Source organism: Psychrobacter aquimaris, from assembly GCF_016107525.1.
GTDB lineage: Bacteria > Pseudomonadota > Gammaproteobacteria > Pseudomonadales > Moraxellaceae > Psychrobacter > Psychrobacter aquimaris.
The window spans coordinates 1-57,671 of sequence record NZ_JABASR010000015.1 but is presented as its reverse complement, the minus strand read 5'-3'; the positions used below and the strand labels follow the sequence as shown (position 1 = coordinate 57,671).

General features: G+C 43.5%; 42 protein-coding genes and 1 tRNA gene (1 of these 43 running past the window's edge). 19 read left to right on the top strand and 24 right to left on the bottom strand.

Annotated features, from left to right (window positions below; all coding sequences use genetic code 11):
- Both JFC10_RS12725 and JFC10_RS12720 read right to left on the bottom strand, forming a co-directional pair.
- A protein-coding gene (locus tag JFC10_RS12725) for an ABC transporter ATP-binding protein (RefSeq protein WP_193013292.1) crosses the window boundary here: on the bottom strand, nucleotides 1–292 show its 5' portion. Its footprint begins 671 nt before the window's first position; only the first 292 of its 963 coding nucleotides appear in the window; it begins with the start codon at nucleotides 290–292; its stop codon lies off the left edge, out of view.
- A 234-nt stretch (nucleotides 293–526) separates the two neighbouring features.
- Nucleotides 527–1,129 (bottom strand): c-type cytochrome, encoded by a 603-nt coding sequence (locus JFC10_RS12720; RefSeq protein WP_193013293.1) that lies wholly within the window; start codon nucleotides 1,127–1,129, stop codon nucleotides 527–529.
- Nucleotides 1,130–1,487: 358 nt separating this feature from the next.
- Between JFC10_RS12720 and JFC10_RS12715 the strand changes: the two genes are divergently transcribed.
- Nucleotides 1,488–1,564 (top strand) — tRNA-Arg (locus tag JFC10_RS12715).
- A 163-nt stretch (nucleotides 1,565–1,727) separates the two neighbouring features.
- Here JFC10_RS12715 and JFC10_RS12710 read toward each other — a convergent pair.
- A complete protein-coding gene (locus tag JFC10_RS12710) occupies nucleotides 1,728–2,096 on the bottom strand; it encodes a hypothetical protein (RefSeq protein ID WP_198333174.1) in 369 nt (122 codons plus the stop codon).
- Nucleotides 2,097–2,131: 35 nt separating this feature from the next.
- Here JFC10_RS12710 and JFC10_RS12705 point away from each other — a divergent pair, with 35 nt between their 5' ends.
- A complete protein-coding gene (locus JFC10_RS12705; protein ID WP_198333173.1) occupies nucleotides 2,132–2,932 on the top strand; it encodes an NAD-dependent deacylase in 801 nt (266 codons plus the stop codon).
- Between the two features lie 99 nt (nucleotides 2,933–3,031).
- Here JFC10_RS12705 and JFC10_RS12700 read toward each other — a convergent pair whose 3' ends face one another.
- The 4 genes from JFC10_RS12700 to JFC10_RS12685 all read right to left on the bottom strand — a co-directional run bounded on the left by JFC10_RS12700 (nucleotide 3,032) and on the right by JFC10_RS12685 (nucleotide 6,852).
- Nucleotides 3,032–4,030, bottom strand: a complete 999-nt coding sequence (locus JFC10_RS12700) for an adenosine deaminase (RefSeq protein ID WP_193013296.1) — start codon at nucleotides 4,028–4,030, stop codon at nucleotides 3,032–3,034.
- Between the two features lie 198 nt (nucleotides 4,031–4,228).
- A complete protein-coding gene (locus JFC10_RS12695) occupies nucleotides 4,229–4,753 on the bottom strand; it encodes a TPM domain-containing protein (RefSeq protein WP_198333172.1) in 525 nt (174 codons plus the stop codon).
- 74 nt (nucleotides 4,754–4,827) lie between these two features.
- A complete protein-coding gene (locus tag JFC10_RS12690; protein ID WP_198333171.1) occupies nucleotides 4,828–5,958 on the bottom strand; it encodes a TPM domain-containing protein in 1,131 nt (376 codons plus the stop codon).
- A gap of 261 nt (nucleotides 5,959–6,219) precedes the next feature.
- Complete coding sequence (locus tag JFC10_RS12685; protein WP_193013316.1) at nucleotides 6,220–6,852, bottom strand: LemA family protein; 633 nt, start codon at nucleotides 6,850–6,852, stop codon at nucleotides 6,220–6,222.
- A 1,114-nt stretch (nucleotides 6,853–7,966) separates the two neighbouring features.
- Between JFC10_RS12685 and JFC10_RS12680 the strand changes: the two genes are divergently transcribed.
- Nucleotides 7,967–9,514 (top strand): alanine/glycine:cation symporter family protein, encoded by a 1,548-nt coding sequence (locus JFC10_RS12680; protein ID WP_198333169.1) that lies wholly within the window; start codon nucleotides 7,967–7,969, stop codon nucleotides 9,512–9,514.
- A gap of 341 nt (nucleotides 9,515–9,855) precedes the next feature.
- On the opposite strand, the gene JFC10_RS12675 is transcribed toward JFC10_RS12680, so the two are convergent.
- The 3 genes from JFC10_RS12675 to JFC10_RS12665 form a co-directional block, all read right to left on the bottom strand.
- Nucleotides 9,856–10,461, bottom strand: coding sequence for a fasciclin domain-containing protein (locus JFC10_RS12675; protein ID WP_198333167.1), 606 nt, complete (start codon nucleotides 10,459–10,461; stop codon nucleotides 9,856–9,858).
- A 183-nt stretch (nucleotides 10,462–10,644) separates the two neighbouring features.
- A complete protein-coding gene (locus JFC10_RS12670; protein WP_198333166.1) occupies nucleotides 10,645–11,595 on the bottom strand; it encodes a fasciclin domain-containing protein in 951 nt (316 codons plus the stop codon).
- Between the two features lie 330 nt (nucleotides 11,596–11,925).
- The gene (locus JFC10_RS12665; protein ID WP_193013302.1) at nucleotides 11,926–12,480 is read right to left on the bottom strand and encodes a fasciclin domain-containing protein; all 555 of its coding nucleotides are present in this window, start codon (nucleotides 12,478–12,480) and stop codon (nucleotides 11,926–11,928) included.
- Between the two features lie 553 nt (nucleotides 12,481–13,033).
- Here JFC10_RS12665 and metH point away from each other — a divergent pair.
- The 3 genes from metH (at nucleotide 13,034) to JFC10_RS12650 (ending at nucleotide 19,495) form a co-directional block, all read left to right on the top strand.
- On the top strand, nucleotides 13,034–16,849 hold the full coding sequence (gene metH / locus JFC10_RS12660) for a methionine synthase (protein WP_198333165.1): 3,816 nt from the start codon (nucleotides 13,034–13,036) through the stop codon (nucleotides 16,847–16,849).
- Between the two features lie 201 nt (nucleotides 16,850–17,050).
- A complete protein-coding gene (locus JFC10_RS12655) occupies nucleotides 17,051–17,980 on the top strand; it encodes a bile acid:sodium symporter family protein (RefSeq protein ID WP_198333162.1) in 930 nt (309 codons plus the stop codon).
- A gap of 606 nt (nucleotides 17,981–18,586) precedes the next feature.
- Nucleotides 18,587–19,495: an SDH family Clp fold serine proteinase gene (locus JFC10_RS12650; protein ID WP_198333160.1), complete on the top strand. Its 909-nt coding sequence runs from the start codon at nucleotides 18,587–18,589 to the stop codon at nucleotides 19,493–19,495.
- Between the two features lie 645 nt (nucleotides 19,496–20,140).
- Here the strand turns inward: JFC10_RS12650 and JFC10_RS12645 are convergent.
- The 10 genes from JFC10_RS12645 to JFC10_RS12600 all read right to left on the bottom strand — a co-directional run bounded on the left by JFC10_RS12645 (nucleotide 20,141) and on the right by JFC10_RS12600 (nucleotide 34,605).
- Nucleotides 20,141–20,302, bottom strand: a complete 162-nt coding sequence (locus JFC10_RS12645) for a hypothetical protein (protein WP_198333159.1) — start codon at nucleotides 20,300–20,302, stop codon at nucleotides 20,141–20,143.
- 26 nt (nucleotides 20,303–20,328) lie between these two features.
- On the bottom strand, nucleotides 20,329–20,475 hold the full coding sequence (locus JFC10_RS12640) for a DUF2256 domain-containing protein (RefSeq protein ID WP_198333158.1): 147 nt from the start codon (nucleotides 20,473–20,475) through the stop codon (nucleotides 20,329–20,331).
- Between the two features lie 44 nt (nucleotides 20,476–20,519).
- Nucleotides 20,520–20,690 carry a DUF2256 domain-containing protein gene (locus JFC10_RS12635; RefSeq protein ID WP_082787268.1) on the bottom strand — a complete coding sequence of 57 codons (171 nt, stop codon included), beginning with the start codon at nucleotides 20,688–20,690 and terminating at the stop codon, nucleotides 20,520–20,522.
- 64 nt (nucleotides 20,691–20,754) lie between these two features.
- Nucleotides 20,755–26,973: a DNA repair ATPase gene (locus tag JFC10_RS12630; RefSeq protein ID WP_198333157.1), complete on the bottom strand. Its 6,219-nt coding sequence runs from the start codon at nucleotides 26,971–26,973 to the stop codon at nucleotides 20,755–20,757.
- A gap of 292 nt (nucleotides 26,974–27,265) precedes the next feature.
- Nucleotides 27,266–29,341, bottom strand: a complete 2,076-nt coding sequence (locus JFC10_RS12625) for a flotillin family protein (protein WP_198333155.1) — start codon at nucleotides 29,339–29,341, stop codon at nucleotides 27,266–27,268.
- A 118-nt stretch (nucleotides 29,342–29,459) separates the two neighbouring features.
- The gene (locus JFC10_RS12620) at nucleotides 29,460–30,116 is read right to left on the bottom strand and encodes an OB-fold-containig protein (protein WP_198333154.1); all 657 of its coding nucleotides are present in this window, start codon (nucleotides 30,114–30,116) and stop codon (nucleotides 29,460–29,462) included.
- A gap of 181 nt (nucleotides 30,117–30,297) precedes the next feature.
- The gene (locus JFC10_RS15145) at nucleotides 30,298–31,317 is read right to left on the bottom strand and encodes a PD40 domain-containing protein (protein WP_198333153.1); all 1,020 of its coding nucleotides are present in this window, start codon (nucleotides 31,315–31,317) and stop codon (nucleotides 30,298–30,300) included.
- A 268-nt stretch (nucleotides 31,318–31,585) separates the two neighbouring features.
- Nucleotides 31,586–32,074: an META domain-containing protein gene (locus JFC10_RS12610; RefSeq protein ID WP_198333152.1), complete on the bottom strand. Its 489-nt coding sequence runs from the start codon at nucleotides 32,072–32,074 to the stop codon at nucleotides 31,586–31,588.
- Between the two features lie 314 nt (nucleotides 32,075–32,388).
- Nucleotides 32,389–33,501, bottom strand: coding sequence for a lipase secretion chaperone (locus JFC10_RS12605; protein WP_198333151.1), 1,113 nt, complete (start codon nucleotides 33,499–33,501; stop codon nucleotides 32,389–32,391).
- Between the two features lie 27 nt (nucleotides 33,502–33,528).
- On the bottom strand, nucleotides 33,529–34,605 hold the full coding sequence (locus JFC10_RS12600) for an esterase/lipase family protein (RefSeq protein WP_198333150.1): 1,077 nt from the start codon (nucleotides 34,603–34,605) through the stop codon (nucleotides 33,529–33,531).
- Between the two features lie 298 nt (nucleotides 34,606–34,903).
- On the opposite strand from JFC10_RS12600, the gene map reads away from it, so the two are divergent.
- Nucleotides 34,904–35,695 carry a type I methionyl aminopeptidase gene (map, locus tag JFC10_RS12595; RefSeq protein WP_372815769.1) on the top strand — a complete coding sequence of 264 codons (792 nt, stop codon included), beginning with the start codon at nucleotides 34,904–34,906 and terminating at the stop codon, nucleotides 35,693–35,695.
- 116 nt (nucleotides 35,696–35,811) lie between these two features.
- Nucleotides 35,812–38,577, top strand: a complete 2,766-nt coding sequence (gene glnD / locus JFC10_RS12590) for a [protein-PII] uridylyltransferase (RefSeq protein ID WP_198333149.1) — start codon at nucleotides 35,812–35,814, stop codon at nucleotides 38,575–38,577.
- Nucleotides 38,578–38,728: 151 nt separating this feature from the next.
- Here the strand turns inward: glnD and JFC10_RS12585 are convergent, their stop codons facing one another.
- Nucleotides 38,729–39,400, bottom strand: coding sequence for a hypothetical protein (locus JFC10_RS12585; protein WP_198333148.1), 672 nt, complete (start codon nucleotides 39,398–39,400; stop codon nucleotides 38,729–38,731).
- 258 nt (nucleotides 39,401–39,658) lie between these two features.
- On the opposite strand from JFC10_RS12585, the gene dapC reads away from it, so the two are divergent.
- From dapC to JFC10_RS12545, 8 genes are all read left to right on the top strand, one after another.
- Nucleotides 39,659–40,927: a succinyldiaminopimelate transaminase gene (dapC, locus tag JFC10_RS12580; protein ID WP_198333146.1), complete on the top strand. Its 1,269-nt coding sequence runs from the start codon at nucleotides 39,659–39,661 to the stop codon at nucleotides 40,925–40,927.
- A 158-nt stretch (nucleotides 40,928–41,085) separates the two neighbouring features.
- On the top strand, nucleotides 41,086–43,026 hold the full coding sequence (locus JFC10_RS12575; RefSeq protein WP_198333144.1) for a DUF294 nucleotidyltransferase-like domain-containing protein: 1,941 nt from the start codon (nucleotides 41,086–41,088) through the stop codon (nucleotides 43,024–43,026).
- A gap of 34 nt (nucleotides 43,027–43,060) precedes the next feature.
- A complete protein-coding gene (locus tag JFC10_RS12570) occupies nucleotides 43,061–43,666 on the top strand; it encodes a 3'-5' exonuclease (protein WP_198333136.1) in 606 nt (201 codons plus the stop codon).
- Between the two features lie 119 nt (nucleotides 43,667–43,785).
- Nucleotides 43,786–45,810, top strand: coding sequence for a D-alanyl-D-alanine carboxypeptidase/D-alanyl-D-alanine endopeptidase (dacB, locus tag JFC10_RS12565; protein ID WP_227685794.1), 2,025 nt, complete (start codon nucleotides 43,786–43,788; stop codon nucleotides 45,808–45,810).
- Between the two features lie 43 nt (nucleotides 45,811–45,853).
- Nucleotides 45,854–46,369 (top strand): ABZJ_00895 family protein, encoded by a 516-nt coding sequence (locus JFC10_RS12560; RefSeq protein WP_087814035.1) that lies wholly within the window; start codon nucleotides 45,854–45,856, stop codon nucleotides 46,367–46,369.
- A gap of 138 nt (nucleotides 46,370–46,507) precedes the next feature.
- Nucleotides 46,508–47,056: a DUF421 domain-containing protein gene (locus JFC10_RS12555; RefSeq protein WP_087814034.1), complete on the top strand. Its 549-nt coding sequence runs from the start codon at nucleotides 46,508–46,510 to the stop codon at nucleotides 47,054–47,056.
- A 214-nt stretch (nucleotides 47,057–47,270) separates the two neighbouring features.
- Nucleotides 47,271–47,759, top strand: coding sequence for a 23S rRNA (pseudouridine(1915)-N(3))-methyltransferase RlmH (rlmH, locus tag JFC10_RS12550; protein WP_198333133.1), 489 nt, complete (start codon nucleotides 47,271–47,273; stop codon nucleotides 47,757–47,759).
- Between the two features lie 127 nt (nucleotides 47,760–47,886).
- Nucleotides 47,887–48,780 (top strand): DODA-type extradiol aromatic ring-opening family dioxygenase, encoded by an 894-nt coding sequence (locus JFC10_RS12545; RefSeq protein ID WP_198333131.1) that lies wholly within the window; start codon nucleotides 47,887–47,889, stop codon nucleotides 48,778–48,780.
- 133 nt (nucleotides 48,781–48,913) lie between these two features.
- On the opposite strand, the gene JFC10_RS12540 is transcribed toward JFC10_RS12545, so the two are convergent.
- Complete coding sequence (locus JFC10_RS12540; RefSeq protein WP_198333129.1) at nucleotides 48,914–50,407, bottom strand: amidase; 1,494 nt, start codon at nucleotides 50,405–50,407, stop codon at nucleotides 48,914–48,916.
- Between the two features lie 220 nt (nucleotides 50,408–50,627).
- Nucleotides 50,628–54,026, bottom strand: a complete 3,399-nt coding sequence (locus tag JFC10_RS15095; protein WP_198333128.1) for a DNA translocase FtsK 4TM domain-containing protein — start codon at nucleotides 54,024–54,026, stop codon at nucleotides 50,628–50,630.
- A 569-nt stretch (nucleotides 54,027–54,595) separates the two neighbouring features.
- On the opposite strand from JFC10_RS15095, the gene trxB reads away from it, so the two are divergent.
- Genes trxB through JFC10_RS12520 form a run of 3 tightly spaced genes read left to right on the top strand, consistent with a single transcriptional unit; the run spans nucleotide 54,596 to nucleotide 56,854 of the window.
- Nucleotides 54,596–55,618, top strand: a complete 1,023-nt coding sequence (gene trxB, locus JFC10_RS12530; protein ID WP_198333123.1) for a thioredoxin-disulfide reductase — start codon at nucleotides 54,596–54,598, stop codon at nucleotides 55,616–55,618.
- Nucleotides 55,619–56,413, top strand: a complete 795-nt coding sequence (aat, locus tag JFC10_RS12525) for a leucyl/phenylalanyl-tRNA--protein transferase (protein ID WP_198333122.1) — start codon at nucleotides 55,619–55,621, stop codon at nucleotides 56,411–56,413.
- Nucleotides 56,414–56,464: 51 nt separating this feature from the next.
- On the top strand, nucleotides 56,465–56,854 hold the full coding sequence (locus JFC10_RS12520; protein WP_198333121.1) for a MerR family transcriptional regulator: 390 nt from the start codon (nucleotides 56,465–56,467) through the stop codon (nucleotides 56,852–56,854).
- A gap of 117 nt (nucleotides 56,855–56,971) precedes the next feature.
- On the opposite strand, the gene rimI is transcribed toward JFC10_RS12520, so the two are convergent.
- Nucleotides 56,972–57,460 carry a ribosomal protein S18-alanine N-acetyltransferase gene (rimI, locus tag JFC10_RS12515; protein WP_227698053.1) on the bottom strand — a complete coding sequence of 163 codons (489 nt, stop codon included), beginning with the start codon at nucleotides 57,458–57,460 and terminating at the stop codon, nucleotides 56,972–56,974.
- Nucleotides 57,461–57,671 lie beyond the last annotated feature (211 nt).

Here is a 57,671-nt window from a genome sequence, read left to right as displayed (position 1 = left end):
CGACTTTTTCGAACATATTAAAATTAAACTCTTGTGGGACGATACCAAGATACTGTTTAGCGACAGACGGGTTCTCTAGTAAGTCTGTGCCAAAGATCTTTACGCTGCCAGTTGTTGGTTTAAACAACGAGCTAATAATACCGATCATGGTTGATTTACCAGCACCATTTGGCCCCAGTAACGCAAAAAAACCCCCTTGTGGGACGGTTAAACTGACATCTTTGAGTGCCGAAAACCCATTGCTATAGGTTTTGGATAAATTCTGGATAGCAAGTGCTGGTACCTCAGACATGACAACCTCTTTATTGGTTATAAATTTATGTAAAAACGTTTTTTAGAATATGAATAGACAGAAGAGATGGTGTAATGTCATAAAGTGAGGCTAGTGTCGGTGAATTTCAACTGCTATGCCTTAGAAGTACCGTATTGATAATACTCATCATTAAAAAAGCGCCTATCTCATTTAATGAAATAGGCGCTCCATTGATATATATCGTTAAAGGCTTAGCCAGATTTTCAATATAAATTAGCTTGCTTCACCAACCATATAATCAACAGCATTTTGAACTTCTTCATCAGGGATATCAGCACCACCTTTAGCAGGCATGGCGTTAAAACCATTGATAGCATGAGTATATAACGTTTCTTTACCTTTAGAGATACGTGGGCCCCATGCACCAGCGTCCCCTAAGATCGGTGAGCCAAGTAGACCTGCAGCATGACAAGTATGACATACGGCATTGTATACTGCCTTGCCCTCACGAGGACCATCACCCGCTGCTGGGCCAGCGGCGCGTGCTGTCACATCACAAACTTCATCGTCTTCAAAGCACACTTTACCAACTGGCTGAATACGAGCAATTAAGTTAGGATACAAAGCAATCAGCTTTTGCACTTGCGGCGTATCTTGCGGAATAGGCTCTTTATCAACCGCAGGTGCGGCAGCAGCAGTTTCTGCAGCAGCTTGGGTGTCATTACCCAACTGCTCTGGCGCATTTGCTACGACTTTCTGCGCTTTTGCTACATCAGAGACAGTTACAGGAGTGTCTACAACACTTTCAGCTTGGCTCACCGCGATACTAGCGATTCCTAGAATGGCAGCTGCCGATAACATAACTACTTTTCTCATTCGTCACGTTCTCTTATTACATATACAAAGGCTTATACGGCTCAGACATTCTGCTTGTCCTCCTTTGACAACCAAACAGTTATCAATAGCAAACAGCCATCCCGCGTACCAGCACACTTGTAATCGGTGATTATAAATATGAATTCTCCCTAACATTATAAGGGAAAAGGCAGGTAAATTGCCATGCCTGTTTAATGACTATCCTGTTTTTTCTTAAAAAACATCAATCACTGCCTTCATTCATTGGCTTTATGACTTTTATTTGTTAGACTAAGCGGTCTTTATTTTTCGACATCTTTACTGCTCATAACGCTCGTTTAGGCATGATGTTGATAATACCGTACGCTGTTGTTGTTATGCGCTCGTAGCTCAGTTGGATAGAGTATCGGTCTCCGAAGCCGAGGGTCGTGGGTTCGATTCCCGCCGAGCGCACCAATAATCGTGTTGATAATATTTTTTTCAGCCTTCCCTAGTATTACCCTAAATATTGAATACCCATCAACTCTGCGCTTAACAATATTTGCGGATTTCGCCGTGCGTGCTCGTCTATTGAAAGACACTTTTCTTATATGATAGATATTTTGCTTATAGCACTCGCCTACTCTGCCTCCTGCAAGTTAGCCGCTAGCTGGGCACGGCTAGGTACACGATGATAATTAATCACGGGTACGTTACCCAACAGGCGCTGACCTGAGGCAATTTTCTTATCCATCGTAATCATGGCAATTTTTTTGTCTTGTTTACTGAGCAATAAATGATTCGTCTTGCGTGTGACTCGATAACCAGGGAAATACTGTTTAATCAGCGCGGAGGTTTTTTGTAGGTCGTCATTAATAAGCTTTTTCGAGCTTTTAGACGATTTATTATGAATTGTCTCACCCACTTTTACGCCGCGTGACTTTGCCAACAACCATAAGGCAGCAATAACGGCAAACAATATGACAAGCCACCAAGTTCCATCTATCATTAGAAGAGATATCCATTATTAGCAAGGGTTGGCTCATGTTAGCAGAATTATCACCAGCGTTAATAGCAGAAGTAGAACTTGCTGCTAAATTATTGACAACCAGACAGCATATTTGCATCTTAACGGGTGCAGGGATTTCAGCAGAAAGCGGCATTCCGACTTTCCGAGATAATCAAACGGGCTTGTGGGAAAACTATGCTGTGGAAGACTTGGCCACACCCGAGGCTTTCACTCGTGATCCAAAGCTAGTATGGTCATGGTATCAATGGCGCAGGCAATTGGTCGCAGATAAAACACCGAATCCTGCACATACTGCCTTAGCGCAGTGGCAATACCATACTCAGTCATCTCATCAATCATTGACGCTGATCACTCAAAATGTCGATGATTTACATGAGCAAGCTGGCAGTACGGTGACTCATCTGCATGGTAATCTGTGGCGCAACCGCTGTAGTCAATGCAAGACAGCCTACCAAGATCAATCGAGAGGTTCGTATCATAGTAAGGATACAATTAATTTTGATGACACACTGATGACCTGTCCACATTGCGACAGTTATATCAGACCAGATATCGTTTGGTTTGGCGAAGCATTACCAGTACACGCATGGCAAACAGCAGAAGATGCGGCGGCGAATTGCGAGGTGTTTATCAGTATTGGTACATCTAGTCTCGTCTATCCTGCCGCTGGACTCGCACAGTTAGCGAAGCAAAATGGTGCCAAAATTATTGAGATAAATCCCAATCCAACGCCGAATACTATTGTGAATATTACCTTAGCGGAAAAAGCTGGTGTGATTATGCCGTTATTAATCCAGAAAATCACTGCGCTGTAGTCGCTTGAACCTAAAAAGCATACCGTGTAAAAGAGAAAAGGCTTAACGATTGACATCAACCGTTAAGCCTTAACGAATAAAAATCTTTTCGGTCATTGCTTATTGTAGAGCCAGATCTACCTTTGCTAAATACTCTTTTTTTAACTCATCACTAATAAATGAGGCATTAAAGGAGTTTTTTACCAAAGTAACAACATCATCTTCTGTTAGCGGTAAGTTTTCGCATATATTTATAAAGTTCTGATTCATGTAACCTTTGAAATAGGCTGGATCATCAGAGTTTACGGTGATATTTAGACCATAATCTAGCAGCTCTTTGATATTGTGTTCTTTGTAATTATCAAAGACTTTTAGTTCGATGTTTGAGTTTGGACAAACGGTCAGCGGCATTTGCTCATCTTTAAGTCGTTGCATCAACTCTGGGCTTGTTATCGATTGCACACCATGATCAATTCTATGGATATTTAATAAGTCCAATGCTTCATAAATATACGAAAAATCAGCCTCTTCACCAGCATGAGCAACCAGCTTGAACCCTGCTTCTTTAGCTTTTTTGAAAACTTCTTTAAATTTCGATGGCGGATTGCCTAGCTCTGACGAATCAAGACCAACACCGATGATGTCATCTTTGAATGCCAGTGCTTGCTCTAAGGTCTCAAACGCGGCTTCTTGTGATAAATGTCTTAAGAAACACATGATGATACAAGAGGTGATGCCATACTTTTCTTTGGCATCTGCGAGCGCTTCTTTGATGCCTGTGATTACTGCTTCGAAAGATACGCCTCGTTCGGTATGCGTCTGCGGGTCAAAAAATATCTCCGTGTGGATGACATTATCTTCAACACACTTAAGTATGTATTCCCACGTTAAATCATAGAAATCATCTTTTGTGATAAGGACATTTGCACCTGCATAATAAATATCTAAAAAAGTTTGCAGGTTGGTAAAGTTGTAGGCATTGCGTACATCTTCTATGTCTTTATAGGGGATCTCTATCTGGTTCTTTTTAGCCAATCTAAACATCAGCTCAGGTTCTAGTGAGCCTTCAATATGTAAATGCAGCTCAGCTTTTGGTAGTTTCTTTATTAAATCAATCATAGGGTTCCAGTGACGGCTTTTTGTAGTAGAGTGCTTTCGAGAAGTGCCTTTATAAATGCAAAGCCTGTATATACGCTTGAGCAAAATATCGGTCGCCCTCTCTTTCTAGAGGCGCTATTATATTGTAATTCATGCCAAAACCCTATAAAAGAACACGATGCGAACAAAATAACAAGCCATCAAGTTCCCTGATCAACGTTACTTCAAAAACACCACAGTATCAGACAACTCATTACCCGCTGGATCCTGCTCCAGATGATAATACTGACGCAGCACTTGCCCAACTTCATCTAACAATTCAGCAAGGCTTTCTTCGGTTTTTTGATTGGCAATACCTGACACAGCCTTGTCACACATAGCGCGCCAAACGGTGGGGCTGACATGAGCACTGATACCACGATCAGCTACAATCTCTAACTGATGCTCGCAAATATTGACATATACCAAGACGCCCGTATTCTCTTCAGTATCCCACACGCGATATTCGCTAAACAGCTCAATTGCACGTTCGCGACAGCCAGTATAATAGGCCTCTTGAATAGGTAGATGGTTTTCTACAATCAAAAAAACCTCACCGCGATGCCCTCGCTCTGCGCGTGTAACCTCATCTGTTAGACGCGCTTTGGCTGCTGCTGTTAACCACTTACTATGCAATATAGGGATAAATAAGACTTGACGCCACCAGCGGGCAAAACTGGGATTTGACGCGTTGTTTTCTGACATTTTACTATTTCCTCAAATACGTCATTGCTGACGGTCGTTTAGTATCCGTTCTTACTTAAGCATCCACCAAGCGTCTACCACGAGCCACCAGCACCACCACCGCCAAAACCGCCGCCGCCCCCACCAAAGCCGCCACCTCCGAAACCACCACCGCTAGATCCACCGCCACCGCCCATACCAGGCAGGAATATCATGCCGCCGCCTCTACGACCACCGCCAGATCCACCTTTACCACCGCCGCCACCGCGTGAAATCAAAAATAGCCATAAGAATATAGCCATGATCACGGTCATAAAAAAACCACCGCCTAAAGCTAAAGATCCCGCAAAAAAGCCACCAGCAGTAATAACAGAACCAAATACACGACCAAAAATACTAGTGATAAAGCTTCCAAATATCATTGCCATAATGAATAAAAATATGGGCGATGGTAGCTCGTCTGAACCTTGTTGCGCACTACGCTCCTCAGCTTGCGCATCAGCACGAGCCAATACTTCAGGATCAGCAGTCAGCCTCGTTTTGAGTGCATCAACGCCAGCTATTATTCCAGCACCATAGTTATTTTGCTTAAATAACGGTGTGATATCTTCACGAATAATACGACTGACCGCGGCATCTGGCAACACACCCTCTAGTCCATAACCTGTCAAAATGTACATATCACGGTCATTGACGGCGATTACCATGAGTAAGCCATCATCAATGTCTTTATTGCCCAACTGCCACTTCTCAGCTACTTGTAGAGCATAGTCAAATATAGGAACGCCATTGGTCGTAGGAACGATAACCACTGCTGCTTGGGCAAGACCTTGCTGATAAATACTTCTAAGCTGCGCCTCTAAACGCTGTTTTTCTTGTGGATTTAGAATATTAGCCTGATCAATGACAGGATTATTTAATATGAGTTTATCGGCATCAACACTGGGCGCATTTGACTGTACAGGAGAGCGATTCTCTGCTGTTGACCCAACTGTGGCTTCATTATTAGCCGCATTAGGATTAATCGCCTCATTGCCTAAAATGGCATCATTGATCGCTTCATTAGACTCGCCCGCTTTGGCAATCGCTACCAAATCCTCAACACTACGACTTTGCATGCCTGATGTGCTATCAACTGCTTCATTGGGCGCAGCATACAACACAGACGCACTACTGACGCTGAGTGTGAATAGTAATACTGATAAGATTGCTTTTGAATTGTTCATCTAATCTATACCACCTCAAGTGACATCTGTACTGAGTGAATCTACGTGATACCATTCACAAAAATTAGCGTAGCAAAGAAACCAAATTTGACATAGCTAATCGTACTTTTTGGATTTGGTATTAAGTTTATAGGCAGTCATATCCATCAATACCTTTAAAAATATGGCTAAGTAAACCAGTAGCTAACTAAGCTAAACGATAAAGATCTAAACAAACAGAGCGGTAAACCCTACTCTATTTCTGTCTCTATTCAATCACCGTTACTCAGCTGCCGCTGACTTATCATCACCGAAATCAACACTTGGTGCAGTTGAAATAGCCTCTTCATTCGCCACGCTAAAGTTTGGTTTGGCATCCATACCAAATACTTTTGCTGTAATGTTGGTTGGGAACTGGCGCACCGTCGTATTATAGCTTTGCACTTCTTGAATATAACGGTTACGAGCGACGGCAATACGGTTTTCAGTGCCTTCGAGCTGGGCTTGTAAGTCTTGGAACAAGGCATCTGACTTTAGCTCAGGATAACGTTCAGAGACAGCCATCAAACGTGACAATGCACCTGTCATCTGTTCCTGTGCGGCCGCATAACGCTCCATCGCTTCTGGATCATTGAGTACCTCTGGCGTCACAGTAATGCTGCCAGCGCGAGAGCGCGCTTCGGCGACTTGAGTAAACACTTCTTGTTCTTGCTCAGCATACTGCTGCACGACTTTGACTAAGTTTGGCACCAAATCAGCGCGGCGTTGATATTGGTTAACCACTTCTGACCACGATGCAGTAACCTGCTCATCTTGCGCTTGCAGGTTATTGTAACCACAACCGCTTAGACCAACGGTAGAAGTCGCTAACACGGCTGCCAGCAATATGGGTTTTACAATTGATTGACGCGTCATCATTGTTTCTCCTAATAATGGTAAATAACAAATAGTCAGTGACACTTTTTAATAATTTTTTGAATGCTTGTATTTTGAAGCTGATATATGAGGTCATGCAAATGTATGTCTGTTTATATTGAAGCAATATACATGTACATGGAAATACATGGGCATCGAATATAAAAACAGCAGTTAATGAGTACGATAGCAATCATCTTCCGCTCTATGATCTCGTATCACAGATAATAGGATATCTTGACAATGATGGCGCTATCTCAACGTTTTTACAATTGACCGTTACCAAAACACAACCGCAAAACCACACTGCTATTCCATTACCATTACTCCCCTTTATCCCCTGCTATTAGCAAAATTCATATTGCAAATATCATCGCACCACTAGTATTACTTTTAGCGCATAGCTTATCCAGCATAGAGTACTGATAGATTCGCAACGAATAACCATTCTATTTGTGCATATTCGATGTGCCTTTATATATTGGTTTGATATCTAAGAAAGGGCAAAACATGCAATATTCTATCGTTATTTATGGCTGTATCTCCCTGACTAAATACGAATATATATGCTTCTGTACAAAGAAAATTCTAGTAATTGCTACAAAAATATGGCAAATTGCAGTTACGTAGCCGTACGGTTTGAATACATTTGGTAGTGGACTTATAGTTTGATTAGTATTAGCGAGTCATTGATTTCTATGTAAAAATATTATTCAATTATTAAATACTTGCTCAATCATTTCAATCAGCCACACCAGCCGTGTAGTGAATCGATACTGCTCATAGCAAGTTGAATGCTATCGGCAGGATAAGTATTTAATATTATAACCGCCTGTTTTATCCACTGGTCTACTGCACCTTCATCTCATGTATTAGGTGATGATAGGATGCCGCAGTAATTGAGACAGCAAAAACCTTGCAACGATGCTGATAAGCCAAGTGGATAATTACAGACAACTACAGTCCATTCTTAGTGGCTAAGCGCGTATGAGACTTAACTGATATACATGAGTCAATGTAGATAATTTAACTGCTTAACTTAAATAAGTAAGTTAACCAGTTAGCTTACTCCTAGCATACAGAGCCACTTTGAGACAGTACTAGGAATATACATATGGAAGGTTTAGTTAACTTAGTAAACGGAATTATCTGGAGCCCCGCACTGATCTACCTGTGTTTGGGCGCGGGCCTATTTTATTCCATTATGACGCGCTTCGTACAAGTGCGCCTGTTCGGTGAAATGATCAAGTTACTATTCACTGGTAAATCTAGTGATCAAGGTATTTCATCATTTCAGGCACTTGCCGTATCACTCGCAGGACGCGTGGGTATGGGTAACATCGCTGGGGTAGCTGCGGCTATCGGCTTCGGTGGCCCAGGTGCCGTATTTTGGATGTGGGTCGTAGCCTTCTTAGGCGCATCTACTGCTTATGTTGAGTCTACACTCGCACAGATTTATAAAGAAAAAGACGTCGTCACTGGCGAATATCGCGGTGGCCCAGCTTACTATTTTGAGCGCGCACTTGGCCAAAAATGGTATGGCATCCTCTTTGCAATCTCATCTATCCTCGCTTGTGGTATGTTTTTACCAGGTGTACAGGCAAACGGCGTTATCAATGCTTTCGCACAGGTAATGGGCGAAGGGTCTGTCATAAACATTGGCGCCTTAGAAGTTGGCTCAATGCGTCTAGTAGCCTTAGCCATTATCCTTGTGGTATTAGGTATTATCATTTTTGGTGGTATCAAGCGTATCGCAACGTTTACCGAATATGCCGTTCCTTTTATGGCATTAGGCTATATCGCTTTAGCCCTTATCATCATGTTCACTAACTTTGATATGATTCCACAAGTATTCGGTCTCATCGTTAGCGATGCCTTCACTGCTCAAGCGGGTTTTGGTGCAGCGATTGGTTGGGGTGTAAAACGTGGTATTTACTCAAATGAAGCAGGTCAAGGTACAGGTCCTCATGCCGCTGCTGCTGCCGAAGTTGAGCATCCATCACAGCAAGGTCTCGTTCAGGCATTCTCAGTATATGTTGATACATTGCTAGTTTGTTCTGCTACTGCCTTCATGATCCTCACAATGGGTACTTATAACATCCAAGGGACATTACCAGACGGTCAATTTATCGTACAGAATGTAGCCGCTACCACTGAAATCAACGCACCAGCATTTACGCAAATGGCGATGGAATCTGTTTATGGTGGTTTTGGTAACACCTTTATCGCGATTGCTGTCTTCTTCTTTGCTTTTACCACTATCTTGGCTTACTACTACATCGCTGAAGTGAACGTTGCTTATCTAACTCGCTTTGTCGGTCGCGGTGCCAACAAGACTGGTCTATTCTTAGTCAAAATCTTAATCATGGTGATGGTTGCCTACGGTGGCCTAAACTCAGCTGGCTACATTTGGGCTATCGGTGATATTGGTGTTGGGCTTATGGCTTGGTTAAACATCGTTGGTATTTTGGTCATCTTCATTGTGGCTCGTCCAACACTTACGATGCTGAAAGACTATGAAGCACAGCGTAAAGCAGGTGTTGAGCGCTACAGTTTTGATCCTGCAAAATTCGGCATCAAAAACGCCCCTTATTGGGAAGAGCGTCATCTAAAAGAGCAACAAAGAATGGCAGCAGATCCACTACGTAAAGAGCATAAGTAACATTATTTAACGTAGCCATTATTTGAACCTCTCAAGCAAAAGCCCGAAACAATCGTTTCGGGCTTTTTTATTTCTAATTTTTGCATTCATAAATTTTCAGTCAATGTCTTGCATAAGTCGGTATTAATCTTTAAAGCTGCGTTAATGCGAACCCATGAGAGTCTATTCTTCTCACTCCCCACCATACTCAACAGTTTTCATGCAACTGACTTATTTCAATGGTATGGTAAATATGAGTAGCCCCGAAACGCAAAAAAGCCCAGCTCAATGGCTAGGCTTCTTCAATGTCGTTATTTAACTAATTAAGTAATCATAAATAGAGCAGGGACTATAAAAACAACTTACTCAGGCATCAATACTGCATCGATAGTGTGGACCACACCATTCGTTGCCATGATATCTGTACTAGTAATATTGGCCGTGTTACCAGTCGCATCAGTGATAACGTTCGCATCGCTGATAGAAATTGTTTTGCCATTGGCTGTTTCTATGTCAGTCCCATAAGGGATATCAGCTGCCATAACAACCTTAGGTACTACGTGATACGGAAGTACTTTTTTCAGTAGATCTGTATCTGCTAATAGCTCTTCTTTAGTAACGCCTAGCTTTTCTAACACAGGAGCAAATGCATCATCAGTTGGTGCAAATACAGTATAAGTTCCAGCATCCATCATCATTGTATCTAAGCCAGCGGCTTGTAATGCAGCGGTTAGAATAGTTAGATTTTCGTTGCCAGCTGCTATTTCAGCAATCGATTGCGTCGCAGTAGTATCTGTCATTGGATCAGCTTCAGTCATAGGCTCAACTTCAGCAACTGGTTCTACAACCACTTCTTCAGTAGTGACTTCAGGCTCAACAGGATCAGTAGTTGCTTCTTTATCATTACAAGCGGCTAATGACATGGCAGCTGTAACGACAGCGATAGATAGTAAGTTCTTCTTCAACATAATTATTTCCTTATAGAATGATAATCTATTAAGTTATTTGTACAACAAATCACTTAACCCAAATAATGAATATAACAGCGAACAGCTTGTCTGTTGCAAACGATAGCAACCAAACCGTTGTGATAGTGTTGCCGCTGCTATACCAATAACTATAATTTTAACTGATTAATTTCGAATTGATGCTTACTTAGGTAGCAACACTGTATCGATCACGTGTACAACACCATTGTTCGCTTGTATATTTGCCGTCAAAATATTAGAAGTACGATCTCTTGCATCGATGATTTGTTTTTTATCATTAAACGTAATGCTACTGCCTTCAAGCATCTCTTGACTGCCTGCCATAATTTCAGAGGCGAAGAGGCGATCGTCTTCAATCACATGATAAGTGAGCACTTTCGTCAATAACATCTTATCCTGTAAGAGCTGCTCTTTACTTATGTCAAGTTCAGCTAGCAACTTAGCAAAAGCGGTATTGTTGGGTGCAAAGACGGTAAGATCAGCGGCTTCATCGGCGAGCACGTCAGCCAGTCCTGCTGCTACCACCGCTTCTTTGAGAATACTGAGATCTTCTGTGGCAACGGCTAAATCGACTATGGATTTATCAGTAGGTAACAGTACGTCATCGATGAGGTGAATGACACCATTAGTAGCCAATACATCCGTCTTAATGATTTCAGAGGTATCGCCACTTGCATCCATGATGACATTGGCATCACTAATAGACAACGCTTGACCGTTGACTGTCTCAATACTATCGCCATAAGGAATATCAGCAGCTTTGAGAGTCATATTAGGAATGACATGATAGGTTAAGACCATCGTTAGTAGCTCTTTGTTAGCCAATAATTCTTCTGACGTCACACCAAGGTCTTCCAATAATTCAGAAAATGCTTCATCAGTGGGTGCAAAGACGGTAAATTCACTGCCTGAGGACATCAATATTTCGTCGAGACCAGTGGCCTTTAACGCGGCGTTAAGAATGCTTAGATCTTTATTCTCAGCAGCAATTTCTGCAATATTTTGCGTTGGTGCTTCTACAACAACTGAAAGATCATCGTCATCGTCATTACAAGCGGCTAACGGTAAAACGCTCATGGCTAGCGCCAACGATAGTAGAGTTCTTTTTAACATGATTATATCCTTATGTATGAGTCTAAATGGACTCATCTACTTTGTCAGTAGAATCCGTTGAATGCTTGAAGCTATTAAATAATTAATTAACGCTTTAAACAAAAAACAGATGACTGTCCTTTATTGTCGTATTGTTAAACAATAATGATGATACGTTTAAAAAATACGTAAAAAACTCTAAATACCAACAGATTCATCTTAAACCACTGGCAGTTAAAATATCGCGTATTCAATAATCGTGTCATCAAAGACGACAGCTAATACTCAGACCAGCTTCATCATACAAAGTAATAGGAATATAATTCTTTAATTAATATTTTTAGATACAGCTTATTTGGGTAGCAAGACTCTATCGATAACATGTACTACGCCGTTATTAGCAACAATATCTGTTTTTATAATATCAATAGTACGACCATTCTCATCCATCAATTTTCCTTGATCGGTGACCATCAAGGTATCTTTACTGAGCATAGTAATATTGCCTGGTTTAACGTCTTTCGCATATACTGGCGCAGCACCGTTAATCACGTGGTAGCCTAAAATTTTAGTCAATAGTGGCTTGTTGGCAAACAATTGCGCTTTGCTCATGCCAGTTTCTTGCAGCACTTGTACAAATGCGGCATTGGTTGGCGCAAACACCGTGTAGTGAGCATTAGGGTTAGATAGCGCACCCGCTAGATCTGCCGCTACCACTGCTTCGACCAGCAACGAGAAGTCAGGATTACTTTGGGCAATTTGTACCACATTCATTTTCGCCATAGACTGACCGTGCATGGGTGCTTTCATTGTGGCGCTTTTGGTTGGCATCATATTGTTACAAGCGCTTAAACCAGCGATTGAGAGTGCTAATGTACCAATGGTAGCAATTTTAGTAAGTTTCATAACATTATCCTTAATGATTGAGTATTTATTGACTATTCTATAACTGTCTTGCAGATTAGACCGTCTTTCCTTATGGCAAATACTTGTTTTAATGATCGTAATGAATGCTAGGTATTATTGAATAAAATCATTAGCACTTACTAGTAAGTATTGCTTACGAAACATTAATCCTTCTGAAATTAAATTAACATATAACAAAACTCTATCAATTCTCCTTTACGCAACTTTTTGTAGTACAGATGTAAACTCTGTCTGACTTTTAAGCACAATCGTTGGCTTTCATTTCTAGAAACAAAGCTTTATGTAATCTTTAAGCGAAATAATATTCATTTGTGCACATATTCTTTATGAAATAGAATTTAATGCTATGCTCAGCAGTTCAGTGAATCAGTATCTACTTGTTTATGGTAAAAGTAGAATGGGCAGTATCCATGTGTGCTATATTTTTCATGCTAGAATAATTCGAATTTGACGATTTCCTTTATAAGACTTTGTACTCTATTGGTTTGTTACTCCTTCCTTTTATAATATTGATGATATAAGCAGCGCACCTATGACTCAAACGATGACCTCACCGACCTCTTCTCACTCTGATATTGCTTCTAGTTCATCATCCGCTGATGACTTTATATTGACGCCGCCTGCTGTATTTCCTTATAAGGAGCAGCAACTGACCGCGCGCGCCCGTATCACCGAGCAGATGACGTCACGAATTTTGATGTTAGATGGTGCGATGGGTACGCAGATTCAGACCTATAAACTGGAAGAAGCAGATTATCGTGGTGAGCGTTTTGCTGATATCGATCAAGATGTGCGCGGCAATAATGATCTGCTGGTACTGACACAGCCGCATATGATTAAGGACATTCATCACGATCATCTATTGGCTGGTGCGGATATCATCGAGACCAATACCTTTAATGGTACGCGTCTGTCGATGGCTGACTATGACATGCAGTATTTGGTGCCTGAGCTGAATGAGACAGCGGCCAAGATTGCGCGCGAAGCAGCTGATGAATTTACGGCAAAAACGCCTGATAAACCACGATTCGTTGCGGGTGTCGTAGGGCCGACCTCACGCACCTGCTCACTCTCACCTGATGTCAATGATCCTGCGTTTCGTAATATTACCTTTGATGAGTTGGTCCTAAACTACCGTGAAGCGACCTTATGCCTGATAGAAGGCGGTGTCGATCTTATTTTGATTGAGACGATTTTTGATACGCTAAATGCCAAAGCGGCAATATTTGCCATCACGGGTGTGTTTGAAGATATCGGCTTTGAGCTGCCTATTATGATTTCTGGTACGATCACTGATGCCTCAGGTCGCACGCTATCTGGTCAAACGGCGGAAGCGTTCTACAACTCGATTCGTCATGCGAAACCTTTAAGTGTTGGCTTTAACTGTGCGCTAGGTGCTGATGCGCTACGCCCACATATTCAAACGCTATCGAACATCGCTGATACTTTTGTCTCTGCGCATCCAAACGCGGGTCTGCCCAATGAATTTGGTGAGTATGATGAGACGGCTGAAGAAACGGCTGCTCTACTCGAAGGTTTTGCCAAAGCGGGTATCTTAAATATCGTCGGCGGCTGCTGTGGTACAACGCCTGAGCATATCCGTCAAATCGCTAATATGGTGGCAAACTATGCGCCACGCGTAATTCCTGAAATCGCACCTGCCTGCCGCTTATCAGGTCTAGAGCCATTTACGATTACACCTGAGAGTTTGTTTGTCAATGTCGGCGAGCGTACCAACGTCACAGGCTCCAAAAAATTCCTCCGTTTGATTAAGACCGAAGCCTATACCGAAGCACTCGATGTCGCGCGCGATCAGGTCGAAGGCGGCGCGCAGATCGTCGATATCAATATGGACGAAGGCATGCTCGACTCCAAGCAGGCCATGATTCACTTCGTCAACCTCGTATCAGGTGAGCCAGATATCAGCCGTGTGCCACTTATGATTGACTCATCTAAATGGGACATCATCGAAGAAGGCCTCAAACGTACTCAGGGTAAATCTGTCGTCAACTCCATCTCCCTAAAAGAAGGTCACGCTGAGTTCGTTGAGCGCGCCAAACTATGCATGCGCTACGGTGCAGCCGTTATCGTCATGGCATTTGATGAAGACGGACAAGCCGATACCTATGAGCGTAAAATCGAGATATCGAAGCGCAGCTATGATGTGCTGGTCAACGAAGTGGGCTTCCCTTCTGAAGACATTATCTTTGACCCGAATATCTTTGCGGTCGCTACAGGTATCACCGAGCATAACAACTATGGCGCGGACTTTATCAATGCTACACGCTGGATCACTGAAAACCTGCCAAATGCCATGGTCTCAGGTGGGGTATCTAACGTGTCGTTTAGTTTCCGTGGTAATCCGATCCGTGAAGCCATTAACTCCGTATTCCTCTACCATGCAATCAAAAACGGTCTGACCATGGGTATCGTCAACCCAGCTATGCTTGAGCTGTACGATGATATTCCAAAGGAAGCGCGTGACGCTATCGAAGATGTCATGCTCAACCGCAATCAAGGTGAAACGGGACAGGATGCGACTGAACGTCTCATGACGGTTGCTGAAAACTACCAAGATGGCGGCAAGAAAAAAGACAGCACGGTCGATATGAGCTGGCGTGAGGGCACGGTAGAAGAGCGTATCGCCCACGCACTCGTCAAAGGCGTAACAACCTTTATCGAAGCGGATACCAAAGAAGCGTGGGAGAAATACCCCAAACCACTCGAAGTCATCGAAGGGCCACTCATGGACGGTATGAATATCGTCGGTGATTTATTCGGTGCGGGCAAGATGTTCCTACCACAAGTCGTAAAATCAGCGCGCGTGATGAAGCAATCCGTCGCATGGCTAAACCCGTATATCGAAGCGGAAAAAGTCGAAGGCGAAGTCAAAGGCAAAATCCTCATGGCAACCGTCAAAGGCGATGTGCATGATATCGGCAAAAACATCGTCGGCGTGGTACTTGGCTGTAACGGCTATGATATCGTCGATCTGGGCGTCATGGTGCCATGTGAAAAAATCCTCGATACCGCCATCGCAGAAAAAGTCGATATCATCGGTCTGTCTGGCTTGATTACCCCAAGTCTCGATGAGATGGTCTATGTCGCCAAGCAAATGCAAGAGCGCGGTATGACGCTGCCATTGATGATCGGCGGTGCAACCACGTCTAAAGCGCATACTGCCGTCAAGGTCGAGCCGCAATATCAAAACGATGGTGTCATCTATGTATCAGACGCCTCACGTTCAGTCGGTGTGGTGACCAAGCTATTATCCAAAGAACATCGACAAGCGCTCATTGATGAGACGCGTGCAGAGTATGTCAAAGTGCGTGAACGTCTTGCCAAACGCCAACCAAAAGCCGCCAAGGTCACCTATGCTGAATCGGTCAAGATTGGCTTTCAGTATGATTGGGAAAACTACGTACCACCAGTGCCCAATAAGCTAGGACAAGTGATATTGGATGACTATCCAATTACCAACCTACTTCCGTATATTGACTGGACACCGTTCTTTATCTCTTGGGGTCTGACGGGCAAATATCCAAAAATCTTGCAAGATGATGTGGTCGGCGAAGCAGCCCGTGATCTGTTTGATAATGCCAATGAGCTGATGCAAAAAATGATCGATGAGAAATCACTCGTGGCCAAAGGGGTGTTTAAGCTTATGCCGGCTCGCCGTACTGGCTCGGATACGGTGACTGTGTATGACAACGATACTACTTTTGATGGGGACAAGAGAGGTAAGCCAACGTATGAGTTCGAGCACTTACGTCAGCAAAGCGACAAAGCTAGTGGCAAGCCAAACTTTAGCTTGGCGGACTTTATCTCTCCATCAGACAGGCATACCGATCACTTGGGCGGCTTTACCGTCTCTATCGTCGGTACAGAAGCGCTCGCTGAGCACTATAAAGCGGCAGGTGATGACTACAACGCCATCATGGTACAGGCGCTGTCTGACCGCTTGGCAGAAGCCTTTGCCGAGCATCTACACGAGCTGATCCGTAAAGAGTATTGGGGCTATCAGCCGACTGAGTCACTCACCAATGATGAGATGATCAAAGAAAAATACGTCGGCATCCGCCCTGCCCCTGGCTACCCTGCCTGCCCTGAGCATACCGAAAAAGGCAAACTGTTTAACTGGCTCGGTACGGTAGAGGCTATCGGTACGACTTTGACCGAAAGCTATGCGATGTGGCCTGCGTCATCGGTTAGCGGATTCTATTACTCGCATCCGGAGAGTGAGTACTTCAACGTCGGTAAAATCAGTCGTGACCAGTTAGAGAGTTATGCGGAGCGTAAAGGCTGGGATATGAAAACTGCTGAGAAATGGTTAAATCCGAATTTGTAGATTTTCAAAAATCAGCTAATACCTAAATCATTTATCGTTATTTTTTGGCTTATTCATTTAATATGAGTAAGCCATTTTTTATAGCGTATCCTTTATTTGCTATCAGCAAACTTATCGCTACGTTCATAGCAAAATACTTTTATCATTTACTAGTAATAACCATGCTAAATTATTGGCTACTCTATTATTTTGAGACAGGCTATGAATCAGATTGCATTACTTTCTAATTGGATTGGCAAAACCTTTGCAATCTGGGCATTGGTCAGTGCCGTGTTGGGCTTTGTATTTCCTGAATTTTTTGCCTCATTGGCTTTTTTGATTGTACCGATACTTGGCATCATCATGTTTGGCATGGGTATGACGCTCAAAACCGAAGATTTCCTAGAGATTGTCAAACGCCCCAAACCTGTACTAGTAGGCCTGTTGGCACAGTTCACGCTCATGCCGTTGATCGCTTACCTATTAACCGTCATTTTTAACCTTGATCCTTTAATCGCGGTCGGTGTTATCTTGGTAGGTTGTTGCCCTGGCGGTACATCGAGTAATGTGATTACATTTTTGGCCAAAGGGGATGTGGCGCTGAGTGTGGCGATTACCTCTATCTCTACCCTACTTGCACCCTTTTTGACTCCTATTCTATTAAATGTGTTTGCTGGTCAGCTGATCGATATCGACCTAGCCAGTATGATGATAACCATTACTAAAATCGTCATCTTACCTATCTTACTGGGCGTTATCTTTCATAAATTTTTGGGTAAAAAAATCGAGTTCGTCACCGAGGTATTGCCGATGGTGTCGGTATTAGGTATTTCTATTATCATCGCGGCAGTGGTGGCGGTGTCTAAAGCGACCATCTTAGATAGCGGTGCGATCGTCTTTGTCGTCGTGGCCCTACACAACATGCTGGGTTATACCTTGGGATATGTGATCGCGCGCTTGTCTGGATTTACGGAGAAACAGCGCCGCGCCATCATGGTGGAAGTGGGCATGCAAAACTCTGGTCTGGGCGCTGCCCTTGCGGCAACTTATTTCAATCCTGTCGCTGCCTTACCGAGTGCGATATTTAGTGTGTGGCATAACTTTAGTGGGGCGTTGGTTGCAAATATCTTTGCGAAGAGAGAGGCTAGGTAAGGAAAGATTTCGTTGGTTTTAAGTGATTTGAGGTTGGTGAGATTAGTTAGAGGGTGGTGTTGAATACAAAGATTAGAGTATGAAGGTTATTTAAAGATAGTTGGAGTTTGAATTATAAGTAGTAGACAATAGATTATAACCTTCTATACCTTACATATATGTACAAATAGTTCATATTTGTTTGATAGTTAGTGAAGAAGCTGAAGTTATGATTTATAATGCAGGACACTTTTCCTAAACAGCTAGTAGTTCAATGAATAAAGCTTTAGCTAAGTTAGCATCCTGATTGGTACCTAAGAGATAAAGCTTAACTGTCATTTTAGTACTTTTGCAATCTTAGATATAAAGAATAACAGCAAATACGATAACCATACTAAGCATAATTAGTATTTCAAATGCTAATAGCACAATTCAAATTAAAGGTCTTATTTTTATAGTGCTAATCTTACTATGTATAAATCATAAGCATTGATTACTTCTAATATGATTATTAATTGCAACAAAAGATACTTCGATTTCAAAAAATTATTGTAGTATTTCTATAAAAACAAATATATTTAAATATGATTAATATAAAGTTTCTTATTATTCTTAGAGGTATGAAATATGTTTCAGGCAACCGTAGATGATGTTATTTTCAATTTTCTAGGTGAACAAATTAAATCGCTTTCTATAACTTTTAATGCAGATATTATTACTATATTTTCACCGATGATAGATGGTGTTGACGTTAAAGTTAGACAATATATAGAAGATATTAAAGATAGATCTCTAAACACGCCCACTTTGAAAGATAATTTAGTAGTTATTCTAGAGACACCAGGCGGTTCAGTTGAAGTAGTTGAGAAAATCGTCAATGTTTTCCGAGCCAATTATTCTCATATAAAATTTATTGTGCCGGGCTTTGCGTTTTCAGCTGGTACAGTTTTAGTCTTATCAGGTGACGAGATCTACATGGATAACTTTTCTGTCTTAGGTCCGATTGATCCTCAAATAATGAATAGCGATGGTCATTACTTGCCAGCTACTGGCTACCTTCACGAATATAATCGTTTACTAAATGAAATAAATGAAAAAGCATCTCAAAACATACCAGTTATTGCTGAAATAAACTATCTTACTAGCTCTTTTCAGCCTGAAAAGCTTGCTTTTATTGAACAGCATATTAAGTTTTCCCAGACGCTCATTGTTAACTGGCTTGTTAAATATAAATTTAAAGATTGGCATACAACTGCAACAAAAACAGATAAAGTTACATATACAATGAAAGAACAAAGAGCTACTGATATTGCAACCATTCTTGGCGATGTTAACCGCTGGCATATGCATGGTAGAGGTATTGGTCTAAAGGAACTAACAGGTGATGATATAAAATTACAGATTAACAACTTTTCTGACACGGATGATCTTAATACTACTATTAGAATGTACTATGATGTATTAAAGGATTATTTAACTAAGACCGGAAATCAAATGGCACTTCATGGCTCCAACAACTTAGTAAGGTTGAATTAGTATGAGAGACTTTAAAACTGAAATCAATGAGATGAGAAAGATTCATAGGGAACAAATTGTGGTTTTACCACTTCCTATAAGTGTTAAATCCATACCTTCATCATCTAACGAAGGGAATCTACATATACCTGGTTCTTTTAAAGGAATGGATGTTAAAAGATTTGCTGAGTCGTCTATATTCGATCAATACTCTCAACGCTCACCTAGTTTCTAACATCTAAATTAAAAGTAATTTATTTTTCAAAAACTGTCCTAAATCTGGGCAGTTTTTTATATTATAGAGTAGAAACTATTTTCAAATATTATTAATTACTGAAAATCTGAAGTTAGAAGTATAGTAGGATTAGATATAAGAAAGTCTGTTTATTACATATTTATGTAGTAAGTTATTTTTTCTATAATACTTTTTCAAGGACTTTAAATTTTCCTCTTTTAGTAACAAAAAAATAAAGTCTTTTAATCATCCTTATTAAATTTAGAAAATTATAGTTTTTACCTCTCTTAAAATAACAAGTAAATTTTTAGTCTTGCTATGCGAAATAGTAAATATACATGAGTTCTTTGAATTCTAATTTCGTCTTCATCTTCTAACTTAAGATTTTCCTACCCAGCTTTAATGTTTTAAGCTGAATACGACGAATAATACTATTCTTCAAAGAAAACGTTACAACCTGAATTATCGACTTCAGGTTTCATGACCTCTAGTTGGCAATCATCTTTCAGCCATGATAATTTTAGCATTTCACCAATGAACAAGTGCTCAATGAGCTTTTCCCAGAAGCTTGATTGCTCATAATGTTTACTCATAATTTACCTTAATATTTTGAAGTAACTTAATCTGCTTTACCCTTCCCCCGCCGACACTTCTCCGAACAATAAATCACCTGCTCCCAATCTTTCTCCCACTTCTTACGCCATATAAATGGGCGCTGACAGACGGGGCAGGTTTTTTGCGGTAAGTTTACTTTTTTATGTGCCATTGTCTGCTCCTTTTTCCCGTATATCTCTAACTGACTATTAACGCCTATTTATCTTCTTTTTGATGGTCCAGCCCTTCATACTTCTTAATGCGTCGGCACTGGTCTGAGCAATACACCATACTCTCCCAGTTTTTATCCAGCTTTTTAGTCCAGCTAAACTCGCGCTCGCAGACGGGGCAGAGTTTTTTTCGAACGTTCTTTTTTTTGTGCGCCATACATTTCTCATTAATTTGTTTACAACATCAGCAACCTGTCACTATAGCCTACTACGCATAATTATTAGTCATAATCGTCAAATATTTTATTTAAGCGATTGAGACTGTTGACGATCAGTTTACCAGATTGATCAGTACTGCTATCAATCGCTAGCTTCTCATCCATGCGCATCGTCAGTGGTGCCAGCGCTTGCTTGAGGACGTTCGCCATCAGTGTGGTCTGCTCATGGATATCAGGCGCATTTTTCTCTACAGCTTTACTGTCATCGTTCTTAATTAGGCTTTCGGCTAAGCTACGAGATAAGCTGTCCGCCATATTGTGTGCCAGTTGTTCCACGGCATCGATCAGCTGCACCATCAGCACTTTTTGCACGTCTTGGTTTTGCTTGAGGTACTCGCCTTCTGCTTCGTGGTCGTGCTTATATATTTGCAGCAATTGGCTCACGCTTTTCTCAAAGCCATTATCGATGCTATCGCTGACGACTTTGGCATTATTGATCACGCTATCGGCAAGGATTTTTTGTGAGGCTAACTGCGCCTCAATCTGAGTCTCTAACTGGGCTTGGCGCTCTGCTTCTCGTAAGCGGGCGATTTGCTCTGGATCATTTTTGGTTAAGTACGTCTCAAACTGACGACTGATGGCATTGAAGCCACTGGCCAAATCGACCAACTGCGCAACGATACGTGCGCCTGTATCGCCATCTTCACCGCCCATGGCTTTGTTACGTAAGAAGTCCGCTTTGATTTGCGCCCAACGCTCTTTTTCTGCCTCGGTTAAGGTGCCGCGCATCTCGCCAAGCTTGAGCAAGTTACTCTCTGCACCTTGGGTCAATAGCTGCGACTCGCCCAGATAGTGATCGTCTATCAGCTGGTTTAGCTCATTCTCATTCATGACCGCTGACAGCTTTTCGGTCATTTTATTCATATTGCGATAACTGCCTTGTAGCTTAAATATCGGCTCGACACGGTATTTATCGTCTTGCGAAGCGGAGGCAATATAGGCTTGGTTGACGTCCAAAATGACTTCTTGCACTCGAAACATATGGCGCAGGATGGCGACAATCTCGTTAATTTCTGAGGTGCTATACGGATACATTAGATCGCTGCTTTGCGCTTGGGCGAGGTTGGGATTGTCCGTTTTTGCCATTTTAATCAAGCGATGTACATCGCTCAAATCGCGGTTTGCCAGTGGCGCGAGAACCGTATTAGAGGTTAGGGAGTTTTCGATATAACTGAGGGCAAAGATATCTTCCATACCGCTCATAATATCGCCCAAGTTATAGATATCGGCACGGTTGGCAAGCATGTCAGGCACTTTAAAGGCCTCGCCGCTCTCGGTATACGGATTACCCGCCATGACCACGCAGAACTTTTTGCCACGCATGTCATAGGTTTTGGTCTTGCCTTGCCAGACGCCATCGATACGGCGCGTACCATCGCCGAGTGAGATAAATTTCTGTAAAAATTCCGCATGCGTATGCTGAATATCATCGAGATAAAGCATGACGTTATTGCCCATCTCAAAGGCTAAGTTGATTTTATTCAGCTCTTCCCGTGCGGTAGCATTGGGCGCTTTTTCGGGATCTAATGAAGTGACATCATGACCGAGTGACGGACAATTAATCTTCATAAATATCAGGCCAAGACGATTTGCTACATATTCCATCAAGGTCGTTTTACCATACCCTGGTGGCGATATCATCATCAGGATACCCATCAAGTCAGTCCGCTTATCCTCGCCGATTGTACCCATTTGTTTGGCGAGGTTGTCACCGATAAGCGGCAGATAGCTCTCGTTAATCAGACGGTTACGCACAAATGAGGACAACGGGCGTGGCATAAACTCGTCCAGTCGCAAGGTTTCTTTTGACTCGTGTAATATCTCTGAGCGCATGGCCAGATAGCGTCGATAGGCAGGAATAACTTGGGTATCGTGGTGATGCAAGCGATTTAAGAAATTATCAACGGCAAAGGTTAGGCTCTGCTGACGAATACGCGTATGCTCACCCAGTAGACTATTCACTTGTATTTCAAGCGATACTTTACCTGTGCTACGCTCAAAGCTTTGCACTTGATTGAGCGGGTTATTGATACTGGTCAGTGACGTTGATGATGACGTTGAAGGTGAAGAGAACGACAAAGTGGAAGCGGCATCAGTTGTCCCTTCATTTGCGCCATCTTTATTAAAGCTCGCACCTGAATCAATCAGTCGCTGTACCAAGGCTTCACGCTGCGCATCGTTTAGTTGAGTGAGTAGTACAGCAATCGCTTCGGGCACATAATGACGACCGCTCTCTAGTTGCTGTTTGCGTAGCGCTTCTTTTTCTTGACGTTCAGAAAGCTGCTCTTCACTGAACGCCTCACCTGCCTCACCCAAGCCATCATCGGTTTGATCTGTAGCTGTCTTATGATTACCATAAGTCTTATCAAGCAATGCATGAAACCATGTCGCCAGTAGCTCGTAGGCTGATTTTGGTTGGAAGCCAAGCTTACCAATTGAAGACTGTAGCTGCGCAAAACTGGCATTATTTTGCGTACTGACGGGAGAGCTACTCAGCGTTTGGCTAAGCTGCTCACACAGCTGCTCGGCTTGTTGGCTGGTTTGCCAGTTCATTGTGCTATATGCGGCAGCATTTGGCTCCGTTGACTGCCCCATGACGCTGACTAAGTATTCGCAGGCAAGCTGTACATAGCTTGGTTTAAAGATATTGGTGTTGTGAACATCAAGGGGAGTTGAATCTGGTTCTGACTCCCATGCGGCGTTTGACGGCTGATTAGCATTATTACTACTGCCAATACGCTCGTCACGATAGGCCGCGACAAAACGGTGCATCACTTGGCTCATATCCTCGACCAGTAAGGATTTGGCAGTGTCACTACCAAGTGCTCGGCGCAACTGCTCAGCGGTAGCCGCTCTATCCGTCCAGTTATTTGCGAGGGTCAGCACTGATTCATTTAACCAATTATCATAACCAAATTGACGTAGGCTTTCTAAACCCAGCGCTTGTACGATATTTAGCTGCCAATAAAATAACTGCGCCAGTGCGCGTACTTGCGGCGTATAAATCAGTAGCCCTGCCGCACGTAATGTCGGCAGTATTTGCATCAATAACAGCGTGGCATCATGGTCATGAATGCCCTTGTCATAGCCCAGCTGATAGCGAGGAGTAGCATAAGTCTTGACCAGTTTCGTTAGCGGACTGTCATTATCGATATTGCCATTGATATCTAACGTAATGACGGTTTCGTCGTATGCTTGGTATAGGCGCGTTTCGGTTAGGCCATCTTGACTGTTTTTGGCGCTCTCGATGATGCTATAGGCCAAGTACTCGGCGCGGTATACCTTGTCGGATTCGGAGGCGATATTCATCTCCCAATACGGACGCAAGGCATTTAGCTCAGCATCATTGAGCACTTCATAGTAGTCTGTTCCCGTCAGATGCAAATTGAGCACGCGTGTGCCATCTGACTGCTGGCGACTGAGTAAGGTCAAATCTAGTGGCTGCGTATTGACCGAAAAGCGATGCTTGCCCAGTTTGATGATCTGACCGCCATCTTCAAACAAGTCCGACTTATCTTTTAAACTCTTATAGCTCTCGATTTGGATAGCTTTTAGACGCGCATCAATGTCATCGGCTTTGACGCTAAAGCCCATCGCTTGTAGCTCTTTTGCGATGTTGCGGACTTTTTGCACCAGACCATCGGAGGCAAAGTAAGTATTGAGCGCTTCTTCCTCGGTAAAGCCAGTCACGCCTGTGCTTTGTGTGCGTTTCTTGATACTCTCAAGCATCCGTAGCGCCCCATCGCCTAGGTTTTGCGCTTTGCGATTGCGGGCATCGAGCAGTTGCTGCTTATGATTTTCAAAGGTTTCGTAAATCTCTTCGCGCTTACTAATGATATCGGCTAAGAACTGATCGCCGCTATTGGTCTCTGGATCAGCGAATTGGCTTTCTAATTCCTCTAACTGTACCAGCAGCTTTGCCATTTGCTCATCTGATTTTTCAGGCGTATTGGCAATCGATAAGGCGTTGGCAATCGATTGACCAAACAGCTTAAACTGCGCACCAAATTGCGCGACCGCTTCTGCCGATCCTAAATTTTTGCGTTTATGATTGAGCTTGGCTTTACTCTGGTTGAGGCTGGCATAAATAGTCGATATGTCATCGATGATTTGCGTGCGTACCGTGGCATCAGCAACATCCAACGTACCAAGCAGTTCGGTCAACAAGTCTAACCCTTGCGCCGTGTCATCAATTTTATCCAACACAGGCTTTAGTTCGGCATTGGTTTCTGCCGTGTTTAAGCGTTCACTGACATCGACCAAGATCCCTTCATAGCTTGATAGTGCTTCGTCGCCGCTTAAAAACAGCACGGTTTTTTCCGCAAGATCACTCTCTGCTTCTTCTAGCTGTGCCTGCAATGCTTCTAATTTATCACTGTCTAAATAGCGTAAATCTTCTAGGCTGACCAAACGACCCTTTTGTCGTCTCAATGCCGACAGTTGATCGACATAATCACTGGCAGACTCAAATGTCGTAACGCGTATCTGCCGCAAAATCTCATTTTGCTGCGCTTCGGCATCGGCAAGCGCCGTTTGCGTTTGCTTTTGGATACTTTGGACTTTGGCAAACTCATCAATGACCAGCTCAGCGGTCGCTGTCACTTCTTTAATACTACTGGCGACGTCGCCCAGCTCAGGCTCAGACAGCCAATAGTAGCTATCAAACAATCTGCTGGTATTGTCCGACAGCTCTTCATAGAGTTTTTGCGACACGCTTTGGTTGTCAATGAGACGGGTAATGCTATAAAGATCAGAGATGCCGCGCACCAGCTCTTTGTTACCGATTTTGCCATAAAAACTGGTACTCTCAGGCAATTCGCTCACATATTCAGGGGAGGCATAAGGGGTGTGCCATATCTGCATCGGGTGAATGCGCGACGGCTCACTTTGGTCACTGAACAATACCAAGCGACCGTTGTCTGCCAACGCCATACCATTACAATAAATCGGGTTTGCCAGTTGTTTTTTGATCAGGTTATAAGGAAACAGCCCCGTGATACCCAGCTCTCTGTCATAAAATAAGAATAAAACATCTTCGCCATTGGTCGAGATAATCTTACGCTTAAACTTTAGGTTTTTGGCACCGACACTATTGGCATCGAACAGCTTATACTCGCCCGTCTGTAGATAATAACCACCCGGAAATATAATGCCGTGATCTTCAGGCAACTGTACACAGGACTGACCGATCGCATCCAAACGCAGCACCGCTTCAGTCAAGGTGTTATAAACGAAGTAACGGTAACTGTCCTCACGATAAGGCAATATTTTGAGGAGGATTAAGCTACCGACTTTAGCATAGGAAATCTCAGCATCGGTGAGAGACTGGGTGCGATCATTGACAGGCTCGCTATAGATACCATTCCCTGACTGCGTATTGTCTTCAATCTTGATGGTCAAATCACCGCCGACGGTTTCCACAAATATCGTATCTAAGATATTCATGTGCGGATACTTACCATTGATCATCTGCTCTCGTGTGGTCTCGATCCAATCAAAGTCATAGGCAGGCGGCAACTCGATATCACGCTCGCCTCGATTGTCCACGTAGGCGACTTGAGCAGACTCTGGTGTGCCTTGGCTAAAGTCCAACGCAAAACGAAACACGCGAATATCAGTGATACGCTCACCAATCTGAAACGCCAATAGCAACTTGCTGTCCTTAACGGTCAGTTGAATCAGGCGTGTTTGCTTGTAATAGCGATAGAGCTCATTGAAGTCTTGTACAAAGGCATCTTGATCTAAAAACGTTCCTTTTAAATCGACCTCTTCAAGCTGATAATCTTGCTCAGTGCTTTCCTTATGAATGCTATCATCGTTACCGAGATCGCCCTGCTGACTCTCATCACGATCCTCTTTGTTAGCAGGGTCTATCAAGCGATATAGCGACAGCACATCTTTAACATTGCTTGCGCGCTTTAGCCCCATAAACACATTGTAGCCAAACAACAGATAATCGCCGACTTGTACCATATCCTGCGCCACACAGTTATGCTCGGTACGGATACGCGTGCGGGCAATTACCTGCATTTGAGTACTGCCGAACTCTTGTAGGCGTGCAGTGTTCAGAGTAGCCGTTTGTTGCTCTAAACGGCTGCCTTGCTCTGTTAGGCGTTTTTTGATGAGCTCATACGCATTGCCTGAGGCAACGGCCTGATTTGCTTGGTTAGCGTTAGGATCACTTTTACTATCTGAATTGGTTTGGTTTTGCGTATCCGCCATCGTTGCTCGTCCATTTTTATATTTTGGCAATAAGGAATAATTGAAGGTAAAGAAGCACTTGGCTAATCTAAAAAAACGCGTCATCACGACAGATTTTTTAGATTAGCCAACTCATCATAAATAATGAGTTGGCTACCGTTCTTTAAGGTGTTTAGAATAAGTGGATTGGAGTAATCTACCACTGAGATACAGATTACTCATTAAGGGTAAAATCCAATCATAAGCGCTTTAGATAAGCACTTATGAAGGAAATATAAGACATGTCCACAATCTATAAAGACAGAGCATATTATTAAATAGTTTTGTCGTTATTTGACTGGTTGGCTTTCATGACTTGATTGGCCATCACACCGTTGATGATACCGCTCAATGTATCTGACTTACCCGCTAGGCCATCAATGGCTTTACCAATCGACAGTGACTTGGCAAAGTTATCAAAGAAGTGTGCTTCACCGCCCACGATATCAATTTTGGCTTTTTGTAGCGCCACTGCCAAGACTTCGGCATTTTCTTTGGCAATCTCTTTACCCGCTTCGATTGACGCTAGCGCTTCTTGCAAGGCCGTCTCAAGACTCATGCGGAACTCTTCGTGCTCGCGTGCCTCTTTGCTCATGCTACCCATGGCATTGAATTTCTCGACCAAACCATCTGCTTCGGCTTGGAAATGTGCACGAGTCACTTCGGCTTTTGCCAGTCCAACTTCACGTTCTGCCTTGGCATTTGACTCACCGCGAGCAGCGATGACCTGCGCATTTGCCATACCAACATCACGCTCGGCTTTGGCGTTAGACTCACCACGAGCAGCGATAATCTCTGCGTCTACCATACCAATGTCACGCTCAGCTTTTGCTTTAGAGGCGCCGCGAGCTGCAATAACTTCGGCATCAGCCATCCCTTTTTCACGGTCTGTCTGAGCCTGAGCTTGTCCAGTCGCTTTAATAACATTGGCTCTAGCAATACCCTCTTTTTCCAAAGAGACCGACTTGGCTTCTTGGATAGCGGCTTCAGCAAAGCCATGTGCAGACTCTTCTGCTTTGATACCTTCAGCCATTTTGATTTTGGCTTCTGACTCTTTAGCAGAGGCTTCAAGATTGGCAGTAGCAAGCGTGGTAATCTCGACGGCTTTATGCTTGGCAGATAACTCTTCTGCTTCTGCTTTTTTCACCTGACGCACTTTGATTTCTTCAGCGTCCGCTTCCGCAGCCAGTACGCGCGTTTGTTTCGAACGTTCGGCTTCGCTGACTTCGCGAACTTCTTTGATACGCTCTTCTTCTTGCGCCACTGTTTTGTCTACCGCGATGCGCTCACGAATGACATTGGCGATTTCTTTTTTCTCAAGCTCAATCGCACGCTCCGCTTCGATACGTTGCAAGTCAACTTCACGCTCACGCGAGACGATTTCCAAATCACGAGCACGTGTGACTTTTTCTTCTTCGATGACCACGGCACGCAGGCGATTCTGTCCAGCCACTTCGATCTCACGTTGCTGATTCTCACGCTGAATCGCCAAATCTTGCTCAACCATGATAACGGCGGTTTCTGACTTTTTGCGCTCTTCTTCTTCGATCTTGCGCGTTTCAGCCGTTTCACGCGCAATCACTGACGAGATTTCACGCTTTTGCTTGGCTTCAGCATCGGCTTGTTGACGCTCCAGCTCCAGCATCGCCTCTCTGGTCTCGACATTCTTTTTCTTAACAGCCAGCTCTTCGTCACGCTCAAGCTCATTGGTAATGACATTTTGAAAGGCGGTTAGCTGAGTAATCTTTTTGATACCTTCAGCATCTAGGATATTACTTGAATCTAATGATGTCTTTGGCGTTTGCTCTAAGTAGTCAATCGCTACATCTTCTAGGATATAGCCGTTTAGATCGTTACCGATTTCTTGGACGATACTGTCACGGAACTGGCTGCGGTTTTCAAACAACTTGACAAAATCAATCTGTTTACCAACCGTCTTTAGTGCTTCTGAGAATTTTGCATTAAATAGCTCGTTGACCGCTACCTTGTCTGAGGCTCTGTCTACGCCAACTGATTTGGCAACTTTAAGAACATCTTCTTCGGTTTCATTGACACGCAAATAAAATGCCACCGTAATATCAGCACGCATATTATCGGCACAAATCAGTCCTTCTTTACCACGTCTGTCCACCTCTAGAGTGAGCAACGAGATTCTCATGAGTTCTTTTTTGTTGATGACTGGCCACACAAAGCCACCATCAAAGCGTACAGCGATTTTATTGACGCCGTTAATAATAAGTGCTGTGCCCTGATCCACCTTAATATAAAAGGCTTTGAGCATCAAAAGTGCTGCCATAATGAAAACAAACGCCAGCACCACAACCACGCCGACGATAATGAGTATGTCCATATCCATTCCTTTAATTAAAACATTCCAAGCGAATTTAAAACCCTTGCTATATTTACTAAATGCTTATTTTTTATATGTTATTAAGCCACCATTCACTGACCAATATCATTGATGAGCGTTATTTGTCTTTAACTGGCGTTACGCGATAGGTATTGGCCTCATCCAAATACTCTACCAATACCACCTTATCGCCTTGTTTTAGTGAATTATCATTGATGTCTGAGCGAATCTTGAGTATCAATCCTGCGCCGCCATCATTGAGCACTGCTTCGCCATGTTTGTCGGTCACACTGAGCGTGCGCACAACAGCGATTTTACCCACATTACTAGACGAATTGCGCTTGGGGATTTTGGCGATATTTTTGCGGATGGGCGAGATGATAAGACCGGTCAACCACATCGATACGACCAAGACAAAAACGAGTGCCCCTGTGCCGAACAAATAATACAGAATGCCTGAGTCAAAATACTGGTGTAAAAAACTGGTATATAGGTAACTGAGCAGCCAACCGATCAAACTAACTAAGCTTAGTATGATGATTAAAGGAACGCCATAAAGACCAAACTTGAGCATGAGACCCGTGAAAAAACCAGTCGATGATAAGTTAGCAACATCAGCATCACCGCCTGACTCCCCAAGCTCTACGCTATCCATATCTGCCATACCGAGTAAAGATACGACCCAATATAAGGTAACGAACATCACAAGCCCAGTAAAAATAATCGTGGGATATAAACTGATTTTAGTGATGAATACTAAAAAAGCTTCTTGCATTAAACCTTCTCTCCCTTGCTCACTTAATTTAGTATCTTAATGACTCGGTTGTACAATTTGGTATGACATGAATGACGTTTGCTCGAATTGATGCTGTTATATCTATATTTCTAGAATCGACTTATGTTTCTTTATTAATGATTATATATACATTTCATTACATAATATATAGCTGTGGCTGTTAACGACCCCATATCGGTGAGCGCACGACCCCACCATTTTGACTATTGATGGCGTAACTTGTATTTCCTGAGAGCGAATGTATAACCAAATCTCCACCATTTTTCTTCCCTGTTTGTCCACCTACTTTTGACTGGCGTGTTGGATAGACAACATAGTTTCCAGAGGGAGATAGACGAGCGGGTTCATCGAGTCCAGTCTCTGCTAGATTCACGACTTGTCCAGTCGTCAGCGTCATAACGGCCGCCTTACGACCATTTAGGTAAGCCATGCGCTGACCATCCATACTCAGCTGCGGACTGGCGGCATAACTACCTGTCGATAGGAGTACGGCATTACCCGTGGCAAAGGTATAACGATAGATACTTGGACGACCCGCGCGAACTTTATCACTGGTATAGACAAAGCTTTTACCATCGGCTGCATAGCTTGGTTGAACCTCTGTACTGGGTAAGGTCGTGAGCTGCTTGGTGCTACCGTCGCTCAAACGCATCTCATAGATATCCGCATTGCCACCGACAGTTGAGCTATAGAGTAGATGTTGACCATCAGGTGAGAATGACGCTGACATATTACTGCCTTCGACATTGACTACCAGATTGCGCGTGCTATTGCCCCGATTGTAAATATAAATCTTTGGATGCTGGCGCGGCGCTTGTTTGCTATAAGCAAGCAGTTGCCCATCAGTCGACCACGCTGGCGCATAGATATAGCCATTGATCTGATCGATAAGCTGACGATCACTGCCATCGGGACGGATACTATAGAGTGTCGATACTTTGGCTATTCCCAACCCTTGCTCCTCGACGTAAGCAATGCGCCCTTGCCGATCTATCGCTGGCATTCGCGCCGTTAGTGGATGACGACTCGCACTCATATGATTAGCAGACGCTTGAATCGCTTTAGACATTGTATTCGGCAGCGTCTGACAACCCGTTAATAGCATAAAAGTCGTTAGTGCAGTGATATTACTTGTCATGCGTATATTGACGGATGATTTTGATACAAGCATTTTTGACATAAGGTAACGTCCAATAAAGCGTTGATTATTACGTACTGAGAATATCGATAAGTAAGGTTAAAATATTGAGTGCATTAAAATATCGTAGTCTAAAAACGTTACTTAGCAGCCAATGACAGTGTAGCGTAAACCATGCCAAATTTTGGACAAAAAAAATACCCCACTAGATAGTGAGGCATTCTTCAAATTACATCTGACTTTTATATAGCATCGCTTTTATTTAACATTGCTTTTAGCAAATACTATTTAATCATCTGTGATGATTGGATTATTTAGCAATGGCTTTGAAATGGGCAACTTGATTGCTATTGGTAATAGTTAAGATAGGCGTATTATTGGCATTTTTGCTGATGCTATATTTACCTTGTACGGTCGCTAAAGTCGCTGTATCGAAACTCGCTTGCGGCTCAGGGCAGGCCATCATAGTAGATAAAACATTACCTAATACGACATTGCCATTCACAACCTTGTACTCAGCACCCATGTTATTACAAGTATTAACAAAGGTAACGCGGTCATTACCAGCATCTTTGAAGAATTTCAACGTTAAAGGTTTAGATGGATTAAAGAATAACTGAGTCACCTTTTCGCCATTCGTACGCTTAGCATCAACAAGCTGCCAATCATATGCTTGTAGTGCATTAGAAGTAATTGGTTGAGTCACTGGGGCGGTTACGCTAGGAGTAGTTTGGCAACCAGCAGCCAATGTACCTACCGCAAGCGTCGCTGCCATCATCATTTTAGTCATGTTTTTCATATAAGCTCCTTTAGTGGTTTAATTTAGAATAAAAAATAGCTTTCATACTAAATATTAGTTTTTTATTATGATTAATTGATTGTTTTATTTATTAACCTAAACAATGTGGCTATTATGAACAACTGATGCCTCACTGTCATTATAGGTTGAGTGTATGATTACCCTGATATTTGTTGCGCTCTATAGTCTTTTTGCTAACCTCTATTGTTAGACGGTACATTAACTGCTAACACTTTTTATATAACTTCTCGAACATCCTCTAAAAATCAACGATTTCTCATTAAAACTATCGTTTTGCTCATTCATTCTAGGCATTACTCTAGATTGGCGATGTTCTGTTGTTGCAAAGCAGCATATCCTGACAAACGCTTGCGCTCAGCCTCATTAAATAATTGCTGTTCGACTTGATTGATTTGGTTTTGTATTTGTACTTTATCCGTGCTTTGGTTTAATAAACGCTGTTTTTGGGCTTGATATTGGTCGAAACGTTGAGCAAAGTTAGCATCCTCTGCATCGACTTGCGCGAGACGTGCGGCAGCTGGAGCGCCTACCAGATCACGACGCATGTTATAAAACTCCTGAGCCGTTGCCCCTTTTGCTTGCATCTGTGTTGTGCGATTCATCAGCTCGTTCAGATTGGCTTGCTGAGTGATACTGGCTTTGATCGTATTGTCTGGCATGCGGCTAATGTAGTTCTGCCGCGTTGCCTCTTTTTGCACATCTGTTAGCTGCTGATTTTGGTCAATTCTGACCATCTCCATACTATAATCATCATACTCATCTTCTGCACTAAAGAAGGCGGTAATGGTTTCTTTCGTAAAATACTGCTGACGCAACTTGGCTACATCTTGCTTTTTCTGAGCGACGACATTTAGATCCAGCTCACCGCTTTTTGCCGCTTGTAATTGCAGATTGCCATAACGTTGTTCTATTTCAGGAATGGCTTTAAGATACGTAATATATTGGTCAAAGATAGCGACCGCTTGACTGGCAGCAGGCTCTGGCGTGTGGTGACGGATATAACTTTCGACACGCGCAAAAATAACTGCTTCGTCCTCCTCTCCTAACGATGATAAAAAATAATCGAATAAACGCCGTAGACCTTCAGTGACGACCAACTGCTTGTTTTCATCAATGATGATTTCGCCGTCAACTTGCGTGCCTGTTAATGAACGCGGCAAACCCTCCAATCCAGTGACAAATGGAGACTGGTTCTGAGCTGAAGTCGTTTGCACTACTTGGCCACTATTCAGCGCAGTTGATAGTGTGCTCTCAGACTCATCAGCAAGTGCATTGGATACTGGGTTTTCTGGATCCACACGTGTAATGTCCGGTTTGAACCACATAATCACCGCCGCAGTGATAGCTATGATGACCACGGCGATTATAGCGATTGGTAAGTAGGCTGGGCGGCGATTATTCGACATAAATGAGAGTTCTTTTTACAAGTCAGCTTAAAGGTTAGCATTTTTGAGACGATTGACCTGAGTACGATAGATAGATTTTGGCTCAGACTCTCCCCATGCGGTCAGACCTAATACTTGATCCGCTGAATCCAAATGGTTCATGATGTAATTATCACGAATTACATAACCAAGACGACTTGAGCAAGCAGATACCAACCCATCATTCGACTCTCCGGCAAAAGGTACACTTGTTGCTGCAAGTAGATAATCGCTAGGATCGAGTGCGCTGGTTATTTGTCCAACCCCACTGAACGAATAGTATTTGATACCATTGACGGCAGTACTGGTCGGCTGACCACAATAGTTTTTTGGCATTGCCGCAGGAAATTTAGCATTGAAACGAGCAGCGCCATCGGTCGATAGAGCCACGAGCGCTTGCCAGCCATCTTGCTCTTGTATCTGTTTAAAACTGATACCCGAACCAATATCTGTAAAGCCACCAATCAAATTGAACACGCCTGATACTAACTGTGTGGTGATGTTTGACGGATTGCCTGTGGTGTTGTTTGGCTCAAGGGTATTTTTGACAAAATCGGCCGTTTTTGAGCCTTGCTCTGGGCTTGATACTGCTGTGACTGATGCGACGTATTTTGGCGCGACACCAGCGACATAGCGAATATCTATACCGCCTTGACTGTGCCCAAACAAATTGACTTTAGGGTCGCCTGAGATGGCAGTGATAGTTTTGACTTGCTGTAATAGCTGCTCGCCGCGCACTTCGCTATTATTAACCGCTGACGTTTTGGTGCTATATACCTCTGAGCCGCCTTTCATCAACTCTTGAGGAATCTCATTGAAGTAATCAATGACCCCAAACAGCTTGGTGAAGCCGCCAAGTCCATGAGCCATCACCACTGGATACTGAGTTTTGGTATAACTAGAGGTAAAATACTTGCTATCGACTAGCGTACAGCCATTGGCATTGGCACAATTATAGTATTGGCCTGCTGCTTGAGCTGAGGTGGTTTGCAGTGTCATCAAGATGACACCCGTACTGATGGAACCCAGTATTGGTAAAAATGCTCTCGGCGTGAGAGCTGCACGAGCGTATGAAGAAAGCGTCATAACAACATCCTTGTTATCATTAATTTTGGTTATATTTACCTCATAACATCGGTAAAGATTGCGGCTAATTCCTTTAGCATGCAAAATTACATTACTTATATCGTCTGCAACATTCAACTAAATTGTCAAAATATGAATATATTATCGTGACTAGAGGGTCATAACTGCCCCTTCTTCGCTGTAAAGCAATTATTATCAATAATAATGATAGGTTCGCTATCACTTAACGTAAAACAGCGACGTCTTCATTTATGTTATAATTCAAGCCATTAACTCCATAACTATAAGTAATATAATGATGACTAAAAAATCCCTTATCCAGTCCCCAGAAGCCATAGAAAAAATGCGCGTAGCCGGTAAACTTGCCAGTGATGTCCTTGTCATGCTCGATGAGCACGTTCGAGTTGGCATCAGTACCGAGGCACTTAACCAAATCGCCCATGACTATATCGTTAATGTGCAACAAGCTATTCCTGCACCGCTCAACTACAATGGCTTCCCAAAATCAATTTGTACCTCGATTAACCATGTGGTTTGTCACGGTATTCCAGCCGAAAACAAGCTACTCAAAGATGGTGACATCATCAATATCGATGTGACTGTGATAAAAGATGGCTACTATGGCGATACCTCAAAGATGTGGATCGTTGGTAACGGCTCTATCATGGCGCAGCGTATCTGCAAAGTGGCACAGGATGCCTTATATGCTGGCATGAGTGTCGTCAAAAACGGTGCGCGTCTAGGCGACGTTGGTGCTGCGATTCAAGCAGTGGTCGAACCTGAACGCTTTAGTATCGTTCGTGAGTTCTGTGGTCACGGCATTAGTAATGAGTTCCATCACGAGCCGCAAGTCATGCATTATGGCAAAAAAGGCACGGGCTTTGAGCTAAAAACAGGCATGACCTTTACCATCGAGCCGATGATTAACCAAGGTACATGGCAAACCAAGATCTTGCCTGACGAATGGACAGCAATTACTAAAGACCGCAAGCTATCTGCGCAGTGGGAGCACACTATGGTCGTGACAGATAATGGCTGTGAGGTATTTACCACGCGCCCTGAAGAAGATTTAAGTTTTTTGACCCAGTAATATCAAAAAAGATCGCCTAGGCGGTCTTTTTTTTGGACTATAATTAAATATAGTAAATGCTGCCTACATTTTTAGTTTTAACGATCTACTTTTAAATTCTTAACTGGATAACACTCATGTTTAATTGTGATGTCGCTTCTATCGATCTGACACCTTTACCTCTACTATCAAATGATATAGCGACAAATGCGTCACTACTAGCAGATACCCCTGTCACTGAAAAGTCGCTACTGGGTATTCCTCAATGGTTGACTCAAATTAATCACGATATTAACCGTGCACTTGAACGCGGTACCAATATTCGTCAATTGGTCGCGGCACGCTCTGGGGCTATCGACGAATTGCTGATTGCCTTGTTCAATTGGTTTGAGCTGGATAAAACAGATTTGGCATTGTTCGCGACTGGCGGGTATGGTCGCGGCGAGCTGTCGCTTTATTCAGATATCGACATTTTATTGCTCTCCCCTGATGAGATTGGTGATGATGCCAGTGGCAAAATAGATCGGTTGGTGGCGCTATTGTGGGATATAGGGCTGGAGCCTGCTCTCTCGGTACGTAGTGTCAATGATGCTTTAGAGGCGGCGCTTGATCACACCATTGCCAGTGCCCAGCTAGAAGCTCGGCTACTGACTGGCAATGAGGCTTTACAGGATGTGCCCGTTCAAATTGTCAATAAACAATGGTCGCCACGTGAGTTTTTTGAAGTAAAAATCGCAGAAGCTAAAGCGCGACATCTACAGCACAATGCCACAGAGTACAACCTTGAGCCCAATATAAAAACCGCCCCTGGTGGTCTGCGCGACATTCACATCATCGGCTGGGTGACCAAACGTTATTTTCGAGTGGGTAAGCTCTATGACTTAGTACAACAAAACTTTTTGACTGAAAAAGAATTTGATGAACTGAATTTTGCAGAAGGCTATTTATGGCAAATACGTCATTACCTGCATGTTTTGACTGGTCGCAACGAAAACAAGCTGCTGTTTGATTATCAGCGTGAGATTGCCCAGTTGATGGGTTATGAGACGCAGCCAGACGATCAACCAAATGCCGCGGTCGAGCGTTTTATGCGCGACTATTATCGCTGTGCCATGCAGATATCGACGCTGTCTGAGATGTTGACCAATCACTATTACGAGACGATTATAGAGCCACAGTTACCTGATGATGAGCGTCCGAAAAAGCAGCCAATCAATGCCCGCTTTAACCAAATCGGTGATCAAATAGCCATGGCGCATCATCGGGTTTTTGCTCAGCATCCTGACTCTATCTTAGAGATGTTTTTACTAATGGGTCAGTACGGTATCAAAAACGTGCGCACTCATACGTTGCGTGCGCTAAAAATCGCCGCGCGTGGCATCGATCAAGTCTACCGTGATAACCCCACTCACCAAGCGCTCTTTTTAGCTAATTTAAAAGAGCAGAATTATCTGTTTCATCGCCTGCGTGCCATGAATCGCTACGGCGTTTTAGGCAGTTATATTCCTGCTTTCGCCCAAGTAACTGGTCTCATGCAATATGATTTATTTCACCGTTATACCGTTGATGCGCACACCTTATTTTTAATTCGAATTTTGCATCGCTTCACTGACCCACGTTTCTATGAAGATTTCCCATTGGTCAGCTCTATCTTTCAACGTATCGAGCGCAAAGAAATCTTGGTACTGGCAGCCATGTTCCATGATATTGCCAAAGGTCGCGGTGGCAACCATAGTGAGCTTGGTCAAACCGAGTCGTTTGATTTTTGTTTGGCACATGGCATGAGTGTGGCAGATGCCAAATTGGTTGGTTGGCTCACTCGCTATCATTTATTAATGTCGATGACTGCTCAGAAAAAGGACATCTCAGATCCAGAGGTGGTCACTATTTTTGCCAACTTAGTCGGTAATGTCACCCACCTCAATCATTTATACGTGCTCACCGTTGCGGATATGAATGCGACCAATCCACAGTTGTGGAACAGCTGGCGTGCCACATTGATGAAACAGTTATACTCACAAACTCGGCGCATTCTGCGCGCTGATATCGATGCACCCACTAACCGCCAAGATATGATCAGTGCCACCCGCACCCAAGCCTTAGTGATGCTCGATAATGTCAACAATCAACACATGAATCGCGATGAGGTCTTGAGGCTATGGGATGATTTGGGTGATGAATATTTCTTGAGAGAGATTCCTGAAGATATCTTATGGCATACCGAAGCCATTTTGAACCATCCGCCGATTGGTCTTGCCTCTAATGCGGATAGCCCGCCATTGGTGGTACTGCGTGAGCATCGCGAGCTGGCACTCGATGCGGTACAGGTCTTTGTTTACACCCAAGATCAGACGAATCTATTTGCCGTTACCATGGCCGTATTCGATCAGATGAACTTGGATGTTTTAGATGCCCGCATCATTACTGCTACCCGCGATTTTGCTTTAGACTCTTATGTACTGCTCGATCCTAGTGGTACACTATTGGTGGATGAGGACAGTCAACAAGAGCTGAAACAGCGCCTAATTAATGCCTTTAAAGATCCCACGGTACTGAAGCTTACCAATAAGCGTATGCCGCGTCAGCTCAGACATTTTGAAGTGACCACAGTGATTAATTTTGAGTTTAATGAGGCGTCCGATCAGCATATTATGAGCTTAGAGACCCTTGATCAGCCAGGGCTACTGGCACGCGTAGGGCAGGTATTTTTGCAGGAGAAAATTGAGGTGCATGCGGCGCGTATCACCACTTTGGGCGAACGCGCAGAAGATATGTTTTATATCAGCGATCAAAATGATGAACCGCTATCTGCTGCTAGACTTGACGCATTACAATCCGCCTTGATGACCAGTCTCAGTGTACAAAGAGAGCAGCCTGCTGCTGCTTACAGAAAATGTGATTGAACAAATGGGTTTGAAAAGATAGGTCTAAGATAAATATTCAGCGTGTATCATCAATTCATTGATAGTTCTGTGTTTGTAACGAATCATAGACCCATCAATGTATCGATGGCACGCTTTGTATTTTTTAACTCTTTAATATCGAAAGCACCTTTCATAAGGTGCTTTTATATATCATTTCGCTAGCGTGCTCATTGAGCTCATCATCCGCAAGATCTGGTGGCAAAATTTTTGCATCCACCTGCTGATAGCCTAGCATTAGACGCCCAGCATCGACTTCTTTTTGGAGCAAACACTGTAAACTGGCTAAATGAAAATGCCCATCAAGATACTCATATAAATATCTCAAAGAAATAGGCGACTTGGCATGTACATCTGGATAAAGGCTGTCTTCTGCCAAAACAATCATTTCATTGAACGTCTCTTCTCGCATCAACTCATCTTTATCGATTTTGCGTTGCAAACTATTTGCCATTCGACCTTTAGCTGCGAACATGGCCATAAAAATCGCGGTTTGCAAGACGAATAGAGCAATATATTGCCATAATGGCAGTAAAATACCGAGCAGATTGCTAAGCACCATCAGCACCATCGCCACGATCACATAACTGACTAACTGCCACAGTAACCACATCATCAAGCTGTTTTCACCGTACCAAAACATTTTTCGTTCTTTATGACTGATTAGTTGCTGGCGTGCTTGCCACCAGCTTTGCTCTCGCTGCTTTAATAGCTCGTACAATTTAGTACGCTGTCGCGTATCAACAGAGTTTTCATATTGAATATCTGTCGCGTTAAGATCATTAGCTTTTGAGATACTAGGCATATCAAATTATCCTTACCACACTCTATTATTAAGGCTGACAGCAGTTTTTTGTATTATTATAAGTTATCAATCGGCACGCTTTTCTTAGGATTTTTAAATCTGTGGCTGCTTCAATAATTACCTTAATTTGCCATTACGGCTAAGCCGTTTTGGCAGTAAGAGAAGAAAAAGACAAAAAACAAGAGAAGTGCTACACTGTTTGAATGTAATTTTTCTTTATAACTTTATTATTAATTGTCTATTATAGTTACCCTACCTATGAATCACAACTTAACGTACCTGCATCCTTACCCTTTCGCAAAGATGGCAACATTGCTTGCTAACAGTGTCCCAGCCCATGACTACAGTGAAATCAAGCTCGGTATTGGTGAACCAAAACATGAGCCACCAGCGTTTGTACTGGACGTACTACGTGAAAATTTGGACAAAATAAGTCGTTATCCAACGACTAATGGTATGTTTGAGCTGCGTCAAACTATCGCGCATTGGCTAGAAAAGCGCTTCTTTTTGCACCATGTCGATGCCAATACGCAAGTATTGCCAGTAATGGGCACACGCGAAGCGATTTTTAGTCTGGTACAAGCAGTTGTTGATCATAAGATGAGCGATACAGAAAGTAGCCCGCTGTCTGTTTCTGACCCGCTATCTAGTGTTTCTCCTATGCCAGCTCCTACGACTGCTCCTACAATAGTCATGCCCAACCCTTTTTACCAAATATACGAGGGTGCAGCGATACTGGCGCAAGCCGAACCTTACTTTGTGCCTTGCACACTGGACGATGATTTTAAAGGCAACTATCGCGCCGTACCAAAAGACGTTTGGATGCGCACACAGCTATTGTTTGTTTGTAGTCCGAACAATCCAACAGGCTCGGTCATGACCATGGAGGATTGGGAATATCTCATTCGCCTGTCAGATCAGTACGATTTTATTATCGCCAGTGACGAGTGTTATAGCGAGCTGTATTTTGATACAGCTCCCATTGGCTTATTACAAGCCTGCGCTGCCCTCGGTCGACATGATTTCAAAAACTGCATTGTCTTTCACTCTTTATCTAAGCGTTCAAACTTGCCTGGTTTGCGCTCGGGGTTTGTGGCAGGTGATGCCAATATTTTGCAAGCTTATCTGCAATATCGTACTTATCAAGGCTGTGCGATGCCGATACCACATCAACTCGCCTCGATCGCTGCATGGCAAGATGAAAAGCATGTGGCACACAATCGCGCTCTGTATCAAGAAAAGTTTGCCTTGTGGATGTCTGAGCTTGGTGAGTTATTAGACTTGCGCATGCCTGATGCTGGATTTTACTTTTGGGTGAAAGTCCCTGAGCCGTTCGATGGTGATGATGAGCGGTTTGTCAAAGCACTGTACGAGCAAGCCAATATTCACGCATTAGCAGGGCGCTATCTGTCACGTGACATTGATCGCAAAAACCCTGGGCAAGGTTACGTACGCATTGCGCTAGTCGCTAGTGTTGATGAGAGCCGTGAAGCAATAAGCCGTATTCGGAAATTACTAGGCGCATAAGCAGTCGCTTTATACGCAAAAACTTCCAAAAAAACAGCAGCCTCTAATAGCCACAATATTACTGTGGTTATTAGAGGCTTTTTGCTTTAATAATGCTATAGTAAAGTGTCTTTTATCATCAATTATCTTTTACTCAATATGCCATCAAGGATGATGCCATGCCCCATCTTGATTTTACCCAGCCGCCCTTTGACGTATTGAGTCTGGCTGAACGCCAAAGCATCAGAAAAAATACTCAAATCCGTTACCTTGCCAAAAATGAGAATCTTACTGCCGAAGAGTTGCAATATCTGTATGTGGTCATTAAAGGGCAGATTGAGCAATTGCTTGATGGTGAGTTTGTCGCCACCTACTTGGGTAGTAACCACTCCGACCATCTCAATAGTAACGACTGGTTCGACAGCCGTCGTCTGCCTGAATCATTAACTGAAAACAGCCCTAATACTGAAGCGCTGCAGACCTATCAGTTTCGAGCTGCTGAGGATACCTTGCTACTCCAAGTCGCTGGTAGCGCAGTCGATAAAATCAGCGCCCAAAATCACCTCGTGCGCCAAATGCTGTCAGACAAATTGCCCGAACGGCTAAAAGCATTACAGCAACGCCGCAATAATAACTCCATAGTCTCTGCCAGCTACAACGACCAACAAGAAGTGCAGCAAATCATGTTGCAGCCCGTCATTGACGTCAATCTATTGCCAGTCCATATCGTCGATGCCAATAACAGCTTGTACGAAGCCGCTGCTATCATGACGAAAGCGGGGCTAAAACATGTACTGGTGCAACCATCAGGCCACTTAAAAAACGTTGGAGATGGGCGATATGGTACCGATCATCTATTGGGTATTTTAACCGATACCGATATTTGCCGCGCCGTGAGTGACCAGCAAGATCCAGCCACTACTCCCTGCCAGCGCTATGCTAATTTCAATTTGCGTACCATCAAAGCCAGTGATGAGATTGGCGATGCACTATTGACCATGACCCGCTATCGCATTCATCGGCTACCAGTGATGGATCAAAACGGTGATGTTGTTGGTATACTGGGACAAAGCGATATGCTTGCGCATATTGGTCATCATTCACAGCTCATAAGTATCCAAATCGAGCAAGCAAAAGACTTATCGAGCTTAGATACCGCCGTCGAGCTTATCGGTCGTTACATTCGTGCCCAACATCAAAACGGCGTCAAAACCGGTAACATCAGCCGCATGGTACAGACCTTGAATGCACAGGTATTTACCAAGCTCTGGCAACTTATCGTGCCTGATGAGGTCATGACAAATACCTGCCTGATCGTGATGGGCTCCGAGGGGCGCGGTGAGCAAATCATGCGTACTGACCAAGACAATGCACTCATCTTACGTGATGGCTATACTCACCCTGATCTGGCGCAATTTGCGGATACTTTTAATCACCATTTAGCAGACCTCGGTTATCCACTGTGTGAGGGTAATATCATGATGACCAATCCTATGTGGCGACAGCCGCTCAAACAGTTTAACGCCCAGATTGGCTTATGGTTTAGAAATACGGATCCCATGCATGGTATTTATTTGTCCGCCATACTTGATGGCGAATACGTCTGCGGAGATGAGTCATTATTAACTCAGGTGCGCCAACATTTAAAGGTTGCCCACAGGCAGTCAGACCTCATGTTTGTACGCCAGTTTGCACGTGCCGCGCTACAGTTCGGTGATGTCAATCAGTGGTGGCAAAAATTCGTGCCTTTGCTCGGTGGCAAACCCGTGTCAGAAGACATTGATCTAAAGAAAGCCGGTATCTTTCCACTGGTTCATGGTATTCGCACCTTGGCGTTAGAAAACGATATCTTAGAGCTGCCCAGTAGTAAAAATCGTCTTAAAGCTTTGGTACAAGCTCGCGCCTTGACCCAAGAGCGCGCAGATACTTTATTAGAAGCCTTGGAATTTTTTATGGCACAGCGCCTATCCGTCGCCCTATCAACCGATGATAAACATGCACGGCAAGTCAACCCAATGACCTTGACCGCACTTGAGCGTGACTTATTAAAAGAGTGTTTGGCTGTCGTCAAAAGCTTTAAAAATCAGCTACGTCAGCATTATCAGCTAGAGCTCGCATAAGTACAACAATCGCATAAATGGATGAGCGACAAATATGAGTTGGCTAACACAGTTATCCTGCGCTTGGCAAAAAACGCAGCTACAGCGTCCAGAATTGGCATCGATGTTTACCAAGCCTTTGGCTAAGCAGTGGGTAGCGATTGACTGTGAAATGACGGGACTCAATCCAAAAAATCACCATTTATTGTCTGTCGCCGCGATTCATATTAATGGCAATACAATCGATACGGGTAATGGCATGCATATCGTATGCAGACCACCTGTGATGCCAGACCGTGACACCATTGTGATTCATGGCCTGCGTACTGCCGACGTTGAGCATGGTATGAGCTACGATGAGATGCTGGCGCTACTGTTGCCATTTATAGGCAATCGGCCGATTGTGGGGTTTTGTACAAGTTTAGATACAGCGTTTTTAAACCCTATGGTCAAACGCTATATGGGCACAGCGCTGCCCAACGAAATCATAGATTTGCGCCATTTATATAGTCGGCGCAGGAGTGGTCAAACCCAAGGCCTCTCTAGTCAAGCGCAGCATCTAACCAATATTTTAGCGCATTATAATATACCCGAGCTAGGCGCCCATGATGCTTATAACGATGCGATCATGACTGCCATGGCATTTTTACATGTACGCTAGCGTGCGTCCGTAGTTTGAAAGTTCAGATAAAAACAGGTTTTCAACCACACCTACCATCTACGCGAAAACGGCAACTCATGTTACCATAGACTGTTTTTGCTAACTGATGAAAGATGCTCATGCGACCCACCTCCAAACTCCGTCACTCCTCTGCTCTTACTGCCAAGTTATCCCCTTTTTTTCGTTATCTGCGACCGTCGAAGCCGCCTACTAAATACGTACCTATCATGGCGTTATTAGCAACGGCGACAGTATTGCCAATCCATGCGCAAGCAGTACTACCAAAAGCTATCGAAGCAGCATTATCACGAGCCGATTTAACAGAAGCTGATATTAGTATTATCGTCACACCAGTTGGTGATAAAAACGCCAGTCGCCTGCCCGCTCCCATTCAGGTCATTGATAGCAGCATCTCGGAACCCTCATCTAACCCCGCTCTTCAGCCAAAACCGACTGCCAATATAACTGCTGATATAACAGGCAATCCTCCAAAAGCCACGCAAAATAATAATGACAAAACCCAAAATAACCATTTGCGCCAACAAAGTACGCTGATTACTATTGAGCAGCGTACCATTGAAAAGCATGAGAAAAAACTGCATGCTTACACCGATGATCCTTACACTTATCAAAGCTTAGAAAGCATCCCAACGATATTGGGTGATAAGGCAAAAATAGCTGTCATTAACGACAACAACGCCAGTAACAGTAACAGTAACAATAAAACTGGTGACATCAATACTGATAATACCTCCATAAAAATTTCATTTTCACCACTACTGAACCATCAATCTGATGTCGCTCGCACGCCTGCCAGCACCATGAAACTCGTTCCCAGCTTTATTGCGTTAGATACCCTAGGCGCTGATTTTGTCTGGCATACCCGTGTCTATCATACAGGCCTTGTCATCGGTGACCGTCTCCATGGCGATTTGATTATTCAAGGCAGCGGCGATCCAAAAATGACCCACGAGCGTTTAAAACAGCTCCTTTATAAAGTACAGACGTCCGGTATCCGTCATATCGACGGTGATATTCTCATTGACAGTGGCGTCTTTAAAAATGTCAGTAAAGACCCTGCTGCCTTTGATAACTCGCCACTGCGTCCTTATAACGCTAGCCCTGATGGTTTTTTGGTGAATTTTAGTACCATCGGTATCAAAAGCTATCCATTAAACGATGACCAAGCAAATCTGACTTATACACCGCTATTAGCAAACTATGATTTGCCCAGCATAATAAATACGCGTTCGGCGGCCTGTGGACAAGCGCGTTATAGTCTCGCACCCGAGTGGCAAACAAAACAATTAGTATTAAATACTCATTTGCCAAACAGCTGCCAAGAGCATGCTTTTTATGTGGCTTATCCTGACGCCAAAGATTTTGCAGCACGCGTTATTGCCGCAAAATGGCAAGAGCTAGGCAATACGCTGAGTGGTGATGTCATCACTCAAGAAACACCTTATACTACAACAAAAAGTGCCAAATCAATGCATGGTCTGGCAGCACTACCTATCTCACCGCTGCCTATTGTCAGCTACCCATCATTAAATTTGACTCAGCAGATTTACGATATCAATCATTTCTCAAACAATGTGATGACTGAGCAAGTGGCACTATCGATTGGTGTTTATGACAAACTTGATAATAAAACGGTCGATAAAGCTATTAATAATTCATATAGCTTGTATCAATTTGGCAAGCCGACTACAACGGGCTATCCTGTAGCATTGCAGACTATTAATCAATGGTGGCAGACCAATCTAAGCACACCGCCGCCCCATTTAACCAATGGTTCAGGACTCTGCCGCGACTGTACCATAACAGCCGCCAACTTAAGCGAGCTTCTAACTTATGCTTATAGCCATCCAAGTTTTAACGCTTACGTCAACTCGTTAGGTATCGCTGGCGTTAGTGGCACCATTACCGCTCACAGTGAACGCCTACCAGAATCAGCAGCCATTGGTCGTGCGTGGATAAAAACGGGTACCTTAAACAATGTCACCTCGATGGCAGGCTATGTCAAAGGATTGTCGGGACAGGATTATGTCGTGGTTGGACTCATCAATAGTGAGCACGCGCATAATGCTTATACGGCCAGACCCGTGCTAGATGCGATGCTTGATTGGACGGCGCAGCATTAAGTGTTTTTTACATCCTACTTTTCACCTTTATAAAGGTTCGCTTATGTCACGCAAGACAACCAATCTCAATAAACTCAAGACTCATTCAAGTGGCGAGCCGCTGCCGAAAAACCATGAGTCAGCGCAACCTAAATTGGCACAATATGTAGGATATTTCGCGATTGGCTATACGCTTGCCAGCGCAATATTTATGATGATTCAAACCAAGCTTGCTTTGAACTCGCAACTGGTAACGGTGTTATCTATCATTATCGGAGCTTATATCGCGGTTCATAAATTTGTCAAACATCAGCAGCGCGCATTGAATAGCAGTGAGATCAATCGCTTAATGTTTGGCGGCGTCGCTGTGGTCTGGCTACTGACTGTCATTTATTTCTTAGCCATATGGTTTTGGTTGTTTGATGCGGTAAATCGTGAAGTCTTACTGGAGATGGCCATTCAGCAGCCATTACCATTGCTCTCATCGCTGGTGATGATATTGGTGCTGACATTGGTCAGTGCTCGCATCAGTCTTTGGGCGATTAATCGCCTGCTTGATCCTAAGCGCAAAATTATGTGAGCCATGATAGCCTCAACCAAACCTCTACAAGGTGCTACAAATTTTTCTCCCTACTGATGCATAAAATCCGTTAGGCTAACTTGAGTGAGTAATATTTTGGGTGACTAGCGGTTTTATATTTTAATAGGAGCATTCATCATGGAGCTGATTTTTTTTGACAATATAGACAAGCTTGGACGCATCGTTTTGACGACTGTTATGGTTTACGTGTTAGTCGTGCTGGCGACCAAAGTCTCAGGTAAACGCTCTACCTCACAGCTCAATAACTTTGATTGGATCGTCACCGTCATGATCGGTTCACTTGGTGCCAGTACTATTTTGCTTAAAGACCTTCCCTTTGTCGAAGGAGTTTCATCGATTTTAGTGCTTTATCTATTGCAGTTTTTGGTCACCAAATATGCCTCTATCTCACCGCAATTTAGCAGTTTTATTTTATCAGAGCCACGTATTGTTTTTTATCAAGGGCAGTTTTTACCAGATGCGATGCGCGCTGAGCGGCTAACTCGTCAAGAGATTGAATGTGCGATGCGCTCTGAAGGAGTGAATAGTTTCGATGATGTTGAAGCCATCGTTTTTGAATCTGATGCTAAGCTTACTATTATTCCAAGACCTAACCCGACTGATGCTGGCGATAATGACGAAAATACAGAAGATAGTGTCTCGCAAACCATACAGCCTTTGATGTAAGACCGATATAATATAAATGGCGAGCCATACATGTATGAATATCAAACTAACTATGATGAGAATTTGGTAAATAAAACTTGGACAAAGAACCAGTGTTTATCAAAAAATAGTAAAGCATAAAAAAGCGTCCTAAGAGTCTTGTTTGTTACGTTCACTTGACTATAGAATTTTTTTGTTACATTTTACTAATGACTGAAATTGAAATGGTACTGCTATGAAAGTAAGGATTTTAACCGTCGGTAATAAAATGCCTAAATGGGTACAGACGGGGTTCGATGAGTATTTTAAGCGTATCCAGCCTATGCTTAGCACAGAAATCGTGGAAATTGCTGCCGCAAAGCGAGCAAAAAACCCTTCTGATGCCAATTTGGCACAGTATCGTGAGCAAGAAGGACAGGCAATATTGGCCGCTCATAATGCCTCAGGGCGTGAGCAACTATGGGTATTGGATGTCAAAGGTAAAATGATTTCGACAGAAGGGCTGGCTGAAAAATTAGCTGATGGCATGCAGCAAGGCGATGATATTGCACTAGTGATCGGCGGTGCGGACGGCGTATCACCAGAAGTATTAGCCAAAGCCGATGTAAAATTATCACTATCAGCGCTGACATTACCGCATCCGTTGGTACGTGTTGTGCTCATGGAGCAGTTGTATCGCGCGATGAGTATCAATAACAACCATCCTTATCATCGTGGCAATTAAGCAGTCATTAAACACTGCTATACTCTGTGTTAATATTTTTTACCAATATTCTGTGCTGATAGTTTATGGGCACAATATCAATGATAGAAAGGATTGAAAAACTACTGAGCGCCCTAATAAACGCTACATGAAATATCCAAAACGCGCGACACCTAACGCCTCTCATTCACTCCATCAGTCTGATGATTCGTACACTCATTCGCCAACGCCTATTACGGCGACTGGCGTTTGGACAGATGCACCTGCTTTAGGGTCGAATTTGGCTAAGCTACCAGCATTGTTTATCTCGCATGGCGCACCCACACTTGCCATTGAGCAATCAGCCACGACCAGTGCACTGGCACGTATTGGGCAAAACTTACCCAAGCCACGTGCCATCCTGATTATGTCAGCGCATTGGCAATCCGCCAAACTCGAGATGAGCAGTAATCCGCAACCCAAGACTTGGCACGACTTTTCAGGTTTTCCGCCTGAGCTATATGAGCTTCAATACCCTGCAGCTGGTCAGCCAGCGCTTGCTGAATCACTTGCCCAGCAGCTCACTGCACGCGGTATTACTTGTAGTGTCAATCCAGTGCGGGCTTGCGATCATGGGGTATGGGCGCCGCTCAGACATCTCTATCCAGAAGCAGATGTGCCTATCGTACAAGTATCATTGCCGCAGCATTATGACAGTATCGCCTGTTATCAATTGGGTGCGCAGCTAGCACGCCTACGTGAGGAGCAAATACTCATCATTGGCTCAGGTAACATTACCCATAATCTGCAAGCATTACGCTGGCAAGCAGATAGTGTTGACCAAACTGCTAAAGCATTTAAGCAATGGCTGCTACAACAGCTCAAAATAGACATTCCTAGTGCTTTAGACTGGCAGCAATATCCTGACTATAAAGACATTCATCCGAGTGACGAGCATCTGTTGCCATTGTTTTTTGCCTTAGGTACAGGTCAGCGTGTCTCAGTTGTTCATCAAAGCATGGCGCATCATAGCTTAGGCATGGATATTTATCGATTTGATTAAGTAATATCAGTTTCAAAAAACATGAATAGCTTGATATATGAGAGTCCTACTAAAGTAAACATTGCACGCGCTTTCTTTGCTATTCACAATTTTGGCAATGGTGTAAGTAATAATTAATCGATAGAATGCAAACCTACTTCTCAAAGGCGGCATTGGTAAACAACCCTGCTCGCTCCATCTCACCTGCCACACTGAATAATGTCGCTTCATCATTCATGCGCCCAATCAGCTGCATCCCAATTGGCAAACCTTTTTTACTCATACCGACTGGCACCGACATCGCTGGCAATCCTGTAATATTACCCAGTAGCGTAAAGGCCATTTTGCCCAGTACAGGCTGACTAAGCTTTTCGATCATGCCCGAACTAAAGGCATACTTACCCATATCGATGCCCTTATTGAGCACTCCTGCGCTACGCATCAGCATCTCATCCATACGGCTTGGTGGCAGTACACCATGCTTAACCGCAGGTGTCGGCACGGTCGGGCACAAAATCATGTCATAGGTTTCTAATAACAGTCCCGTTTGATACTGACTGTTATGCCAACCGTGTTTGGCATGAACCAAGTCCACTGCTGATAATGAGCGACCCAGCAATGCCATATTATAGGTTTGCGGCTCTAGGTTTTTGATATGTTCTGCCCCAAAATCACGCTCGATATTATCAATGGTAAAAGCGGTATGAGTGCAGACCACAACCATAAAGTCATGCCAAAACTGCTCGATATTGATATTCGGCTCGGCGGGTATGACACGATGACCCATGGCTTCTAGCTGCTTAGCAGTTTGCTCTAATACAGCCAGCACCTCTTTATCCACCACAGTATTGGCAATCAATGGCTGTTGTTGTAAGGCAATGGTTAATTGCCTTGGTGCACGCATCGCTGCTTGCAGAAACGTGCCGTCTGGCGGCGCAATGACATAAGGCGCACCAATCTCCGCACCACTCGTGGCATCGAGCATCGCGGCACTGTCACGTACCGAGCGCGTAATCACATGATCGGCAACTGCCCCATCCCACCCTTCACCAAGGTTAGGACCTAATGGATTACGGCCACGGCTTGGCTTCAAGCCAAACGCACCGCACCAAGCAGCCGGAAACCGTATCGAGCCGCCGCCATCACCAGCGCCGGCCATTGGTACAATACCACTCGCCACTGCTGCTGCACTACCACCCGATGAGCCACCAGAACTGTAGCCTTTTTTAAAAGGGTTATGAGTAGCACCATGGGCTTTTGGTTCGGTGGTAATAATTAAACCAAATTCTGGCGTATTGGTTTTGCCAAAAGTATTCACACCTGTGGCTTTCATACGCTTGACGATTTCACTGTCGCTTTCAGAGATGATATTAACACTACGACTGCCCATCGTGACTGGCTCACCGGCAAAGCTAAATGACAAATCTTTGAGCAAATAAGGCACACCATTAAATATACCTGAGGGTAATCCCGCCTGTGCAGCATGATAAGCCCGCTCATCGAAACGATGGATGATGGCGTTTAATTTGGGATTGAGTGTATTGGCTTGATAGACGGCAGCATCTAATAACTCTTTAGCGCTGACTTCACCTGAATTGACCAATGCCGCCAATGCTATGGCATCATATTGGGTATATTCTTTAAACATAACCTGCATCCTTGCTGAGTAATGAACCTAAGACTTCTGAAAATTGAGTGATATTTATGCTATCAACAAGGGTCAGTTTAGTATAAAAAACCACTGCTGATAATTGATAAAAAAACTGATTGGTCACTCCGACATGAGCATTATCATATTTTTTCGAATAAAAAAGACGAGCCACTTTCGTCACTCGTCTTTTTTATTAATCAATCAGATTGATTGACAATTACATTAACAACTCACGCTTACCGCTTTTGCCCATTGAGCTGACCAATCCCGCATCCTCCATAGAATCTACAATACGTGCGGCACGGTTATAGCCGATGCTAAATTTACGCTGGATACTAGAGGCAGAAACTTTTCGCGTCTCCATAATAAAGGCCACGGCATCGTTATAAAGGTCGTCGTCCTCACCAGATGCGTTAGCCGTACTACCACTGCCGCCCGGACTAGACAATTCAAAATTGCCTGCCATGTTGTCAATATAATCAGGCGCACCGCGTTCGCGCCACGCGTCACAGACACGGTTAACTTCTTCATCGCTGACATAGGCACCATGCACACGATCTGGCTCAATTTGCCCAGGCCCTAAGAATAACATATCACCGTTACCCAACATGTCTTCAGCACCACCACTATCCAAAATCGTCCGCGAATCTACTTTTGAGTTCACCCTCAGCGCTGCACGTACTGGAATATTGGCTTTAATCAAACCAGTAATCACATCGACCGATGGACGCTGGGTAGCAAGCATTAAATGAATCCCTGCAGCACGTGATTTTTGTGCCAAGCGCGTGATAAGCTCTTCCGCTTGTTTGCCGACCTGCATAATCATATCAGCAAACTCATCGGCGACAATGACAATCATCGGTAAAGTTTTTAGTTTCGGTGCTTGGCTGATACTCACGCTGTCATTAGGTCGCCACAAAGGATCAAGCATCGGATTGCCCGATTTTTCAGCAGCAATGACCTTTTTATTAAACTCATTAAGCTTACGCACTTTCAGCAAACTCATCAGCTGATAACGGCGCTCCATCTCTGCCACGCACCATGACAAAGCACTGGCCGCTTCGGTCATATCGGTAACGACTGGTGTTAATAGATGCGGAATATCATTATAGTTGGCAAGCTCAAGCTGCTTTGGATCAATCAAAATCAGACGCAGCTCATTTGGCGTATATTTGAGTAGCATCGATAGTAGCATGGAGTTGACCAATACCGATTTTCCCGAACCTGTAGTACCAGCAACCAACATATGCGGTGCGCGGGCAAGATCAGTAATAATGGCATTACCACCGATATCCTTACCCATCGCCATGCTGATTTGGGCTTTGGGATCTTGGAATTTTTCGGTATTCAATAGCTCAATCAAGCGTACCATTTCGCGCTGCTTATTAGGCACTTCAATACCGATATACGGCTTACCCGGAATCACTTCGACCACACGCAAAGACGCCATGGATAACGAGCGCGCCAAATCGCGTGAAATACCCGTAACCTTACTGGCTTTTACTCCAGCAGCAAGCTCCACTTCAAAGCGGGTGACGACTGGCCCTGGGATAGCATTGACCACAGCCGCCTTTACATTGAATTCTTGTAATTTAATCTCTAATAATTCTGATAATTGCTCAAGCTCGGCGATGGTGTAACTGGGCTTACGATCAGGGTCTGGCTTATCTAGAATAGAAATCTCTGGAATAGGCGTTAGGCTACTGCGATAGGCAGCCGTTTGCATCGAGCGTGATTTTTGACTGAACGCGGCATCATCACTAATATCTGGCATAACGGGCGCATTATCATCCTCAGCGCTATCATCCTCTGGCATCATGTCAGTGATATGGTTGCTACTATCGCCATCAGGTACTGCAAAACTTACCGTTGGTTTAGCGGCGGGCGCAGGTGCACTATTAGTTGGTGCAGCACCAGTTGTCGTCGAGACACTACTTTCTATCGTAGGCGCTAATTTAGGATTAGACGGTGGCGTATTAGTTGGCGTCATATCAGCGACTTTCGTGACTGGGGCAACCACGTCGACTGTTTTTGCGGCACTAGCTTCATTAGATATAGAAGAGAGTTCGGAATCGTCTGACGGTTCAGGCTCTTCATCAACCCATCTATCAATAAGGCCATTGATTGCGCTATTAGATGAGTCTGTCGCAGGCGCTGTGGCTGCTGCTTGTCTGGGCAGCTTAGCCATATTGGCTGCTTGCACTGATTTTGCAGGTTGCCCTATTTCTGCAGGCTGTATAGCCGTAGATTTTGAGACATCAGCATGCTCTGCCAACCATGCATCGGCCAATATATCAACGGCCTCCACTTTATCCTCTAACTCAAACGATTTAGACTCATTACCCGTTTCGTCAGCCGTCTCACCGTATACCAGCTCATCCATTGATGGCTGAGCTGTTGACGGCAAGCTCCCTGTTGATTGAGCTTCGGACATCTCTACGGTTGATATCGTTGTGGATTCTGGTGCTGCTGTCTCCAACAACCCAGTATTGTTATCAGAAGATACAGAAGTAGTAGAAGCTGAATCAGCAGTGTTCATGTTATTAGCGTCATAAGCCATTTGCTCGCTGGCTAATAAGTCATCGACAGTATTGGCATCATTCCAAGCAAAGCTTGGCTCGACTTTGCGGATAGCAGCCATGGCAGGGCTTGTCGTCGTCGATGTATTTATCTTACTTTCTAGATTTTCAACAGTACTGCTAGGTGTCTCTACGGAGACAGGTACATGCTCATTATTCTCATGACTAGATTTAACAGCTGAATTAGGCATCGCCGCTTGTGTTGCGGCGACCACAGAGGCTTTAACGCTCTCAGCCAGTCCCGACGTTGCCAAGAACTCTGACAACACATTGCTGAACCGACCGCTGTTGTCCACGGCTCGAGCACTGCTAGCAACTTGCAACTCAAGTGGCAACTGCTCGTAATCGGCTGCGTCTTTTTTCGCATTACTTTTGGCTATATTTTCATCATTTTGCTTGGCATTAATATTTTCTGGCGTGGTTGACACGCTATCATGCATTCTACCTTTACGCTTCACACCTGAGCCAAGCCATGATAGCGCCTTAATCTTCTCATAAATCGCCAGCCAGTGAATATTAAAGGCAAAGGTCGCAGTAATAATGACGAATGCTGTCAAGAAAATCACACTCCCCCACTGCGATAAAAGCTGTGCCAAGCGCGCCTGTAATTCAAGCCCAATAATGCCACCAGCCACACCTTCTAGCCCTATCGTTCCTGGATTGGTCAATTGCTGCACTACAGCCACCAATTGCGCAAATAAAGCACTGGCACTTAATAATAAAAACACATAAGCGACCACACGCATCAGCCAAAACGTTGGCTTGTTGTCCCACCAAATAAGGATAGACTCATAAACCACAAACGCCAGCAGCCACCATGCTCCAAAACCAAAGAAGCTATAAAGCAAGTCAGATAACCAAGCACCCGATTCGCCGCCTACATTATTAATCGTGGTCATATCGCTACTGATATGCGACCAACTAGGGTCATTACTGGTATACGTCATCAAAATAACAAATAGATAGACGGCCAGTATTAACCCAAGGAGGGTAAATATTCCCTTTTTTAAATACTCAATAAGCGGTGCTGATATCACGTAAGATCTGCCTTGTTATTAATACTAAATGGTCGCCAATGCATGACTAAGCCTAATCATGCTGACATAAAGCGCTGATAAAGGGTTGGATATAAAGTGCTGATACAAACGCACTTAGCAAAGTGTGCAGCAAGTATTGTCTATTATAAAAGCGATATACAATAGCCTTCTTTTTGCCTTTAGCACACTTGGCATAACTTCTTATAATAACAAATACATAGGGATAGTGGCGACCGTCTTACAAAGAAAGCGTGCAATAAAATAAGTCTGTGTACGGTTTAGGCAAAAATCCATGTCACTCGCAAAATATAACGAACAAAGCAAGGGCTGTTATGTTAGATAAGCCCTATAAAATACCAGCAGTTTCTAACCATAATATTTCAAGAAAAATATACTTTGATTGTAATCATACCTGTGTTTGTTTTAGCAAACTTGTACTTTTCGTCCAATGCCCTTATGTTATTATCACGCAGCGATTAGAAAACCCCATTAGCATCAATTTTGAAGACTGTTTTTTATTATATTGCTCACTCATATTTTTAACATTTATATTTAGCAAGGAATAACTCATGGCAACTGACAATACCGCTCCACGTCACGAAAAACTCATTATTTTAGGCTCAGGCCCTGCTGGCTACTCTGCTGCAGTCTATGCCGCACGTGCCAACCTCAAGCCTGTCATGGTCACTGGTATGGAAGTAGGTGGACAATTAACGACCACCACTGAAGTCGATAACTGGCCAGGTGATGCTCATGACTTAACGGGCCCTGCATTAATGGATCGTATGAAAGCCCATGCTGAACGCTTTGGTACCGAATTGGTCTATGATCACATCAATGAAGTCAATTTAAACGTGCGCCCTTTTGAGCTGACGGGTAATAACGGCAGCTATACCTGTGATGCGCTTATCATATCAACAGGTGCCTCAGCGCAGTATTTAGGTTTAGAGTCAGAAACCAAATTCCGTGGTTTGGGCGTGTCGGCTTGTGCGACTTGTGATGGTTTCTTTTATAAAGATCAAAAAGTTGCCGTCATCGGTGGTGGTAATACTGCCGTTGAAGAAGCACTATATTTATCTAACATTGCTGCTGAAGTGACCTTGGTGCATCGCCGTGACAGCTTACGCTCTGAAAAAATCCTCCAAGATAAATTGTTTGAAAAAGCCAAAAACGGTAATATTAAAATCGAGTGGAATCACAAAGTTAAAGAAGTCGTCGGTGATGACATGGGCGTTAATGGCGTGATCATCGAATCTATGATTGATGGTAGCACCAAGCAATTAGATGTGTTCGGTATGTTTGTGGCGATTGGTCATAAACCAAATACGGACTTATTTAAAGGTCAGCTAGATATGAAAGACGGCTATCTTATTGTCAAAAGCGGATTAGAGGGCAATGCCACACAAACCAGTATCGAAGGCGTATTTGCCGCGGGTGATGTCGCCGATCATGTCTATCGTCAAGCGATTACATCTGCTGGTACGGGCTGTATGGCCGCGCTTGATGCTGAAAAATACTTGGATACTATTGGTGAAGCAACAGCGACTGACCATACTTATGCGTCAACATTGACTGCTGATAAAGAAGCCTAAATGGGTAATTTCTCTCAATACAACGATAAGAACATCACGCCTGAGACCTTAAAAAGTCTTGGGCGTTATGACTTTCCTAATCCTATCTCTGTCGATCCTGATGGTATTGGTATCGTCGCCATCGGGGGAGACTTGGCACCTGAAACACTCCTTTCTGCTTACGCGCAGGGTTTGTTTCCTTGGTTTAATGAGAATGAGCCTATCGCTTGGTGGTGTCCTGAACCGCGCTGTGTGATGGTGCCAACAGACTATCAGCCAAGCAAGTCCCTGCGTAAGCAAGCAATCCGCGAGCGTTGGCAACTGACACTCAATCAAGCATTTGCTGACGTCATACATGCCTGTAGTTTGCCACGCAGTGATGGATTGCCTGAAGGTGAGCACACTTGGATTCATGATGAAATGATTGAGGCCTACACCAAACTACATGCTCAAGGCTTTGCTCATAGCATTGAAGTTTGGGATGATAAAGGACGATTAATCGGCGGGCTTTATGGATTAAAAATAGGTAGCATTTACTTTGGCGAATCGATGTTTCACCGCGCTTCCAATGCATCAAAGCTGGCTTTTTGGGGGCTGATGCGCTTATGTGAACAAAGCCATGTGGCGCTGGTCGACTGTCAATTACCAAACGATCATCTGATGAGCTTAGGTGCAACTACATTACCACGCGTGGAGTTTCTCACTCGGTTAGATTCATTAATAGCTGGCGATGCCATCACATGGCAAAGTGACTCTCACAAACCGGTACCAGTATCACTACTTGGTAACGTAGAACCTTGGCAGCTCAAGTTATGATGAGCATTATGGCTACTAACAAGCATTTACCTACAGACCTATGAGACCATTATGGCATCCGACAAATCATTCTTATTAATTGGAACTCTCGCGACTAAAGCCAATACCACCAAAGATACCGTTCGTCATTATGACCAACTGGGCTTGCTAAAATCTCGTAAACGTCAAGCAGGATCACGCCTATATTCCGAATTTCATCCAGAGTGTGTAGAACGTATTGAGCTGATTAAAAGTGCACAGACAGTGGGTTTCACACTTAACGAAATCAAAGATGGTTTCGATGATTACTATAATGGAAAAATAGGGCTCGATGAACAGTTAAGCTTCACTCAGAAGAAGTTAGAGCAAGTTTTAAAACAGCAAGCCAATACTAGCATTATGATTGAACTATTGAGCGAACGAATTGCGGAGCTTGAAAGTATGCAAGCAAGCAATGACTAAAATCTATATATTGAAATCTATAAAAAAGCATCATAAAGTTCATCAAATGTTTTCTATTCATCTATCATTGTGATAAAGCCGTTTTACGGCATTGAGTACCATTAATTATAAATACGTTTAATTATAAATGCGTTGCATGATTAAGGCATCGACTGCTGGTTGATGGGGAGTTTGGTAATACCCTTTACGCTTATGAATCAGAGCAAATTCTTGCTGCTCATATAAGGCTATCGCAGGCGCATTATCTGCACGGACTTCTAATAAAAGGCTCTCTACCTGACGAGTTTTCAATTCCGTATTTAATCTAGCAAAAATTTGTGAGGCGATACCTTGGCGTTGATAATCAGGATGAGTGCCAATACGCAAAATCTCTGCTTGTTCAAAAATCACTTGATATAGACAGTAGCCAATTACGTTACTCTTTTTATTTTGCGCTGGTGCATAAACTATCAACAGATTAATACTGTCTTGCTCAAGCAGTTCAAGCAAAGTCTGATAGTTCCAAGCATCTTGCGGCTGGACTATGGCTTCGATACCCTCTACTGCTTGCAGCACTTGTTCAAAATCTGAGATATGGGTTGTTAGACTTTCTATCACCACCATCATTTATCCTTTTATTATTATTTATACACATCCAAATACAATAGCACTTACTTTATCTCAAATATTTATCATTATGATATTGATTATGCAACTACCTGTTTTGCGCCCAAAAAAAAGCCACCCTATAACAGGATGGCTTTTTCATGACTAACTCATAAGCTCATTACTGAGACTTATGGATTAGTTCAATACGTTAGCAACAACACCAGCGCCT

Coding starts and splice junctions, on each gene's coding strand:
- JFC10_RS12700 (WP_193013296.1), bottom strand. CDS start 4,030: ATGATTGATTTAATAAAGAAACTACCAAAAGCTGAGCTGCATTTACAT.
- JFC10_RS12630 (WP_198333157.1), bottom strand. CDS start 26,973: ATGGCGGATACGCAAAACCAAACCAATTCAGATAGTAAAAGTGATCCT.
- rimI (WP_227698053.1), bottom strand. CDS start 57,460: ATGATGGTGGTGATAGAAAGTCTAACAACCCATATCTCAGATTTTGAA.
- JFC10_RS12675 (WP_198333167.1), bottom strand. CDS start 10,461: ATGTTGAAGAAGAACTTACTATCTATCGCTGTCGTTACAGCTGCCATG.
- JFC10_RS12665 (WP_193013302.1), bottom strand. CDS start 12,480: ATGAAACTTACTAAAATTGCTACCATTGGTACATTAGCACTCTCAATC.
- JFC10_RS12645 (WP_198333159.1), bottom strand. CDS start 20,302: ATGAGTAAACATTATGAGCAATCAAGCTTCTGGGAAAAGCTCATTGAG.
- JFC10_RS12560 (WP_087814035.1), top strand. CDS start 45,854: ATGTCACGCAAGACAACCAATCTCAATAAACTCAAGACTCATTCAAGT.
- JFC10_RS12695 (WP_198333172.1), bottom strand. CDS start 4,753: ATGTCAGAAAACAACGCGTCAAATCCCAGTTTTGCCCGCTGGTGGCGT.
- JFC10_RS12540 (WP_198333129.1), bottom strand. CDS start 50,407: ATGTTTAAAGAATATACCCAATATGATGCCATAGCATTGGCGGCATTG.
- JFC10_RS12600 (WP_198333150.1), bottom strand. CDS start 34,605: ATGACGCTTTCTTCATACGCTCGTGCAGCTCTCACGCCGAGAGCATTT.
- JFC10_RS12650 (WP_198333160.1), top strand. CDS start 18,587: ATGTTTCAGGCAACCGTAGATGATGTTATTTTCAATTTTCTAGGTGAA.
- map (WP_372815769.1), top strand. CDS start 34,904: ATGACTAAAAAATCCCTTATCCAGTCCCCAGAAGCCATAGAAAAAATG.
- JFC10_RS12570 (WP_198333136.1), top strand. CDS start 43,061: ATGAGTTGGCTAACACAGTTATCCTGCGCTTGGCAAAAAACGCAGCTA.
- JFC10_RS12585 (WP_198333148.1), bottom strand. CDS start 39,400: ATGCCTAGTATCTCAAAAGCTAATGATCTTAACGCGACAGATATTCAA.
- rlmH (WP_198333133.1), top strand. CDS start 47,271: ATGAAAGTAAGGATTTTAACCGTCGGTAATAAAATGCCTAAATGGGTA.
- JFC10_RS12710 (WP_198333174.1), bottom strand. CDS start 2,096: ATGATAGATGGAACTTGGTGGCTTGTCATATTGTTTGCCGTTATTGCT.
- JFC10_RS12520 (WP_198333121.1), top strand. CDS start 56,465: ATGGCATCCGACAAATCATTCTTATTAATTGGAACTCTCGCGACTAAA.
- JFC10_RS12575 (WP_198333144.1), top strand. CDS start 41,086: ATGCCCCATCTTGATTTTACCCAGCCGCCCTTTGACGTATTGAGTCTG.
- JFC10_RS12640 (WP_198333158.1), bottom strand. CDS start 20,475: ATGGCACATAAAAAAGTAAACTTACCGCAAAAAACCTGCCCCGTCTGT.
- dacB (WP_227685794.1), top strand. CDS start 43,786: ATGCGACCCACCTCCAAACTCCGTCACTCCTCTGCTCTTACTGCCAAG.
- JFC10_RS12655 (WP_198333162.1), top strand. CDS start 17,051: ATGAATCAGATTGCATTACTTTCTAATTGGATTGGCAAAACCTTTGCA.
- JFC10_RS12720 (WP_193013293.1), bottom strand. CDS start 1,129: ATGAGAAAAGTAGTTATGTTATCGGCAGCTGCCATTCTAGGAATCGCT.
- JFC10_RS12635 (WP_082787268.1), bottom strand. CDS start 20,690: ATGGCGCACAAAAAAAAGAACGTTCGAAAAAAACTCTGCCCCGTCTGC.
- trxB (WP_198333123.1), top strand. CDS start 54,596: ATGGCAACTGACAATACCGCTCCACGTCACGAAAAACTCATTATTTTA.
- JFC10_RS12670 (WP_198333166.1), bottom strand. CDS start 11,595: ATGTTAAAAAGAACTCTACTATCGTTGGCGCTAGCCATGAGCGTTTTA.
- JFC10_RS12685 (WP_193013316.1), bottom strand. CDS start 6,852: ATGACGCGTCAATCAATTGTAAAACCCATATTGCTGGCAGCCGTGTTA.
- JFC10_RS12555 (WP_087814034.1), top strand. CDS start 46,508: ATGGAGCTGATTTTTTTTGACAATATAGACAAGCTTGGACGCATCGTT.
- JFC10_RS12620 (WP_198333154.1), bottom strand. CDS start 30,116: ATGCAAGAAGCTTTTTTAGTATTCATCACTAAAATCAGTTTATATCCC.
- JFC10_RS15145 (WP_198333153.1), bottom strand. CDS start 31,317: ATGTCAAAAATGCTTGTATCAAAATCATCCGTCAATATACGCATGACA.
- JFC10_RS12690 (WP_198333171.1), bottom strand. CDS start 5,958: ATGAACAATTCAAAAGCAATCTTATCAGTATTACTATTCACACTCAGC.
- JFC10_RS12680 (WP_198333169.1), top strand. CDS start 7,967: ATGGAAGGTTTAGTTAACTTAGTAAACGGAATTATCTGGAGCCCCGCA.
- aat (WP_198333122.1), top strand. CDS start 55,619: ATGGGTAATTTCTCTCAATACAACGATAAGAACATCACGCCTGAGACC.
- JFC10_RS12625 (WP_198333155.1), bottom strand. CDS start 29,341: ATGGACATACTCATTATCGTCGGCGTGGTTGTGGTGCTGGCGTTTGTT.
- JFC10_RS12545 (WP_198333131.1), top strand. CDS start 47,887: ATGAAATATCCAAAACGCGCGACACCTAACGCCTCTCATTCACTCCAT.
- dapC (WP_198333146.1), top strand. CDS start 39,659: ATGAATCACAACTTAACGTACCTGCATCCTTACCCTTTCGCAAAGATG.
- JFC10_RS12705 (WP_198333173.1), top strand. CDS start 2,132: ATGTTAGCAGAATTATCACCAGCGTTAATAGCAGAAGTAGAACTTGCT.
- JFC10_RS12605 (WP_198333151.1), bottom strand. CDS start 33,501: ATGTCGAATAATCGCCGCCCAGCCTACTTACCAATCGCTATAATCGCC.
- JFC10_RS12610 (WP_198333152.1), bottom strand. CDS start 32,074: ATGAAAAACATGACTAAAATGATGATGGCAGCGACGCTTGCGGTAGGT.
- metH (WP_198333165.1), top strand. CDS start 13,034: ATGACTCAAACGATGACCTCACCGACCTCTTCTCACTCTGATATTGCT.
- glnD (WP_198333149.1), top strand. CDS start 35,812: ATGTTTAATTGTGATGTCGCTTCTATCGATCTGACACCTTTACCTCTA.